Source organism: Actinoplanes sp. NPDC049599 (genome assembly GCF_044465625.1).
GTDB lineage: Bacteria > Actinomycetota > Actinomycetes > Mycobacteriales > Micromonosporaceae > Actinoplanes.
In genome coordinates, this window is the sequence record NZ_JBITLX010000004.1 from 55,610 (window position 1) to 110,473 (window position 54,864).

Consider the following 54,864-nt stretch of genomic DNA (forward strand, 5'->3'; position numbering starts at 1 on the left):
AACGCACGCAGCGCGGCGACGTGCGCCATCACGCCGGCCTTGTCGTCGGCGGCGCCGCGGCCGTAGAGCCGGCCGTCGCGCTCGACCGGCTCGAACGGGTCGCTGGTCCACAGCGCCGGGTCGCCGGCGGGCTGCACGTCGTGGTGGGCGTAGAGCAGCACCGTCGGCGCGCCGGCGGGCGCGGCCCTGCGGCCGATGACGGCTGGCTGGCCCGAGCCCCGCACGATCTGCACCTCGAGGCCGCAGCCGCGCAGCAGCTCGGCGACGGCCTCGGCGGACCGCTCGACGTGCGAGTGGTCGAAGCCGTCGAACGCGATCCCGGGGATGCGGACCAGCCGCTCCAGGTCGGCACGGACGCCGGGCAGCTCCCGCGTGATCGCGGCCCGCAACTCGTCTTCGGTCAGGCTCATGCCATCGCCCCCGCCGGCGCTCCCGCGATGAACAGGGTCGGACGCGGAGGTGATGACTGGCTCGCAAGCTCGCTCATGCAGCGATCCTAAGCCGGGCGGGGCCGGTCGGGCTGGCCTGCTTCGCGGCCTGTGGATAACTCAGCCGGCGGGCGGCGCCGGCGGCTCCTCGTCGGGGCGGCGGCCCTTGCCGGCCCAGCCCCGGGCGCCGCGCGCGGCGGATCCGGCCAGGTCAGCGGCGCCGTCGCCGAGCTTGCGGAGCAGGCCGACCAGCGGGTCCTGCGAGGTGCTGAAGTCCTGCCGGTACGAGTCGGCGGCGGCCTTGACCTCGTCGGTGACCGAGGCGTTGCCGTCGGAGTCCCGGCGCGGGTAGTCGCCACCGAGGATCCGGCCGTATTCGCCGGAGTCGACCCACTTGCGCAGATCGGCGGCGCGGGCGACGGGCACGGGGTGGCTGCTCCACGCGGTCATGCCGAGCTTGTGGATGCTGTCGCGCAGGTCGCCGCCGCCCTCGTACTCGGCCGCCTGCTCGAGGAAGGCGGTCGTGTCGATCTGGGAGAGGTCACCGCCGCCGGCCAGCTTCATCAGCAGCCGCAGCGACCCGGCCGGGTCCTGACCGGCGAGCAGGCCGGCGCGGTCCGCCGACAACTCGGCCTTGCGCCACCACTCGTACATCGCCGCGATGATGGCGCGCAGGGCGATCGCGCCGACCGGCAGCCAGCTCACGTTCGCGGCCCACCGGGTGAGAATCATCATGATCGTCTTGTAGACGGCGTGGCCGCTGCGTACGTGGCCGATCTCGTGGCCCAGCAGCGCGCGCAGCTCGTCGTCGTCCAGCTTCTCCACCGCCGCGGAGGTGATGACGATGAACGGCTTGTCCATGCCGATCGCCTGACCGTTGATCATCGGCGACTGGCTCACGTACACCTCGGGCAGCTCGGCCACGTCGAGCGCGGCGGCGGCCTCGGTGAAGCGCTGGTAGACCCGCGGGTACTGGCGGTGGTCGACGCGGATCGAGCCGGCCAGGTACTGCAGGCGGAAGCCGCGTTCGTTCCACATGCCGAAGAACGCCTTCACCACGTCGTCGAAGCCGCGCAGCTCCCGCAGGGCGGTCAAGGCGCCGCGGTCGGCCGGGTGCTCCCAGGCCCGCGAGCTGATGCCGGTCAGCGTGATCCGGCGCCGCGCCGGCCGATTGTCGTCGTCGGTCGTCATCGTCCGTCCCCGTTCCCGCCGCTCCCGCAGCTGATCGTGGTTCAGTCCGGCGGCGCCGGCCAGAGCCGTTCGTACCGATCGTCGAAACCCTCGGCGGCGCCGTCGACGAGCAGATCCACGTGCGCCGCGGTGGCATCCGCGGCGAAGTGCCGATCCTCGTTCACGCGCCAGCGCTCAAGGTACGCCCGGAACGCAACATCGTCGCCGCCGTCGCGTGCCAAAGCTCGCCGCCACCGCAGCTCGGCGGGCGCGGTGACGAAGACGGAGAAGGACAGCTCCGGCCGGATCTCCCGCCGGGCGGCGGTCACCCCTTCCAGCACGACGACCGCAGCCGGCTCCACCACGACCGGCCGGCCACCGAACGCCCGCCGATGCCAGAGGTACCGCTGGTAGGTGGCGGGACGGCCGAGCCGCAGCGGGCCGAGCACCTGTTCCTCCAGCCGGGCCCAGAAGCTGAACTGGTCGTCCCACCCGTCGAGCAGATCGTCGGTGTGCACCACGGGCACGTCGGCGACCGTGGCGAGCCGCCCGGCGAACCAGCTCTTCCCGGCGCCGCTGGGCCCGTCGACGGCCACCAACCGCACCGGACCGAGCCGCGGCGGCCGCCCGAGGATCCGCTCGGTGAGCGAGAGGAACGTCTCAGCCGCCATCCGGTGCACCCGGTGGGATGAAGGGGAGGCCACGGGTCGGACCGGACTCGATGAGCCGCCAGAGGGCGTCGGTGTCGAGGTGCTGCTCGACGAGATCGCCCAGAACGTCGAGGGCGCGCTCGCGGACGTCCGCGAAGCGGGTGTCCGGCGCCACCACGAAGCCGTGCCGGCCCGCCTGCCGCGCCGCCTCGGTCAGGAACCGGCGGCGGAACTCGTCGGACTCGAAGGCGCCGTGCCAATGCGTGCCGCAGACGACGCCGCTGACCGCGCCCTCCGGAGTGCCGTCCGCATACCGCAGCAACGGCGCCGGGTCGCCGGCCGACACGTACCCGTGGTGGATCTCGTAGCCGCTCACCGGGACCTGATCCCAGGCCGCGCCCCGCGACCGGGCCAGGGTCTTCCGGGCGCCGAAGGTGATGTCGACCGGCAGCAGGCCGAGGCCGGGCACGGTGCCCCGGCGGCTCTCCACGTCGTCGTGGATCGTCTCGGCGAGCATCTGGAAGCCGCCGCAGATGCCGACGAGCGGCTTGCCGGCCGCGGCGTGCGCGCGGATCGCGTCGGCCAGGCCGGTCTCGCGCAACCACGTCAGGTCGCTGACCGTGGCCTTGGATCCGGGCAGCACGACCAGGTCGGCGTCGGCGATCTCGGCCGGCTCGATCGTGAGGCGCACCTGCACGCCGGGCTCGGTGGCCAGCGCCTCGGCGTCGGTGGCGTTCGAGATCCGCGGCAGCCGCACCACGGCCACCCGCAGCCAGGCGGTGCCGCGCGGCGCGGCGGGCCGCCCGAGCACCCGCCCGTACGCCAGCGAGTCCTCGGCGTCCAGCCACACGTCCAGATTGAACGGCAGCACGCCGTGCACCGGCCGCCCGGTGGCCGCCGTGATCATGTCGAGCCCGGGCCGCAGCAGGCCCAGGTCACCGCGGAACTTGTTGATGACAAAGCCGCTGACCAGCTCCTGGTCCTCGGGGCTGAGCAGCGCCACCGTGCCGAACAGGGCCGCGAAGACCCCGCCCCGGTCGATGTCGCCCACCACGATGGCCGGCAACCCGGCGTGCCTGGCGAGGCCCATGTTGACGAAGTCGCCGGCCCGCAGGTTGATCTCGGCCGGGCTGCCCGCGCCCTCGCAGATCACCGCGTCGTACTCGCCGCGCAGCTCGGCCAGGGTCGCGTGCGCGGTCTCGGCCAGCCGCGGCCGCAGCGACCGGTAGTTGCCCGCGGTGACCGTGTCGATCGCCTGCCCGAGCAGCACCACCTGGCTGGAGAGGTCGCTGCCGGGCTTGAGCAGCACCGGATTGAACCGGATGTCGGGGGCGATCCCGCAGGCGGCGGCCTGCATGGCCTGCGCCCGGCCGATCTCGCCGCCGCGCCCGTCGGCGCCGACCACCACGACGGAGTTGTTGGACATGTTCTGCGCCTTGAACGGTGCGACCTTGACGCCCCGGCGGTGCAGCCACCGGCAGATCCCGGCGGTGAGCACGCTCTTGCCGGCGTCGGAGGTGGTGCCGGCGACCAGCAGCCCGCCGCTCATCGGCCACCCATCCGACGGACCAGACCGGACCGGACCAGCGCGACGCCCGCGGCGAGCGCGACGGCGCCGACACCGGCCGCGCCCGAGAGCCGGGCGGCCGAGCGCAGGTGACCCGCGGCGGGCCGCGGTCCGTCGCCCAGCAACGGCCGGGTCTCGGTTCGCCCGGAGTAGACGTTCCGCCCGCCCAGCCGGACCCCGAGCGCCCCCGCCACGGCCGACTCGCACTGGCCGGCGTTGGGACTGGGGTGATCGTTGCGATCCCGGCGCCACACCCGCAACGCCTCGGCCGGGCTCCCCTTGACCAGCGGCGCGGCGGCGATCGTCAACAACCCGGTGAGCCGGGAGGGAAGCAGGTTGAGCACGTCGTCGAGCCGGGCGGACGGCGTGCCGAAGCGGGCGTACCGCGGCGACCGGTGCCCGACCATGGCGTCGAGGGTGTTGGCGGCCCGATAGCCGAGCAGCCCCGGAAGGCCGAGCAACCCGCCCCACAGCAGCGGCGCGACCACGGCGTCCGAGGTGTTCTCGGCCACCGACTCGACCGTGGCGCGGGCGATCTCGGGCGCGTCGAGCGCGGACGGGTCCCGGCCGCAGAGATGGTTGAGGCGCCCACGCGCCGCCGCGAGATCACCGCGCTCCAGGTGGCCGGCCATGACGGCGGACTCCCGGCGCAGCGTGCGACCGCCGAGTACGGTCCAGGTCGCGGCGGCGACCAGGACGGCCCGAGCGACGGGCTGCCGCCGGGTCAGGACGGATGCGGCCAGCCCGGCAGCCACCGGAACGCCCACTGCGACCGTGGCGAACGCCGCACCGGCCCGCCGGTGCGGCGCGTAGAGCCGACGCTCCAGGGCACCGGCGGCCCGGCCGAAGCCGGCGACGGGGTGGCAGCGCCGCGGGTCGCCGAGCACGGCATCCAGCGCGAACCCGGCCAGCAGCCCGACCGCGTCGGCCGTGGTCGCGCCCCGGACACCCGGTCGCGTGGTGCGCGTTCGCCCAGCTCTTTCCATCCCGGTCACCCTAGTGAGCCTTCCTCTCGGTGCCCTGCCCGGCTCGGCCTCCGGGGCGCGCGTCACTCCGCCCGGGGACCGGCCGCCGTCCCGGTGCCGGGGACGACGGCCGGCGGGAGGCGCCCGCCCTGCTCCTGGCGCAGTTCCGCTGTGCCGAGCGGGTGCGCCTTTCTCTCGGGGAGAGCGCCCCGGAGCGGGGCGGGCGGCCCGGGTCGGCGGGTGGGTGTCGGCCACCGAATACCCACCCGCCGGGCCGGTCGTCCGCGACGCTCACCCAGGGCATCGGATCGACCGGAGTCCGGGCGGCGACGGAAGTCGGGAGCCTTCCGCCGCCGCATCTTCAGGGCCCGGCCACCGCTCGCCGGAGAGAGCGGCGGCGACCGGACCGCCGGCGGCGCGGAACGCCGCGCGGCAAGGGCCCGGCGGATGGGTGTCGACCACGGAGTACCCACCCGCCGGTCCGGCCGGCCTCGCTGACACCCCCGGCGAGGCCGGCCGGCGACCGGCCCTCGGCCACCCGCACCGCAGCCGGTGCTCACCGGTCGACCTGTCTGTGCGGTGGCGGCCGCTGAGGAGGCGCCGGAACACAGGGCAGTCGGCCGGGTGGGCGGAAGGGAGGGCCGATCCGGTGCCGCCGCTGCGAACCCACGGGGGATTGCCGGCCCGCAACGACGGCAGTTCATGAGGCGGTCACGCCGGTACCGGCTGGCGACGGCTGCTCCGGCTCCGGGAAGCGCGGCGGGCCGGCGCCTCACCCTGGGCGGGAGCGCCGTCCGAGCCGGTGTCGGGTGCCGGGGCGGGATCGGGGGCCGGGGGGCGCTCGGATGCGTCGCTCGCCGGCTCCGGGTCGCCGGCCGGGATGGCCATCATGGTGTCGAAGGGCTCGATGGAGCCGCCACGCAGCGCCGCGACCGCCTCGGCGCCGTCCGCGACCGGCGCCGGCACGTCCTCGAACGTCGGTTCGTCGCCGTCCAGCACGCCGTCGCCGTACACCGCGGGCGCCTCGTCCTCGGCGACCGGTCGGGCCGCCTCACCGCGGATCTGCCCCTCCGCCTCCGCGGTCTCGGTGGCGCTCGCGGCGGTGGGCTTGTTGCGGAAGAACCGGCCTCTGCCCCGGGACAGGTCGTGACCGACCGACACGGCCTCCATCTCGTACGTGGTGCGCAGGTTGCCTTCCGAGTCGGTCCAGTCCCGGGTGTAGAGGCGCCCCGCCACCACAACCGGGTCGCCGACCGTGACGGAGGACGCCACCCCCTCGGCGAGCCGGCGCCAGCAGTTGACGCGTACCCGGAAGTGGTTGCCGTCCACCCAGCGGCCGGTCTCCTTGTCCATCCGGCGGGCGGTGGACGCCACCCGGAAGTTCGCGACCAGGGCGTTCGTGCTCGCGGTGCGGCGCCACTCGGGCGCGGTCAGGACGTTGCCGACCACCACGATGTTGATGTCGAACACTGCGTCTCCTTCATGACGGGAAGTACGTCGGGGGATCTGGCCAGCAGCGTGCGCCGACCGCCCCGATGTCCGCTTCAGAAGTTCTCCGGGCCTGTGGACAACGGCGGATTGTGGATGAGCGCGGAAAATCAAGCTGATCTGCTATGGCGCCACGCTCCCTACGCGTGGGTAACCTGGCGGCGTGGAGACCGACGTTCTGGGCCCGCCGTACGAGCGGCACACCATCGACCTGGGCACCGATGACGAGGGCGCGGTCGTCGCGACCTTGATCCGGCGGCGCGGGGACACCCCGTCGCGCCGCGCGGTGCTCTACGTGCACGGATTCGTGGACTACTTCTTCCAGACCCACCTGGCCGACTTCTTCGTCGAGCGCGGCTGGGACTTCTACGCGCTGGACCTGCGCAAGTACGGCCGCAGCCTGCTCGCCCACCAGACGCCGAACTTCGCCCGCAGCCTCACCGAGTACTACCCGGAGCTGGACGAGGCGGCCCGGATCATCCGCGAGGACGACGGCCACGACCAGCTGCTCGTCGCCGGTCACTCCACCGGCGGCCTGATCACGTCGCTGTGGTCGCACTCCCGCCACGACCAGGGCATCGTCGACGGCCTGTTCCTGAACAGCCCGTTCTTCGACTTCAACGTGCCGTGGCTGCTGCGCCGGCCGCTGATGAACGTGCTGGGGCGCACGAGCGGCCGGAACCCGTACCGGGTGCTGCCGATGAGCACGCTGGGCTTGTACGGGCAGAGTCTGCACAGCGACCACCGTGGTGAGTGGACGTACGATCTCGCCTGGAAGCCCTTGAACGGCTTTCCGGTCCGTACCGGATGGCTCGAAGCGATCCGCCGCGGCCAGGCCCGCCTGCGCGCCGGGCTGGCCATCGACGCCCCGATCCTGGTCGCCTGCTCGACGCGGACCTTCCGCGGCCGCAGCTGGCACGAGGACGTCCGGCTGAGCGACTCGGTCCTGGACGTGGACCACATCGTCCGCTGGGCGCCGCGGCTCGGCCCCCGGGTGACGATCGCACGCTTCGACGGCGGCATGCACGACCTGACACTGTCCGGCAAGGACGTCCGCACCGAACTCTTCCAGGAACTGGGCAGATGGGTCGACGCGTTCGTCCCGCCGAAGGGCACGCCGGAGATCGCGGTCCCGCCCGCCCCGGAGGACAAAGCGGACGTCGGGGCGCCCTGACATCCCGCTCGACCGGGCGGCGGCGAAACTCTAGTATGTGCTGGCCAGCACACGCCGTGGGCCGGCCAGGCGCTCGTAGCTCAGCGGATAGAGCAACGGACTTCTAATCCGTCGGTCGCAGGTTCGAATCCTGCCGGGCGCGCCAGCTCACCGATCATGAGTCGCTCTACCTCGGTCTTCCCGGAGGTGACTCCCTTGCTGACCCTATGTAGAGTGCCTACATGGCTCCCCGGATGACCGCCTCGGTCCTCAAGGTGGCGGCGGCCCTGCTCGCCGACCCCGCCGCCGAGCGCTACGGCCTTCAGCTCATGCAGGCCACCGGCCTGCCCAGCGGCACCCTCTACCCGATCCTGGTCCGCCTCGAGCGCGCCGGTTGGGTCGAGTCCCGCTGGGAGCAGACCGATCCGGCCGCCGAGGGCCGTCCCGCCCGTCGTTACTACCGGCTCACCGCGGAGGGCGCCGCCGAGGCCCGCCGGGAGGTCACGGCCATGCGGACGCAGCTGGCCCGGGGCGCGGAAGCGCGGCTCGCATGAGGGCGACCGACCGCCTCGCGCGGGCCCTGGTCACCAGCGCGGCCCGGCGCTGGCCGGCCGATCTCCGGGACGAGCTGACCCGCGAGTGGCATGCCGAGCTCGCCCACGCCCCGCACAAGCTCGCCTTCGCGGCCAGTCTGGCCCTCTCCCCCGCCGTCGAGGAGGCGGACGAGGAGCCGGTCACCTGGGCGCAGCGGGGCGTGAGCTGGGCCATCCCGGCCGCGCTGACCCTGCTGGCCGCCGCTCTGGTCAACGCCGTGCATCTTGCGCAGGGGCGCTTCGGCGGGGTCGCCGGGGGTGTCGCGCTGGTCGGCGCGGTGGCGGTGATGGCCACGGTCGGGTGCCGGGCCACCGTACGGCGGGTGGTGCTGCTGGGTGCCGCCGGTTACGCGTTCCTGCTGGCCGGCAACCAGGTTGCGGTCATGCCGTTCATGGGCTGGATCGACGTCGGCCCGGCGGTGCTGGCCTGGACGATCCTGATGGCTCTGACCGTACGGGTGAGCACCCGCCTGCGCGCCGCCGGCCGCAACGGGCTCGCCGGGGTGACGGCCGTCGCCGGCGGCCTGATCGCGCTGGACGTCGCCGCTGCCGCCGGTTCGCTGCACGCCGCCGCGGTTCTCGGGGTGAGCGCCGCCTCCGCGCCGGCCTGGTTCCCCCTCGCCCTGCTGCCCGGCGGGGTCGCCGACTTCGGTGCCTACTTCGCCGACGGCACCGCCACGTTCGGCAGCCTCCAGCAGTCCGGTCCCGCCTTCCACGCCTCCGACGTGCTGCTGGGCAACGCCTCCGCGATGATCGGCCCGCTGGCACTCTGCGCGGTCGCCGTCGCCGCCGGTCTGCTGAGGCGCGGCACGTCCCGACTCTCGGCAACCGAATGGACCCGGGACGCCGCCGACAAGGCGGCCGCCCGGCCCCGGGACGCCGCCGGCAAAGTGGCGCTCGGCGTCGTGGCCGGGCTCGGCGGCCTGGCGATCGGTGAGCTGCTGCGCCGCTCGGGCGGTTCCGCCGAGCTCACCCTGCACCGGCTGGTCGACAACTCCGCGGTGTTCGGCTTCGGCTTCCTCGCCCATCCGGCCGGCCGGCTGGCCGTCGCGCTCCTGATCGGACTGCTGGTGGCCCACCTCGCCAGCACGGCCCGCCGAGCGACATGAGCGGCGCGCGGGCCGCCGTGCTGGCCGGCCTGGCCGCCCGGCCCGGGCAGGCCCGGCACGGCCTCGATCTGGCCCGGCACGCCGGCCTGTCCAGCGGGACGCTCTACCCGATTCTGGTACGCCTGCAGCGCGCCGGCCTCATCGAGGCGTCCTGGTCGGCGGGCCGCCGTGCGTACCGTCTCACCGGTCAGCCGCTGCCGGCCGCCGCCGAGCAGCGCAGCGTGCGCACCGCCCTGCTGTGGCTGCCCGCCGCGCTCGCGGCGCTGATCTCCGCCTGGGTCGCGCTGACCCGCCCGCCGCACGCCCGTCTCACCGATCTCGGCGTCTACACCGGCGCGGTCGACGGGCTGACCCACGGCGCCAGCCTGTACGACTTCATCAGCGCCGGCGACGCCCCCTTCACCTATCCGCCGTTCGCAGGCCTGGTCTTCTTGCCGCTCGCCGGAGCTCCCACCTTCGCGCTGCACCTGGGCTGGACGCTGGCCACGCTCGCCGCCGTGGCCGGCCTGGCCCGGCTGCTGGGCCCGCGGGCGCCCGCCTACGCCCTGGTGCTGGTGCTCTCCGCGCCGGTCGCCTCCAATCTGAAGTTCGGCCAGGTCAGCGTCTTCCTTGCCGCGATGATCGCGGTGGACGTGCTGGCGCTGCGGCGGAGCCGGTGGCAGGGGCTGCTGATCGGGCTGGCCGCGGCGATCAAGCTGACTCCGCTGATCTTCATCCCGATGCTGTGGCTGGCCGGCCGGCGCCGCGCGGCGGTGCTCGCCGCCGCGACGTTCGGGGCCTGCGGCGCGCTGGCCGGGCTGGCGTTGCCCGGTGACTCGTGGCGGTTCTGGACCACCGAGGTGGCGCACGTGAGCCGGCTCGGCCACCTCACCGGCGTCGGCAACCAGTCGCTGAACGCCGCGCTGCTGCGGCTGGAGCTCTCCGCGCCGGCCCGCTCGGCCGTTGTGCTGCTGGCCGGTGGCACGATCGCCGCGCTGGCGCTGCACCGGGCCGCCGGCCGGGCTCGCGCCGGTGACTGGTTCTCCGCGCTGGTGCTGACCGGCACGGCGAGCGTGGTGCTGTCCCCGGTCTCCTGGACCCACCACCAGGTTTGGCTGGTGCTGGCCGCCCTGTTGCCGGTGGCCGGCCCGGCCTGGGCCCGCCGGGCGTGGCCGGCGGTGGTGCTCGTGGTGATGCTGCTGCCGGTGCCGGCACTCGGGCCGCCACTGTGGAGCAATTCCCGGCTGCTGCTGGCGGTCACGATCGCGGTGCTGCTGCCGCTCTCCCGGCCGGCGCGGCCCAGTCGATGGTGTAGCGGTGCAGCCAGCCGAACATCCGTTCCTGGTCGTAGAAGGTGCGCATGGCCACCGGGAACAGCAGGTCCCGCAGCACCCGGCCGACCGGGCCCGGAGCCTTGTCGCTGTTCACCCGCGCCGACCGGGCGGCCACTTTCTCCACCCGGGGCCGCCGCAGCCCTTCGTAGCTGGTGAAGGCCTGCTCGACCGGCAGGTCCCGCAGGCACCGGGCCAGCTCGACGGCGCTCTCGATGGTCAGCGACGCGCCCTGCCCGGAGCTGGGAGTCATGGCGTGCGCCGCGTCGCCGGCCAGGGCCACCCGGCCGCGGTGCCAGACCGGCACCGGTGGCATGTCCTGCAGGCCGCCCACGGTCACGAACTCCTCGGGCCTGACCCGGTCGAGCAGCCGCAGCGCCGGCAGGGTGTCGCCGGCGAACAGCTCGCGCAGCCGCCGCAGCCACTCGGTCGCCGGGATCTCGCGCGCCTGCGCGGTGGTCAGCATCCGGCTCGCGTGCACGTTGGCGAACCAGCCCGCCGTGCCGTCGTCGCCGATGCGGTAGCCGAAGAAGGCCCGCTTGCCGTACGCGAGGTGCATGGCGCCGTTTGTGCTCGGCAGGCCGTGGTCGTGACACCAGCCGCCCACGCCGACGAGGCCGGAGAAGCGGGGCTGCGGCGCCGCCGGGTCGAGCAGGCCCCGGACGGTCGAGCGGATGCCGTCGGCGCCGATCAGCACGTCGCCCTCGGCGGTGCTGCCGTCGGCGAAGACCGCGGTCACCCGGGCGCCGTCGTCGGTGCAGCCGGTCAGGCGGCGGCCGTACTCGATCCGGACGCCGGCGGCGGTCGCCGCGTCCGTCAGCGCGCGATAGAGCCGCGCCCGGGTGAACGTGCGGCTGGTCGGGACCCCGGGCAGGTCCTCGAACTGGCCGAGCCGTTTGCCGCTGCCGGTCTCCATGACCATCCGGGGCGTGGCCACCCCGGCCGCCGCGACCTCGTCGGCGATGCCGACGGCGGCCAGCGCCGCCATGCCGTTGGGCGCGAGCATGAGCTCACCGCCGATCCCGTCGGCCTGCCGGTCGTACGCCTCGTACACGGTCGCCTCGATGCCGGCCCGCCGCAGCGCGATCGCCGCGACGGGCCCCGCGACACCGCCGCCCACCACCAGGGCCGTGCGCGCTCTTGTCATCCGGATCCCTCCCCCATGAGAAAATCCCTCGTACCGGTGATTATCTCGTTCAGTCGAGATACTAGCGAATGCGAGATACTTGTGTCCACGAGTGATTCCCGCGGCGGGCGGGAAGCGGCGATCGTCGAGTCGACCCGCCGCATGATCGCCGCGGCGGTGCTCTTCAGCCACCAGGTGGCGGAGCAGCTCAAGCTCGGCCCCAGCGACGCCCAGTTCATGACGCTGCTGGACATGCACGGCCCGCTGACCCCGGGCCGGCTGGCGGAGCTGACCGGCCTGCGGACCGGCACCGTGACCGGCGTGCTGGACCGCCTGGAGCACGCGGGCTTCGTCCGCCGTGACCGCGACCCCGGCGACCGGCGCAAGGTGATCGTGTCGCTGAACCAGGAGGAGATCGCGGCCCGGGTGGACCCGCACTACGCGGGCCAGGCCCAGGGCATGGTCGAGCTGCTGAAGCGCTACGACGACGAGCAGCTCGCCGTGATCACCGACTTCATGGCCGCGGTGGCGGCCAGCCGCCGGCCCTGATCCACGGGCCCGCCCTCGCTGCCGTGCGACAAAGTCCGGTTGCGGATCCTTGCGGGGCTGCAAAGATCCCGGAGAGTCCGTGGAGACGGAGGTTGCTGGATGACCCGGACATACGGCGTGCGGATCGGCTGGGCCGATCTGCCGGAGCAGCTCAGAGCACCGATCGAGGCGGTCATCGGCGCGCCGGTGGTCAGTGCCGTCTCCCAGGCCGGCGGGTTCTCGCCCGGGACCGCCGACCGGGTGGTCACCCGCGACGGCCGGCGGGCCTTCGTCAAGGCGGTCAGCGCCACGCTCAACACCCGTTCGGTCGAGCTGGCCCGCGCCGAGGCGTACGTGACCGCACGGATGCCGGCGGACGCGCCCGTGCCCCGGCTGCTCGGGAGCCTGGACGACGGCGAGTGGGTGGTGCTGATCCACGAGGACGTCGAGGGCCGGCATCCGCGTACCCCGTGGGTGCCGGACGAGATCGACGCGACCGTGCGGGCGCTGCAGGAGCTCGCCGCCGCCGTCACGCCGGCGCCGGTCACCGGCGTGCCGCGGGCCGCCGAGCACCTGGCGCCGCACTTCGGCGGGTGGGCCCGGCTGGCGGCCGACCCGCCGGCCGACCTCGACCCGTGGGTGGTCGCCCACCTGGACGAGCTCCGCGCGGCCGCCGACCGCGGCCTGGCCGCGGTCGCGACCGGGTCGACCCTGGTGCACTGCGACGTGCGGGCCGACAACCTGCTGGTACGCCCGGACGGCTCGGTCGTGGTCGTCGACTGGCCGTACGGCTGCATCGGGCCGGCCTGGCTGGACACCGTGCTGCTGGCGATGAACGTGCTGGTGCACGGCGGACCCGGCGACCGGCTGCTGGACGGCATCGACCCGCCCGTGGCGACCGACCTGATCGCGGGCTTCACCGGCGACTTCCTGGAGCGCTCCCGGCACCCCTCGCCGGGCATCCCGTACGTCCGGGCGTTCCAGCGGGCCCAGGCCGACGCGATGCTGCCCTGGCTGCGCGAGCGCCTGCCGCGCTGACCCGGCGGCGTGGCGCCGGCCCGACCGCCAGATGGGAGCTCCGGCACACCCTCGGGGAGCGGGCAATCCGGGGCATTAGGCTGGTACGCCTGACCTGGGCTTCGGCGTGGCGGCCCGGGCGTCACCCGCCCACGTGCACCAGAATCCGACATGGAACGGAAAGTGATGATCGACCAAGCCAAGGTGCGAGTCCTGCTGCTCGAGAACATTCACCCGGACGCGGTGTCCCGGCTCGAGGCAGCGGGTTACCAGGTCGAGTCCGTCGCCGGCGCCCTCGACGAGGCCGAGCTGGTCGAGCGCATCCCGGGCGTGCGGCTGCTCGGCATCCGGTCCAAGTCCCGGGTGACCGCGAAGGTCCTGGCGGCCGCGGACAGCCTCGTCGCCATCGGCGCGTTCTGCATCGGCACCGACCAGATCGACCTGGCCGGCGCCTCCCAGGCCGGCATCGCCGTCTTCAACGCGCCGTTCTCCAACACCCGGTCCGTGGTCGAGCTCGCGCTCGCGGAGATCATCGCGATGACCCGCCGGCTCACCGAGAAGAACAACCTCATGCACCAGGGCATCTGGGACAAGGCCGCGAACGGCAGCCACGAGGTGCGCGGCCGCCGGCTCGGCATCGTCGGGTACGGCAACATCGGCACCCAGCTCTCCGTGCTCGCGGAGAACCTCGGCATGCGGGTGTCCTTCTACGACACCGCCGACAAGCTGGCCCTGGGCAACGCCCAGCGCTGTTCGACCATGGACGAGCTGCTGGCCGGCTCCGACGTGGTGACGCTGCACGTCGACGGGCGGCCCGGCAACGCCGGCTTCTTCGGCGCCGAGCAGTTCGCCAAGATGCGCCCCGGCACGCTCTTTCTCAACCTGTCCCGCGGCATCGTGGTCGACCACGCGTCCCTGCGCGACGCGCTGGTCAGCGGGCACCTCGCCGGCGCGGCCGTCGACGTCTTCCCGACCGAGCCCAAGGGCCGCGGCGACGAGTTCCGCTCGGAGCTGCGCGGCCTGCCGAACGTCATCCTCACCCCGCACATCGGCGGGTCCACCGAGGAGGCCCAGTCGGACATCGGCGATTTCGTGGCCACCAAGCTGGTGAATTTCGTGCAGGAGGGCAACACCACGCTGAGCGTCAACCTGCCCAGCGTCGCCCTGCCGGCCAGCACCGACATGAGCCGCGTCATCCACGTGCACCTGAACATGCCGGGCGTGCTGGCGCAGGTCAACAGCATCCTCGCCGAGCACCAGGTGAACGTCGAGGGCCAGCTGCTGAGCACCCGCGGCGAGTACGGCTACCTGATCACGGACATCAGCGGCAGCTACAGCGACGACGTGCTGGAGCAGCTGCGCGGCATGAGCCAGACGGTCCGGCTCCGGGTGCTGTCCAACGAGTGAGCCGAGCCGGCCCGGGGCGCGCTACTTCACGGTCTCGACCGAGAGCAGCGTGACCCGGGCCTGCGCGGTCACGTCGTACCGGTCGTTGGTCTTCCAGCCCTTCGGGGTCAGCGTGGAGCCCGGCTTGACGTCGCGCAGCGTGCGCGCGCCCGCCGCGACCGTCTTCGCCCCGCCCTGCATCCGCACCCGCACCGGGTTGCCCGCCGGCGAGGTCAGCGAGAGCTCGTCGACCGCGCCGGTGACCTTCAGCGCGACCGTCCCGGCCGGCTTGGGCAGCGCGATCTCGGTCACCCGCGAGCCGCCGACCAGGTCGATGCCGCCGATCTCACCCCCGGTGAAGTCGATGTGCTGCTCGTCGGTGGCGCCGGCGAAGCGCAGGTTCCACATCACCTTCGAGGTGAGCACCACCTCGACCGCCCCGGTGCTGCCGTCACCGTCCGGCACGAGGTTGAGCTGCACCCGGTCCTGCGACACCACGGGCTTCGGGATGATGCCGGCGTCCTCGGCGGTGGAGATCCGGTAGAGGTCGTCGCCGAGGTCCTCGCTGCGCATGGTGACCTTGGTAACAGCGGTGGTCAGCTCGAACGACGCCGCCGTCCGGCCGTCCATGGCGGCGGTGGCGGTCCGGTCGTCGGACTTGCCCGCGCCGAGCTCGAGCACCGAGGTGAGGCTCTTCTCGGAGCCGGAGAAGTAGGTGACGCCCGCGACGGTCGCGCCGAGCAGCACGGCCATGCTCAGCACCGCGCCGGCGATCATGACGCCGCGGCTGCGGCGCGGCGGCTCGGCCAGGAAGGCCTGCTCGGCGGCGGCGGCGTGCGGGTGCCGGGCGGCGCGGTGCGGGCGGATCTCGCGGCCGGGGCCGCCGATGAAGTCGCCGATGCCCTCGTCCTGGTCCGCCGGCGGGCCCGGGCGCTGCGGCCGGGCGCGGACCGCCGCGGACTCGCCGGTCATCGACCGCACCGGGTGCGGCTGCCGGGCCTGCACCGCCGCGGACTCGCCGGTCGTCGACCGGAGCGCGGACGCCTGCCGGGCCCGGACCGCCGCCGACTCGCCGGTCATCGACCGGACGGGGTGCGGCGCGGGACCGGCCGGCGGGGGCAGGAACGGCGCGCCCGAGGTCGGCTCGCGGCCGCCGGCGTGGTTGCCGCTGATCGGACCGGCGGTGAAGCCGAACGACGCGCGCCCGGGGCCGGCGGGCGGTGCCGGGCCGTACGCGGGCTCCGGCGGGTCGGCGGCCGGGTGGTCCGCGCCTGACCCCTCGGACGCGGAACCGGTGGCGGGGGAACCGAAGGCACTCCAGCTCGGGGAGTCGGCCATGTCTTCCTCATCAGCATCGTCACGGAACGAGTTCTCGGCGGGGGGTCGCCGATAGGGAGCCGGGTCGGCGTCGGTCCGGCGGTACAGCGAGGCGTTGTCACGGTTGGCCCAGTCGGCACCCGAGGTCGAACCGGGGACCGTCAGCGCAACGGACACATCGGACGAATCGGTGAAGGTACGTTCCACGCGATGCCCTCCAACTCGCGCCGGCGCCGACAATCTTCCAGTAGCGCTCCAGCGAGAAGTACGGATGCCGCGGCTTGTCGGATGAGTACCAGCGTGAATTACTCTCCGTTATGCCGACCGGGGCTGAGCAGGCCACGCCGGGTAGCCACCGCGACCGCCTCCAGCTGGCTGTGCGCGCCGAGCTTGCCCAGCACCGCCTTCACGTAGCCGCGGCACGTGTGCACGCTGATGCCGAGCCGCCGGGCGATGGCCCGCGGGTCGAGCCCGGAGCCCATCAGCACCAGCACCTCGTGCTCCCGGGCGGTCAGCCCGCCGGCCCGCGGACCGACCACCGGCGTGGTGCTGCGCAGCAGCCGCGCCAGGATGTCGGTCGACACGGTCATGCCGCCGCCGTGTGCCGTGTGCACCGCGTTGAGCACGTCGCCCAGGGGGCCGTTCTTCGACAGGAAGCCGGAAGCGCCGGCCGCGGTCGCGCGTCCCACCAGGGCGGACTCGTTGTTCGCCGTCAGCACCACAAAGCGGGTGTCGGGCTGGCGATGCCGCAGCAACTCGGCGATCGCGATCCCGTCCGCGTCCGGAAGGTCCGGATCCATCAGCACCACATTCGGCCGAAGTTCCTGCACGAGCCGGATTGCCTGCTCTCCTGTACGTGCATGTCCGACATAGCGCAGATCCGGTTGACCGGCCAACGCCACGCCGAGCAATTCGGCGAACGTCTGATGCCCGTCCACCACGAGCACCGTGATCGCCTCGCCCACCATTCAAGCCTCCTGATCCGCCAGCGCTGGAAGTCTATGTGTCCCGCGCCGGAAGCCAAGGCGTACCAACAGCCGGACAGCACCTGCGAGCCACGTCGATCGCTCGGTACGCGCGCCGAGCGGATGAGTCCGAGCGGCCCCCACAACTCGTATCTTCGGTGGACCTGACCCCTCGCTTTCGGGGTGCGGAACGATGCGGCGGGGGCTTGTCGCGTGACCCCCACCCGTAGAAGGTCTTACGCCATGTACGACATCCAGCTTTTCGGACGGCTCGAAGTCCGCACCCGGGGCGTACGCCTGACCGGCCGCGACTTCGGTGGCGTCAAGCCCCGCCACATTCTCGCCCTGCTCGCGCTGCGTGGCGACCTGCACAAGGCGGAGCTGGCCGAGCTGCTGTGGGGCGGACGCCCGCCGGCCAACCATCAGGCCACGGTGGAGAGTTATGTGTCCCTTTTGCGCCATCGACTCGACCCGGACGGGCAGACCCGTGACTCCGTGATCACCACGCGCAACGGCGGCTACTCCCTCGTGGCCGACCAGGTACGCGTCGACGTGGCCCGCTTCGACGAGCTGCTCGCCGCGGCCTCGGGCCGGACCGCCGGCCGCGCCCTGCGCCCGCTGACCGCCGCCGCGCACCTGGCCGCCCGTCCCCTGCTGGAGGACGTGGAACAACACGATTGGGCGAACCAGGCCCGCGAGCGGTACCGGGCCCGGCTGGTGGCGACGCTGCTCGACGGCGGCGGCCACGCCCTCGTCGCCGGCGACCCGCAGGGCGCGCTGGCGCTGGCGGAGCGTGCGGTCGGGCTGGACCCGGTGGCGGAGCGCGGCTGGGCGATCACGATGGCCGCGCACCGTTTGCTCGGGGACAGGGTGGCGGCGCTGCGGGCGTACGACCGGTGCCGGCGGGAGCTGGCCGAGGGGCTGGGCGTGGAGCCGTCCCTCGAGACCCGGGCGCTGTTCCTGGAGCTGCTGCGCGAGGACGGCGCGGGCACCCCGCTGGATCTGGCGGTCACCGCGGTGCTGGCGGCCGCCGGCGAGCCACACCGGCCCGACTCGGTGACCGGCCTGCTGCGCCGCGCCGCGGAGCTCGCCGCCTGACGCAACACTGTGACGCAGGTCAAATATCGCGCGGTCCGGGCACCGACGGCGAAGAATCCCCGGCGTGGACACCACGCTGCTGCCCGTACCCCTGGCTCCGGAGATCTCCCTGCACCTGGCCGGCGGCGGGGTGGGGTTGTTCGACGGCACCGGCGGCGCGTTCAGCAGTGACGTGCCGCCGCCGTTCTGGCTGTTCGTCTGGGCCGGCGGTCAGGCGCTCGCCCGGCACGTGCTGGACCACCCGGAGATCGTGCGCGGCCGCACCGTGCTCGACGTGGCCTCGGGTTCGGGCGTGGCCGCGATCGCCGCGGCCCGGGCCGGCGCCGCCCGGGTGACCGCGATGGACGTCGACCCGCTCGCGGTGGCCGCCGCGGCCCGCAACGCGACCGCCAACCGGGTCACCGTCGACACCCGCGTGGTCGACATCGCCGACCTGGACGTGCCGGCGGAGGTGATCCTGGCGGGCGACGTCTTCTACACCCGCACGGTCGCCGATCGGATGACCGCGCGGCTGCGCCGGGCCGCCCGCGAAGGCGCCCGGGTCCTGGTTGGCGACCCGGGCCGGGGGTACTTCCCCGAGCGGCTGTTCACCCGGGTGGCGGAGTACGTGGTGCCGGTCCCCGCCGCGCTCGAGGAGACCGAGGCGCTGACCACCGGGGTGTGGGAGATGCACGCCACAAAACTGTCGGCGTAACGACCCGGAAATGCTTTCACCACACAACAAGTTGTACGCTGCACGCATCTTGACGGGAGGTGCGGCCGATGGCGGAAACGGACGCCGAGGCCCAGGCCGGACGCCTGGCCGACGAACTTGTGCGATTCGCCCGGCTGGGCCCGCGGGCGAAGGGCATGCTCCACGTGAGGGACTTCGGCGCCGAGTTCTCCGCCCTCATGCTGCTGTTCCCGCTGCGGCACCTGGGCCCGATGCGGGTCACCGACCTCGCCGAGGTCAAGGGCGCGGACCCGTCCACGATCAGCCGGCAGGCGGCTCAGCTGGTCAAGGCCGGCCTGGCCCGCCGTGAGGCCGATCCCGCCGACGGCCGGGCCTCCCGGCTCGCCGTCACGGCTGCGGGCCTGGCCGCCTGCGCGCAGCTGCACGAGGCACGCAACGCGCTGATCAGCGAGGCCCTGAAGGGCTGGCCGGCCGAGCGGGTGCACGCCTTCACCGACCTTTTCCACGAATTCAACAGCTCCGTCGAGGCGCTCGTGCGCTGCGACCCAGCCGTACCAGCACGGGAGAACGCGTGAGTAACTCCAGCACCACCGCCACCGCAGAGCCGGGGCCGCCGGCGGGCGCAGCGGGCGCCGGCGGGCCGTCGGTGGAATTCACCCACCGGCAGATCCTGACCATCCTCGGCGGCCTGATGATGGGCATGTTCCTGGCCGCCCTGGACCAGACCATCATGGCCACGGCGACCCGCACGATCGCCGACGACCTCAAGGGCTTCGACCTGCAGGCCTGGGCCACCACGGCCTTCCTGATCACCTCGACCATCTCCACACCGCTGTACGGCAAGCTCTCCGACATCTACGGCCGGCGCGGCTTCTTCCTGTTCGCGATCGCCGCGTTCGTGATCGGCTCGATCCTCTGCGGCCTGTCCCAGAGCATGTACGAGCTGGCCGCGTTCCGGGCGATCCAGGGCATCGGCGCCGGCGGCCTGATGTCGATGGCGCTGGCGATCATCGGTGACATCGTGCCGCCCCGCGAGCGCGCCAAGTACCAGGGCTTCTTCCTCGCGGTCTTCGGCACCGCCAGCGTCATCGGCCCGCTGCTGGGCGGCTTCTTCGCCGGCCAGGACACCATCCTCGGCATCACCGGCTGGCGCTGGATCTTCTACATCAACGTGCCGATCGGCATCGCCGCGATGATCGTCGTGGCCCGGGTGCTGCACCTGCCGCACACCCGCACCGACCACCGGATCGACTGGCCGGGCGCGCTCGCGCTGATCGTCGGCCTGGTGCCGCTGCTGACCGTGGCGGAGCAGGGCCGCACCTGGGGCTGGGACTCGCCGCGCGCGCTGGGCTGCTACGCGATCGGGCTGATCGGCATCGTCGGCTTCATCCTGGCCGAGCGGGCCTACAAGGACGAGGCGCTGCTGCCGTTGCGGCTGTTCAAGAACCGCACGGTGGCGGTCGGCTCGATCTCCAGCACGATCGTCGGCATGGCCATGTTCGGCGGCCTGCTGACCGTGCCGCTGTACCTGCAGATCGTCAAGGGCTCCTCGGCGACCGAGGCCGGCCTGCAGATGATCCCGTTCGTGATCGGCATCATGGCCGGCTCGATCACCTCCGGCCAGCTGATCGCCCGGACCGGCCGCTACCGGGTCTTCCCGATCATCGGCAGCATCCTCATGCTGTCCGCGCTGGTGCTGTTCTCCCTGATCGGCGCCGACACCCCGCTCTGGAAGACCATGCTGATCATGGTCGTGATGGGCCTCGGCCTGGGCGGCAACATGCAGCCGATGATCACCGCGGTGCAGAACGCGGTGTCGCCACGGGAGATCGGCGTGGCCACCAGCTCGGTGACGTTCTTCCGGTCGATGGGCGGCACGCTGGGCACCGCGATCTTCCTGTCCGTGCTCTTCAACGTCGTCGGCGGCAAGATCAACTCGGCGTACGCGACGGCGCAGGGCACCCCGGAGTTCCAGCAGGCGGTGGCCGCCGACCCGGGTCAGCTGCAGACCCTGCAGCAGGCGCAGGGCGGCGACGCGCTGAACGACACGTCGTTCCTGGACCGGCTCTCCGACGTGGTGTCGCACCCGTTCAAGGTCGGCTTCTCCGACGGCATCCAGCTGATCTTCCTGCTGGCGGCCGTCGTGATGGTCCTCGGCCTGATCGTGGTGCTGTTCCTGCCGGAGATCCCGCTGCAGCACCGGTCGGCGCAGCAGCAGCGCGCCGACGACGCGGCGGCCGCCGCCGCGAGCAACGGCGTGCCCGGCGAGGTCGGTGCCGGGCCCGAGGTGGAGACCCGCAGCTCCCGCTAGCTGCTCAGCCGGCGACACCGAAGGGTACGAGCGCAGCCCGCGCTCGTACCCTTTGTCGTATGGCAGTCGTGAAGATCAACGCTATCGACGTCCCCGAGGGCGCGGGCCCCGAGCTGGAGCAGCGGTTCGCCGCCCGGCAGGGTGCGGTGGAGAACGCCCCGGGCTTCCTGGGCTTCGAGCTGCTCCGCCCGGTCGGCGGCGAGACCCGGTACTTCGTCTACACCAAGTGGGAGACCGAGGAGGACTTCCAGGCCTGGTCGGCCGGCTCGGGCCGGGCGGCACACGCGGGTGAGCGCAGCCGCCCGGTGGCCTCGGGCGCGAGCCTGCTGGAGTTCGAGGTCGTCCAGCAGGTGCGGAAGTAGCGGTCAGGCGTCGGCGTTGCGAGCCGCCGCCTTGATCAGCCGCTCGGCGACGGTCCGGCGGTCGATGCCGAGCCGTTGGGCGGTCTCCTGCAGCACGGTGTAGGCCTCCTGCACGCCGCAGCCACGCTGCGCGATGATCACGCCGGCCGCCCGGTCCACCGTCGCACCCTCCCGCAGGCCCTCGCGCCGGCGCAGCTCGCCCAGCAGCACCTCGGCCTGGTTCACCACGGCCATCGCGGTCAGCAGCCACGCCGGGTCGATGCCGCCGGGCGTGCCGACGAACAGGCTCAGCGCCCCGACCGAGGACCGCTGCACGTCCAGCGGGATCGCCACGACGCCGCGGACGCCGTGCTGCCGGGCGCCCTCGGCCAGCTGCGGCCAGCGCGGGTCGTCCTGGAGCTCGGGGGCGGTCACCAGGGTGCGGGTCCGGGCGGCCTCGAGGGCGGGGCCGTCGCCGGCGGCGTACTGGAGGTCGTCGAGGGCCTGGGCGGCACTCCCGGAGGCGGCGACGACCGGCGGTCCGCCCTCCCCGATCAGCGCCACCGAGCAGCGCAGCGTGCCGGGCACGACCCCGGCCGCGAAGGCGGCCAGCCGGTCCAGGGCGTGCGGCACCCCGTCGGCGCCGAGCAGGCGGGCGGTGAGCTCGTGCAGCAGCCCGGCGAGCTCCACCGGGTGCGGCCCGGCCGGCTCCCCCGCACCGGCGGACGGCGCCAGGCCGTCCCGCACCACCGTGTCGATGCTCAGGGTGGGCTCGGGGGGACGGACCGCGGCCGCGAGCAGCGAGCCGGGCACCGCGGCCGGTAAGCCGGGAGGCGGCTGCGCCGCAGGGAGTGCGGCCGGCCCGGCCGCGGGCGGGCGCCGGCGGCCGGGGGTCCGGGTCTGGTCGGCGTTCGCGGCGGCTGCGCCGGAGGCCGGCACCCGGCGCGAGATGGTGCGCCCGAAGCTTCGTTGCGGGGCTGACATCCGGCCGATATTGCCACGCGCATCGGTGAACACGAAAGTCCCGTCCACTACCGGGTGCCGTCCTCCGGCGTGACCGTCTGTTCCGAGGTCCGATGCTCCAGGAGCGTGCTCGGCGCGGCTTCCAGGTCGGCCTGGCGCTCGTCCGACTCGGCGAGAATGGCCGCTGCCTGCGCCTGCGGGTCGCTGCTGCCGCCCGCGCTGCGCTCCTCGGGCAGCAGTTCGGCAGCGCGCTGGTCCGTCCGGTCGTCAGTCATGGCCGCTGGTTACCCCGCTGGGCGCAAGCGAACCCGCACGATGATCGATATCCGGGACGCAAAAGCGCCGCCCCCGGAGACCGGAGGCGGCGCGATCACAGCTGTCGGTGTGCAGGTCGCCTCGCGGCGAAAGGCTCAACGCGGCTCCAGCCGAACGGTATTCCGCGAAGGCAAAGGGTGAGGCCCGGGGACACTGATCACACCGACATCTGACTCAACCGTCGGCGGGGTGCCCGGATTCCGGTAGCGGTTGTGACTCAAGCCACACCGTTTGCCCGGCCCGGCCCCGGGTAGTCGAACCACCGGGGAACGACCACCCGACGCCGGACCAAGCCCGCACGAGGAGTGAGATGACCCAGCAGAACGAACGGCTGCCCGCGTTCGGCGACGAGGAAGCTGTGCCGGACGGCGACAGCGACTTCGCCGGTGAGCACTCCGACACCGTGGTGGACCGGGATGACGCCGAGGGCGGGACGGGCGAGGCAGAGAGCCCGCAGGGCCGGTCGGGCCTGGACCGCGAGGGCCCGCCCTGACCCACCCCGACGAACGCACCAAGCCCCCGGCCGCCAGGCCGGGGGCTTCGCCGTGCGTGGTCCTGGTCAGGCGGCGAGGGCCGGCGCGGGCTGATCGGCCGGCTCCGGCTCACCCTCCGCGGCCTCCTTGGCCAGCGAGTACGCCATCTGCAGGAAGTCGGACGCGGCCGTGGCGGTGAACACCGTGGCCGCCAGCCGGGTCAGCCGGGGCGCGAAGACCAGCCCGCTGGTCAGCCCGGTCGCCACCCACACCGCCAGGCAGAACGGGCAGCTGACCAGCTCGCCGATCGAGTGGCGCAGCGAGCTGCCCTGGTCGCGTACCTCCTCGTTGATCTCGCCGCTGCCGCCCGGCTCCGCGAACCGGGTGAACGGCGCACGCAGCGGGCTGGTGATCGCGTCCTTGGCGATCAGCCGGCTCAGCTTGTGCGTGGCGATGGAGATCAGCACGATGTCGGCGGTGGCGGGTCGCTCCGGCACCGGCCGCCCGCTGAGCCGCGCCGCGGCGGCCAGGCTGCCGGCGAGCACACCGAACGCGCCCATGGTGGCCACATAGCCGTCCAGCGGCCGGTGCTCGTGGGGCGCGTAGTCGCGTCGCAGCCGGTTCAGCCGGCCGCGTACCGAGGAGATCATGAAGTCGGTGGTCCTCTCAGAAGTCCCGGGTGAGCCGGATCGCTCGATGCTTGCCTGCACCGGTTGCCCGAGCGCCCTCCCACCAAACCCGCCGGTACGCTGAGGCACATGAAAGGGCTGTGGACCCCCGCGTGGATCGCGCGCCACGTCCTCGCGCTGGTGCTCGTGGCCGCCTTCCTCGCGCTGGGCTGGTGGCAGTTCAGCCGGGCCACCGAGGGCAACGCGCTCAGCTGGGGCTACACCTTCGAGTGGCCGGTTTTCGCGCTGTTCGTGGTGTTCATCTGGTTCCGCGAGGTGCAGCAGGAACGCCGGTCCCGCCGCCCCGCGCCGCCGGAGCCGGCCGCGGAGACCGGGGAACGCCCGGCCGTGCCGCAGCAGGACGCGCCGGTGACCGTCCGGCGCCCGGTGCGCGTGCCGGTGGCGAACGCGGCGCCCGTCGACGACGATCCCGAGCTGGCCGCCTACAACGAGTACCTGGGCTGGCTCGCCGCCCACCCCGGCGCCCGGCCGAGCGACTATCCCGGCCCGCGCACCAGCGCCAGTTGAGCAGCACCGAACCAGAAGGACGTGGAACGTGCAGGGAGCCCTGACCCGCTACCGGATCATCGCCTGGATCGTCGGCGTGGTCCTGATCACGCTGGTCGTCATCGGCATGCCGCTGAAGTACCTGGGTGACAACGACACCGTGGTGGCCACCGTTGGCCCGTTCCACGGTTTCCTCTACATGGTCTATCTGGTGGCGACCTTCGACCTGAGCCGCCGCGCGCACTGGCCGCTGGGCCGGATGCTGCTCGTGATGCTGGCCGGCACCGTGCCGTTCCTGTCGTTCTGGGCCGAGCGCGTCGTCACGCGCAAGTGGGTCCCGGCGGCCGCCACTCCCCCGCCGGCCATGGCAGAGTAGAAAAGTCACTCTACGAAGCGGAATTGTTGCCTGCCGTTATCGGGATCATTCTCTTATTTGTGATCATTGGCGCAAGTCACTCTTCGGGCTCTTGTGTTAATGCCGAGCGCCGATAAGTTAATGCGGTTGGTCCGGTCCGCAGCCACACCCTCGGTGGCGCCGGCCCACGCCGCCGAATCCTCGCCGGTGGAAAACGCGACCCCGATCCCCCAGGGTCACCGCCTCCGCCACGACGAACCGGGGAACCACACCGAAGCAGCACCGGGGTGAATCCGCACCAGCGGTAGGGCCTTCTTCCCGCCCGAACCCGTCAGCTAACCCGGTAGGCGGCCACAGCGGAAGAAAGGCCACATACCGTTGCCACACGCCCGCACGAGACTCCGTGCGCTGGTGGTCGCCGCCCTGGCGATCGCGATCACCGGCAGCGCCGCGACCTCCGCGCACGCGGAACCGTCGAAGAGTGAGCTGACGAAGAAGATCGACAAGGCGTCCGATCAGCTCGAGGACGTCGTCGAGTCGTACAACAAGATGCGCATCAGCCTGAAGCAGACCAAGGCCGAAGAGAAGAAGCTGGCCGAGTCCCTGGCGCCGGCCAAGGCCGCGCTCGAGGCCGCCGGCACGCAGATGGACAGCATCGCGGCGTCGGCGTACATGACCGGCCACGTCGGCACCATGAACGTCGTGCTCGAGGGCGCGGACAACCTCATGGACCGGATGAGCATCCTCGAGCAGATCTCCCGCAGCCGCGGCCGCGACATCGCGGAGTACCGCGCGACCACGGAGAACTTCGCCGAACGGCAGGCCGCCCTCAAGGCGACCCAGGCGAAGCAGACCGCCGAGGTCAAGGAGCTCGACGGTCGCAAGAAGAAGATCGAGGGCGACCTCAAGAAGCTGTACGCGATGCGCACCGCAGCCTACGGCTCGCCCACCGAGGCCGGCAGCAAGTACACCGGCAACATCCCGTCCATCGCGGGCTCGGCCGGCAAGGCGGTCACCTTCGCCTACAACGCGATCGGCCTCCCGTACAAGTACGGTTCCGGCGGGCCCAACAGTTACGACTGCTCGGGGCTGACCTCCGCGGCCTGGAACGCGGCCGGCAAGTCCCTGCCGCACAACGCCGCGGCGCAGTACAGCGCCACGACCCGGATCTCCCGGTCCGACCTCAAACCGGGCGACCTGGTCTTCTACCGCAGCAACGGGCACGTCGCCCTGTACGTCGGCGGCGGCCAGATCATCGACGCCTCCCGCGCGGGCCAGCCCGTGAAGAAGCGGACGATCGACATCATGACCCCCAACGGCTACGGCCGGGTGTCCTGAGTCACCGAGCACAGCAGAAGGCCGGTGTCCCCTCGGGGCACCGGCCTTCTTGTCGTTCGCAACGAGGGGAGGGGGTTACGCGGCCTGCAGGCCCTCGGCCCGGGCCAGCTCGCGCAGCCGGCCGAGCGCCTGGATCTCGAGCTGGCGGATGCGCTCCCGGGAGAGCGAAAAGCGCGACGCCACCTCGGTCAGCGAGTGCTCACGACCGTCCTCGAGGCCGTACCGGGCGCGCATGATGCCCGCCGAGCGGTCGTCGAGGTGGTTCAGCAGGCCCTCGATGCGCTGCCGCTCCAGGGCGGTCAGCACGATCTCCTCGGGCGACGGCGCGTCGCTGTCGGCGACCAGGTCGCCGAGGTTGGTGTCGCCGTCGTCGCCCACCGGGGTGTCCAGCGACACGGTGTCCTGGGCCCAGCGGGTCAGTTCGGTGACGCGCTCCACCGTCACGCCCAGGGCCGCCGCGACCTGCGCGGGCTCCGGGTCGGCGCCGAGCTCGCGGACGAGCTGGCGGGTGACGTTGCGCATCCGGTTGACGTCCTCGACCAGGTGCACGGGCAGGCGCACGGTGCGTTCCTGCTGGGCGATCGCCCGGCTGATCGCCTGGCGGACCCACCACGTGGCGTAGGTCGAGAACTTGTAGCCGCGCTCGTAGTCGAACTTCTCGACGGCGCGGACCAGGCCGGTGTTGCCCTCCTGGATGAGGTCGAGCATCGGCATGCCCGAGCGGACGTACCGCCGGGCGATCGACACGACCAGCCGCAGGTTGGCGCGAATGAAGAGATCCTTCGCCCGCTTGCCCTCGGTGACCAGCCGCTCCAGTTCCTCCCGGCTCACGCCGCGACGGACTTCGCCGGTGTCGAGCAGGTGCTCGGCATAGAGGCCCGCCTCGATTGCCTTGGAGAGGTCGACCTCCCTGGCAGCATCCAACAGCGGCGTCCGGGAGATTTCGTGCAGGTAGACTCCGACGAGGTCGCGTTCCTCGGCGACCTGGTCGGTCCTCATCACGGTGTTCTTCTCCACGTTGCCCACGGTCCCCTCATTGCCTTCACTAACCCTGTTACGGGCAATACCTGCGTCCATCAGCCCTCCCCGTAACGTCCGCAGTTCATGCATTGCGGTGCTGACACATACCTGAACAGTTGGCGCCCTGCGCTGATTCCGGCTGGTGAGTTGAAAGTGTCACGAGTGTCTGAGCGCCAGCTGAGAGCCGCGTGGATACTTACTGAAGAGGGCTCTCACCGGGGTATTCGGAGCCACACCCCGCGATGGATGCGTGATGAGACGCATACCCTCCGCCCGCTCCATGACACCACCGGCCCCTCTTTCGTCGCAGCGACGGGCATCACGGATCCGGCTGCGATGCTCATCACTACCCAGTACGGCCTGGTAGCCGATTGGGTTCACGTCCAGCATCGACAGGTTGCCGTCGGGCATGAAGCAAACGTCACGGCAAAAGCTCCCGTCTCCGGCCCGTACGGGAGCACCTGCCACGATGCGGCACGACAAGCCGCAGTTCACTCGCCCGTCCGGGTGACACCCGCGGGGCTGACGTCCGTTCGGCCGGTACCGCCACGCCGTTCCGCCGAGTCCCGGCCGGAGTGATGGAAAACACACCACTACGGTTCACGGTATGGAACGCAGTGTGCTGGTGACAGGCGGGGCAGGCGGGCTCGGCGGGGCCGTTGCCGAAGTGTTGCGCGAACAGGGCTGGCGGGTGGTCGCCCCGGTGCGGGCCGGCGCCACCGACCGGCTGCCGAAGGGTGTGCTCCCGGTCGAGGCCGACCTGAGCGAACCCGGTGAGGTCGCGGCGGCGGTGGCCCTGGCTGCGTCCGACGCCTCGGCGCCGCTGCGCGCGGTGGTGAACCTGGTCGGCGGGTACGCCGGTGGCGGCCTGGTGCACGAGACGCCGATCGACGACTTCGAGGCGATGCTGCGCGCGAACCTGCGGCCCACGTACCTGGTGACCGCCGCGGCGCTGCCGCAGCTGGTGGCCGCCGGCGGCGGCTCCGTGGTGTGCGTCTCCTCCCGGGCGGCGGTCGCGCCCTTCGCCGGCGCCGCCGGTTACGTGACCGCCAAGGCCGCGGTGCTGGCCTTCGCGAACGCCGTCGCCGTCGAGTACAAGAAGAGCGGCGTGCGCTGCAACACGGTGCTGCCGAGCATCATCGACACCCCGGCCAACCGGGCCGGCCAGCCGGACGCCGACTTCTCCCGCTGGGTCACCCCGGCGGAGATCGCCCAGGTCATCGGCTTCCTGGCCGGCGACGGCTCGGCGCCGACCAGCGGCGCCGCCATCCCGGTCTACGGCCGGGCCTAGAAACCCTCCGCCAGCTGGTAGGTGAGCACCGACGCGGCGGCGGCCAGCGTCGCCACGGTCACCAGCAGCGCCCGGGCATGGGCCACCAGCAAGGCTGCCGGGCGGCGCGGCGCCGGGAGCTCGACCGGCACGGCCGCAGGCGCCCAGGCGCGCAGGTGGCCCAGCAGCGCCTGCTGCACCTGCTCGGGGGTGCCGTTCGCGTCGACGATGACAAATTCGGCGTGCTCGGGCAGGGACTCGTAGGCGGCGGTGGCGGCGCGCAGGTAGGACATCTCCTCGTGGTCGTAGCCGCGGCGTTCGATCCGGTCGTACGCCACGGCCGGGTCGACGGCCAGCAGGAACGTCACGTCCGGCGCCGGGAACACCCGGTAGGCCAGCCGGGCGCGGCGCTCGGCCCGGTTGAGCCGCTCGGGGCGGGGCGTCTTGGCGTGCGCGCGGATGCTCGCGTACTGGCAGACCGCGTACCGGTCCATGATCGAGATTTCCCCGGTGACCCGGCGGCGCAGCAGCGTGCGCAGGATCGACAGCCAGCGCAGCACCGATTCGACCACGAGCATCACCTTGCGGCCGAGCAGGTGCTCGCCGTCCCGACGGCCGAGCGTGGCGGCGAGCCGGCCGAACCAGCGGCGGCCGCCGGCGTTACGCCGGTAGGTCGCGGGCAGGCCCCGCGCGGCCAGCGAGCCCGCCAGCAGCCGCGCCTGGGTGGTCTTGCCGGAGCCGTCGATGCCGACCAGTGCCACCGTGCGCAACGGGCGCCGGGCGGCGGTGGACGGACGTTGATCGTCGAAAGCGGGACGGGCGGACTCGAGGTCGGGGACCATACCCACCAACGGTACCCGGCGCAGTCACCCTCGGTTCCGGCCCCGCACGGACGGGGTCCGGGTGTGAAGGCGGGCAGCCCCGGGTAGTCGAGATGCCGTATGCACACCGATCGGATGCAGGGAGACCGTTATGCCGCACCGGGTGGACGAGGGCCTGGTCACCACGCTCAAACGGGTCGCCTCGGTGCTGAAACAGGCGGAGATCCCGTTCGCGCTCGGCGGCAGCTTCGCGGTGTACGCCCACGGCGGGCACTCCAGCGACCACGACGTCGACTTCGTGATCCGCGAGCAGGACAAGGCCCGCGCGCTGGAGGAGCTGTCCGCGGTCGGCTTCGAGGTGGAGCAACCGCCCGAGGACTGGCTGGTCAAGGTCTTCGACCAGGGCCGGATGGTGGACCTGATCTACCGGCCGGTCGAGTCGCCGGTCACCGACGCCACGCTGCGCGACACCGTCATGCGGCCGGTCGAGGCGATCAACATGCCGGTGCTGTCGGCTACCCAGCTGATGGTGCACAAGCTGCTGAGCTACACCCAGCACTACTGCGACTTCGCCACCGGCCTGCCGGTCGCCCGCTCGCTGCGGGAACAGATCGACTGGGACCGGGTGCGCGAGCTGACCGCGAAGTCGCCGTACGCGGAAGCGTTCCTGGTGCTGCTCGACCGCCTGGACGTGGTCGCGCTGCCGGGGCAAGCCCGTCTGTCAGTGGGGGGATGAGATGACACCACAGCTCGACGAATATCTGGAGGCGGAGATCCAGCGCCTGCTCACCGAGCACGGGGCGATCGCCGAACAGGGCATCACCCTGCAGCGCCGCGAGCACCTGCTGGTGCTCGGCGGCGAGGTGGAGAGCGCGCAGCGCCGCGACGAGATCTGCCGGCAGATCGCGGCGCACTTCCCGGACGTGGAGATCGCCTGTGACATCGGCATCGTGCGGGCCGCGGCGCCCAGTGAGGTGGAGGAGATTTCATGATCCGGATCGCCGCCGTGGGTGACGTCCACGTCGACAAGGACGTGCTGGGCCGCTACCGGCCCGCCCTGGAGCAGCTGCCGGCCGTCGCCGACGCGCTGCTGATCGCCGGTGACCTGACCCGGCACGGCACCGTCGAGGAGGCCAAGTGCATGGCCACCGAGTTCGGCGACGTGGGCGTGCCGGTCGTGGTCGTGCTGGGCAACCACGACCACCAGAGCGACCAGCAGGACGCGGTCACCGCCGTGCTGCGCGACGCCGGCATCACCGTGCTGGAGGGTGACACCACCGTCCTCGAGCTGCACGGGCACCGGCTGGGCATCGCCGGGGTCAAGGGCTTCGGCGGCGGGTTCGCCGGGGCGTGCGCCAGCAAGTTCGGCGAGCGGGAGATGAAGAACTTCGTCGGCACGACGGAGACGATCGCCGAGCGGCTCGGCGCGGCGCTGCGCGGGCTGGAGTGCGACGCGCTGGTGGCGCTGACCCACTACTCCCCGGTGCCCGAGACGCTGGTCGGCGAGCCGCTGGAGATCTATCCGTTCCTCGGGTCGTATCTGCTGGGGCAGGCCATCGACTCGGCGCCGACCGCGCTGGCCCTGCACGGGCACGCACACCACGGCAGCGAACGGGGACGCACGCCGGGCGGGGTGCCCGTCCGCAACGTGGCGCACCCGGTCATCAAGCAGGCGTACAACGTCTATCAGCTGCTGACCGACAACGTCGACGCCGGCCTCGCCACCGTCTGATCCACATCGGCCCTGCCCGGCCCCGTATTTTTGTGGCTGGTGCCCACTGTCACAGGTTTTCGATTTCGGGGCGTCGGGTACCAGATGCGCATGTCACTTTTGCTCTGGATCCTCGCAGTCATCCTCGTGGTCGCCGGCATCCTCGCGCTGTTCCGGCGGCAGATCCTCTGGGGCGTCGTCCTCATCATCGTCGGCCTGCTCGTCGGCCCCGGCGGCGTCAGCATCTTCACCAATTAGTCCGCCTCCCCCGGCATCCCTGACCGGTCACCACGACCGCACCGGGGCTGCCGTATGGCTACCTCTCGCAGGCAGCCATACGGTGGCCCCGGTTCTCGTTGGGTAGCGGGGCGCACACGAGGTGCGATGCCCCACATCGGACGTATGGCGTAATCCTCTGCGAACTGTTCCCGATGTTCGTGAGGGCGTGACGACAACGTGGCCGAGGTCCATCACTTCACCTATGGGGCCTTCAATCCGATCGCGGCGTACCTGCTCGCGGTCCTGGGGTCCTTCCTCGGCCTGCTCGCCACCGGCCGGGCGCGCAGCGCCCGCTCCCGCGGCCGCCGCAACCGCTGGCTGATCATCGCCGCGTTCTCGCTCGGCGGGGCGGGCATCTGGCTCATGCACTTCACCGCGATGCTGGGCTTCGACGTGCCGCAGAGCCCGGTGCGGTACAACCCGTGGTTCACCATGGCCAGCCTCGGCCTGTCGGTCGTCGCCGTGGGCATCGGCCTGATGGTCGTCGGCCACGGCCGCCGCAGCGTGCCGAAGATCGCCGTGGCCGGCTTCTTCACCGGCATCGGCGTGCTCGGCATGCACTACACCGGGATGTCCGGCCTGCACGTCTCCGGCCGGATCCACTTCCAGCCGGCGCTGGTCGTCGTCTCCGGCGTCATCGCCGTCGCGGCCTGCACCGCCGCGCTCTGGTTCGCCGTGTCGGTCAAGGGGCTGGGCGCGATGACCGGCGCGGCCGCGCTGATGGGCCTGGCCGTCTTCGGCATGCACTACACCGGGATGGCGAGCGTGTCGGTGGAGCTCAGCCCGTCCGTCTCCACCGCCGTGAGCGGCATCCGGCCGCTGCTCATGATCGTGCCGATCACGCTGGTCAGTGCCGCGCTGATCCTCGGCGTCGCGCTCAGTGCGCTGCAGGCGATGACCGATGAGGAGTTCACCGAGGGCGACGGGGTGCCGCGCCGCGGGATGCACGCCGAGAACCCCTGGTCGCTCAAGCAGGCGTCGATGAACGCGGCGATGCGGCGCACCCCCGGCAGCCGTCCGTCGCCCGGGGTCCGGCCCTCCCCGCGCCCGGTCCCGCCGCGGCCCAAGCCCGTGGCGGACGAGCCGCTGATCGACGTCCCTTCCTGATCGCCCGCCCACGCGACCGCGGAGTCCGGTATACCTGATCGGCATGGCGCCAAGGATGCTGCTGTCGATGCCGTTGCACGCGATCACCGAGGTGTACGGCGAGGCGGGCCTGCGCGAGCGGTTCTCCCTCGAGCTGCTCGACTTCCCACCGGACGACCGGCAGCAGCTCGAGCAGGCGCTGGAGCTGGCCGCCCGGCTGCACGCCGACGACCGGCGGGTCCGCGAGCCGTACCTGAACCATCTGCTCCGGGTCGCGATCCGGATCATCCGCTACTACGGCATCCACGACGTGGACGTGCTCACCGCCGCGCTGCTGCACGACGCGGTCGAGGACCATCCGGCGGAGCTGGCCGGGCTCAGCCCGGCGCTGAGCCATCAGGAGCTGACCGACGCGGCGGTGGCCGAGCTGGCCCGGCGGTTCACCCCGCGGATGGCCGAGCTGGTCCGCTCGGTGACCAACCCGGAGTACGACCCGGAACGCGACCGGCACGAGCAGTACCGCGCGCACGTGGCGGACAGCCTGGAACGCGACCCGTGGGCCCGGGTCATCAAGGTCTCGGACTTCACCGACAACGGCGTCGGTGTCATCCACACCACCTATGACAAGGCTCGCAGCTCGGCGATCAAGTACCGGCCGCTGGTGCCGAAGCTGCGCGAGCTGGTCGGCCGCCCGGACACCCCGCTGTCCGTCGCCGCGAAGGACCACATCCTGGACCAACTCGATTTAGCAGAAGAGCGGTTCGCCGCGATTCTGGACGGCTGACCCGCTCCGGCGCGGGCATCGCGGCTAGCCTGGGTGACATGCCATCCCCCACGACTGACTGGTGGCGCAGCGCCGTCATCTACCAGATCTACCCCCGCTCCTTCGCCGACAGCAACGGCGACGGGATGGGCGATCTGCCCGGCATCACGACCCGCCTGAGCGACCTGCGGCACCTCGGCGTGGACGCGGTGTGGCTCTCGCCGTTCTACCCGTCGCCGCAGCACGACGCCGGCTACGACGTGGCCGACTACCGCGCGGTCGACCCGATCTTCGGCGACCTGGGCGACGCCGACAAGATGATCGGCGAGGCGAAGGCGCTCGGCCTGAAGGTCATCGTCGACCTGGTGCCGAACCACACCTCCGACGAGCACGCCTGGTTCCGTGCCGCGCTGGCCGCGGCGCCCGGCAGCCCGGAGCGCGAGCGCTACATCTTCCGCGACGGCCGCGGCCCGGACGGCAGCGAGCCGCCGAACGGCTGGCAGAGCGTCTTCGGCGGCCCGGCCTGGGAACGCACCCCGGACGGCCAGTGGTATCTGCACCTGTTCGACGTCACGCAGCCGGACCTCAACTGGGGCAACCCGGACGTCCGCGCGGAGTTCGTCTCGGTGCTGCGGTTCTGGCTGGACCGGGGCGTCGACGGCTTCCGGGTCGACGTGGCGCACGGGCTGATCAAGGACGCCGACCTGGCCGACTGGCACTACGCCGGCGAGATCCTCGGCGGCCTAGCCCCCGAGGGCGCCCCGCCGCCGCCGATGTGGGACCAGGACGGCGTGCACGAGATCTACCGGCAGTGGCGGGCCGTGCTCAACCAGTACGAGGGCGGCCGGATCCTGGTCGCCGAGGCCTGGGTGCAGCCCGCCGACCGGCTGGCCCGCTACGTCCGGCCGGACGAGATGCACCAGGCGTTCAACTTCGAGTACCTGGACACGCCCTGGTCCGCCGACCCGCTGCGCAAGGTCATCGACACCACCACGGCCGCCAACGCCACCGTCGGCGCGCCCACCACCTGGGTGCTCTCCAACCACGACGTGGTGCGGCACGCCACCCGGCTCGGCTACCCGGTCGGCGAGCCCCGCAAGATCGGCATCGGCATCGGCGACCCGCAGCCGGACGTGGCGCTGGGACTGCGCCGGGCCCGCGCGGCGTCGCTGCAGATGCTGGCGCTGCCCGGCTCCGCGTACCTCTACCAGGGTGAGGAGCTGGGGCTGCCGGAGGCGACCGAGATCCCCGACAGCTACCGGCAGGACCCGGCCTGGTTCCGGTCCGGGCACACCGAGCGGGGCCGCGACGGCTGCCGGGTGCCGTTGCCGTGGGAGGCCGACGCGCCGTCGTACGGCTTCGGTCCCACCGACGCCAGCTGGCTGCCGCAGCCCCCGGTCTGGGCCGAGTACGCCCTGGACCGCCAGCGCGGCGTGGCCGGCTCCACGTACGAGCTCTACCGGTCGGCGCTGCGCCTGCGGGCCGCCCACCAGCTGGGCGCGGGCACGCTGCGCTGGGTGGACACCCCGGCTGACGTGCTGGCGTTCCGCAACGGCGAGCTGCTGGTGCTGACCAACTTCGGGGACACGCCGGCCGAGCTGCCGCTCAACGCCCGGGTGCAGCTCTCCAGCGAGCCGCTCGACGCCGACGGCCGGGTGCCGCAGGACGTCACGGTGTGGGCGCGGGTCTGACCTCCGCCCGCTTGCCGTAGGTGGCCAGGGCCGCATGGGTGTCCGCCATGTCCCTGGCCACCGTCCGGCTGGCCAGCCAGTACATGACCCCGGTCGGGACGAAGAAGAACTGGAACGCGGCCAGCCCGACCGCGTAGTTCAGCGGCGGCGGGAACGCGCCGGCCAGCTGCCGGAAGGTGAGCCCGACCAGCGCGTTGCCGCCGGCCCGGCCGAAACCGTTGACCAGGTTGCCCAGGCTGTAGACGGTGCCGCGGTGCTCCGGCGGGTTGACGTCGGCGATCAGCGCGAACCAGTTCGGCGAGTTGGCCGAGGTCAGCGCCAGCGCGAAGATCGCGGTGGCGAGGCTCAGCCCGACAGTCGGCTCGGTGACGACCTGGCCGAGGATGGCCAGCACGACGGCGCCGGCGCTGCCGCCGTCCGGCACGTCGATCCGGAACGGGACGAAGAACAGCACCACGTAGAAGGGCACGGCGGCGAGCACACCCACGGCCGCGACCAGCGCCCGGCCCCGCGGGGTACGGCGTTGCAGCCGGTCGCCGATCATCCCGCCCAGGATCGACAGCGCCCCGCCGAGCTGGAACAACGTGGCGAACACGCTGCCCACGATCACCGCGGTGGCCGTGCCGTAGCCCTGGTCCTCGGCGCGGGAACGGAACAGCACCGGCAGCCACACGAGCGAGCCGAACGCGATCTGCGCGGTGCCGCCCTGCAGGATCAGCCAGATGTTGGTGCGCCGGCCCAGGATCCGGGGCAGGTGGTCGTGGTGGATCCGCTCGTCGTACTCGACGCCGGCCAGCTCCGGCTGGCTGTCGCCGCGGGGCACGTCGTAGGTGAAGAGGTAGGCCACCGTGGCGAGCACCCCGGCCACGGCCACCACCAGGAACGGCCGCCGCCAGTCGGTGGAGCCGAGCACCCCGGCCAGCAGCGTGCCGATGAGCGTGCCGACGCCCTGCGACAGGCCCCAGAAGCTCATCACCAGGCCCCGGCGCCGCGGCGAGATCAGGTCGCTGACCACGGAGAAGCTGACGCTGGCCACCCCGCCCAGGCCGATCGCCGCCAGCGCCTGGGAGGCCAGGAACGACGGGTAGCCCTCGGCCACGCCCGACCAGGCGGTGCCGGCCACCCAGATCAGCGTGCCGGCGATCAGCACCGGCTTGCGGTTGAGCCGGTCGCCCGCGTACGCCCAGCCGATCGCGGCCACCGCGCTGATCAGGAACATCACCGTGGTGGCGAGCGCGATCCGGCCCTCGCCGACCGCGTAGGCGTCGGCAATGCTGCCGTAGAGCGGGGGGACGAGGTTGATCGCCACGTTGTCCAGGGACGCGAGGATGACAAAGACGATCACGCTGTACGCGCGATGCGCCGGCCCTCCGCGGCTACTCACGCGACAGAGGTTAGCGGGGCTGCCTGTCGATCACGGAGTCGCGGGCGGCGGCGTACTGCTCGCGGATGAGCGGGACGCTGCTGTCCTCGTACACCTCGGGGGTTTCGGCGGACCACGTCGGCGGCAGGTCACCGCCCACGGTGACCCACGCGGCCTGGCGGGCGGCCCCGTCCGCGACGTACTCGCCGGGCGGGGGGACCAGCACCGGCAGGCCGAACAGGGCCGGCGCGACGCGGCGGACCGCCTCGCTGCGGGCGCCGCCGCCGACCAGCACGATGCGGTTGGCCGTCGCACCCTGGGCGACCAGGGCGTCCAGCCCGTCGGCAAGCGCGCAGAGCATGCCCTCGACCGCGGCCCGGGCCAGGTGCGCGGGGTCCGCGGTGCGCAGGGTCAGGCCGTGCACGGCGCCGGTGGCGTTCGGCCGGTTCGGGGTGCGCTCCCCCTCCAGGTACGGGATCAGCACCAGCCCGTCCGCCCCGGCGGGCGCGGAGAGCGCGAGCCGGGACAGCTCGTTGTGGTCGACCCCGAGCAGCTTGGTCGCCGCGTCGAGCACCCGGGCCGCATTGAGCGTGACGACGATCGGCAGGAACCGGCCGGTGGTGTCGGCGAAGCCGGAGACGGCGCCGCTGGGGTCGTCCGGGGCGACGTCGGAGGAGACGAACACCGTGCCGGAGGTGCCGATCGAGATGACCACGTCACCGGGCAGCGCACCCGCGCCGAGGCCCGCGGCGGCGTTGTCGCCGGCGCCCGGGCCCAGCGGTGCGCCGTGGGGCAGGTGCCCGGCGATCCCGGTGGGGCCGAGCACCTCGGGCACGATCAGCCGCCGGCCGAAGCCGAGTTCCAGCAGGTCGTGGCGGTACTGGTCGGTCTTGGCGGACCAGTAGAGGGTGCCGCTGGCGTCGCTGCGGTCGGTGCGCAGCGACTCCAGGCCGTGCGCACCGGAGAGCTTCCAGGTCAGCCAGTCGTGCGGCAGGCAGACCGCGGCCACCCGGGCCGCGTGCTCCGGCTCGTTGCGGGCCAGCCAGCGCAGTTTGGTGAGGGTGAAGCTGGCCACCGGGACGATCCCGACGGCGTCGACCCAGGCCTGCCGGCCCTTGTCGCCGCCACCGAGGTCGTCGATCAGGTCGGCGGCGGCGCCGGCGCTGCGGGTGTCGTTCCACAGCAGCGCCGGACGCACGACCTCGCCGTTGGAGTCCAGGACCACCATGCCGTGCTGCTGGCCGGCGACCGAGGCGGCAGCCACGTCGTCCAGGCCACCGGCCTCGTCGATCGCCTGCTGGAGCGCGGCCCACCAGGCGTCGGGATGCACCTCCGTCCCGTCGGGGTGGGTCGCCCGTCCCTGCCGGACCAGCTTGCCGGTCTCGGCGTCACGGATGACCACCTTGCAGGACTGTGTGGAGGAGTCGATCCCGGCTACCAGCGTCATGGTGTCCATCTTCCGCTATGTGTCCGTTGTTTCCAGCAGGGTCAGTTGGCGCGCAGCAGGTGATCGATGGCGAGCTGGTGCAACCGGACGAAGTGGTAGCCCTGGGCACCGGCCGCGTCCACGTCGTAGTCCTCGAACGCGCCGCGGTCGTTGAGCAGGTCGGCGTAGGTCTCGCCGGGGCTCAGCGTCGGGGTCGACAGCTCGAGGACCTTGCTGGCGGCGAGCGCCTCCTGCACCGCGGGGTCCGCCCGGAACGCCTGCGCCCGCTCCTTGAGCAGCAGGTACATCCGCATGTTGGCCTTCGCCGACTCCCAGACGCCGGTGTAGTCCTCGGTGCGCGAGGGCTTGTAGTCGAAGTGCCGCGGTCCGTCGTAGCCGGGGCCGCCGCCGGGTCCGCCGTGCTCCAGCAGGTCGACCAGCGAGAACGCGTTCAGCAGGTCGCCGTGGCCGAAGACCAGGTCCTGGTCGAACTTGGGGCCGTGCTGGCCGTTGAGGTCGATGTGGAAGAGCTTGCCGTGCCACAGCGCCTGGGCGATGCCGTGGGTGAAGTTGAGGTTCGACATCTGCTCGTGGCCGACCTCGGGGTTGATCCCGAACAGCTCCGGGCGCTCCAGGTCGTGCACGAACGCGATGGCGTGCCCGGCGGTCGGCAGCAGGATGTCGCCGCGCGGCTCGTTGGGCTTGGGCTCGATGGCGAACCGCAGGCCGTAGCCGCGATCCTCGGAATACTGGGCGATCAGGTTCAGGCCCTCGCGGTAGCGGTCGAGCGCCGCCTGCACGTCCTTGGCCGCGTCGTACTCGGCGCCCTCGCGGCCGCCCCACAGCACGAACGTCTTGGCGCCCAGCTCGGCGGCGAGGTCCATGTTGCGCAGCACCTTGCGCAGCGCGTAACGCCGGACGCCGCGGTCGTTGCTGGTGAAGCCGCCGTCCTTGAAGACCGGATGGGTGAACAGGTTGGTGGTCACCATCGGCACCACCATGCCGGTCTCCTCGAGCGCCTTCTTGAAGTTGGCGATGACGCCGTCGCGGGTGTGCGCGTCGGAGCCGAACGGGACGAGGTCGTCGTCGTGGAACGTGATGCCGTAGGCACCCAGCTCGGAGAGCTTGTGCACGGCCTCGATCGGGTCGAGCGGGCCCCGGGTGGCGTCTCCGAACGGGTCGCGGGCCTGCCACCCCACGGTCCAGAGGCCGAATGAGAACTTGTCTTCGCGCGTGGGCTGGACCGACACGGTTACCTCCACGTAACAGAGCTGATTTGTTTATTGGTTGAATTATTTGAGCACCGTGTGGCATTGTCAAGGGCGTGACGGGCCGGATGATGAGTGCCACGGGGTCCCCGGTCCGGCAATCAAGCGTGCGGGCCCATAATCTCGCGCTCGTGCTGCGTACCGTGGCAAACAGCGCAGATCCGATATCTCGGGCATCGGTGGCGAGCGCCACCGGGCTCACCCGCGCCACCGTCTCCGCGCTGGTGGACGACCTCGTCACCGGCGCCCTGCTCACCGAGCACGAGCCGGCGCCCCGCACCGGCGCCGGCCGGCCCGCCGTGGGCCTCGCGGTCGCCCCGGACGGCCCGGCCGGGCTGGGTCTGGAGATCAACGTCGACTACCGGGGCGCCTGCGTGGTCGACCTGGCCGGCACCGTCCGGCACCGCCTGATGGAGCCCGGCGACCAGCGGCTGGCGGAGCCGCGGAGCACGATCGCCGGGCTGGGCCGGCTCGCCGCCCGGGCCCGGCAGCTGGCCGAGGCGGACGGGCTCACCATCGCCGGGGCCGCCCTGGCCGTGCCCGGTCTGGTGGCGGCGGGCGGCGTCGTGCGGATCGCCCCGAACCTCGGCTGGCAGGACGTCACCGTCGGCGACCTGCCCGACGGGCTGGCGATGACCGTGGACAACGAGGCCAACCTCGCCGCGCTCGGCGAGCTCGACCTCGGCGAGCTGCCCCGCGACTTCGTCTACGTCTCCGGTGAGATCGGCATCGGCGCCGGCATCGTGCTCGACGGCGCGCTCTACCGCGGCTCCCGCGGGTGGAGCGGCGAGATCGGGCACATCCCGATCAACCCCGACGGCCCCGCCTGCCGGTGCGGCGCCCGCGGCTGCCTGGAGCAGTACGCGGGTCAGGAAGCTGTGCTCCGCGCCGCCGGCGCCACCGACGTTCCCGCCCTGGCGCGTGCCGCAGCCGCCGGGCAGCCCGCGGCGCTGGCCGCCCTCACCGCCGCGGGGGCGGCGCTCGGCGTGGCCGTCGCCACCGTGGTCAACCTGCTCGACGTCCGGACGATCGTGCTCGGCGGCAGCTATGCCTCGCTGCTGCCGTGGCTGCGCGACGGGATCGCCGCCGAGGCGGGCCGCAGGGTGCTCACCGCGGCCTGGTCGCCGGTGCAGCTCATCGCCGCCACCCTCGGTCCGGACGCGGCGATGCTGGGCGCGGCCGGCTCGGTGCTGCGTACGGTGCTGGACGACCCGGCGGCCTGGCTGGCCCGCCGCCGGTGAGGCCGCGGTCAGGCCGAGCGGATCGCCGCGCCCGGCGCCTCCGGGTCGGCGACGGCGGCGAACTCGGTCAGGCCGCGGAGCAGGGCGGCCCGGCCGGCCGGCGTCATCCGCTGCAGCACCTCGGTCAACAGCTCGCGGCGGGTGGTCCGCAGGTCGTCCAGCAACTGCCGCGACGAGGGTGTGAGGAACAACGCGATCTCGCGGCGGTCGGCCCGGCCCGGGGCCCGCTCCACCATGCCGGCGGCCACCAGGCGGTCGCAGAGCCGGCTCGCCGAGGAGAGGATCATCCGCAGCTGCGTCGCGAGCCCGCGCAGGTTGATGCCCTCTTCCCGTTCGACGACGAGCAGAGCGCTCAGCTGAGGGCCGGAGAGCAGCGGAGTGGCCCGCTGCCGCGCGATGTCCCACGCGGCCAGCAGTGCGGGCGCGGCGTCGTCGACCGCCGCGGCGCGCATCGGGTCCGGCCCGTCCGGCCCATGGTGTTCGGCCATGGTGCAGCAGAGACTACCCGTACGCCGGAGCCTGTCGAGGGGTGGAAACCGTGACCGACCGATTGACCGTCGTCCGGCGGGCCCTGCTCGGCACACCGGCCGATCGCCTGGTCGAGTGCCTCGCCGAGACGGTCACCAAGGAGTATGCGGTCACCGGCCTGGAGCTGCTGCTGGTGGACTATCGCCTGGCCGCCCTGCTGCCGCTGCTCGACGGCCCGCCGGTCACCCGTCCCGGCGACCCGGCCTGGCGCTCGTTCGACCACCAGGCCGAGGTCACCGCCGGACACGTCTGCTACGTGCCGGTCACCGCGCGCGGGGAACGGATGGGTGTGCTGCGATACACGCCGGCCCCCGAGGACGAGGCCACCCGGGCCGAGCTCGCCGAGATCGCCACCATGCTCGGCCACGAGCTGCAGGCGGCGGCCGCGGGCACCGACCGGTATGCGGTGGCGGCCCGCACCACCCGGCTCACCCTGGCCGCGGAGCTGCAGTGGGGGCTGCTGCCCGGGCGCAGCCGCAGCGGCCCGGCGTTCAGCCTCGCCGGTCAGCTCGAACCCTCGTACGCGGTCAACGGCGACAGCTTCGACTGGGCCGAGCAGGACGGGCGGCTCTACCTCAGCGTGCTCAACGGCAACGGCGACGGGATGGACGCCGCGCTGTTGACGTCGCTGGCCACGTACGCGTTGCGCAACGCCCGCCGCGCCGGGCTCTCGCTGGCCGACCAGGCCTCCCTCGCCGACCAGGCGGTCTTCGCCCAGCACCGCGGCGACCTGCACGTGGAGACGCTGCTGCTGGAGCTGGAGCTGGCGACCGGTGAGCTGCAGGCGGTCGACGCCGGCTCACCGCGGATGCTGCTGCTGCGCGGCGGCGAGGTGCTGGACCAGCCGCTCGACGCGCAGTTCCCGCTCGGGATGTTCGAGACCTCGCAGTACACGCCGCAGTCGTTCACCCTGCGGGCCGGCGACCGGCTCTTCATTGTCAGCGACGGCGTGTCCGACGCCGGCCGGGAGAACAACCGCTACGGCGAGTCCGCGCTGCACCGCTTCGTCCGCCGCACCGGCACGCTGGCGCCGCTGCAGGCGGTCCGCTCGCTCCTCGGCGAGCTGCGGACCTTCGTCGGTGGCGACCTGGACGACGACGCGGTGGCCGTCTGCCTGGACTGGACCGGCACCGGCGGGTGAAACGGCGACGGCCGCCGGCTCCCAGATGGGGTGCCGGCGGCCGTGGTGTCCTCAGCGGGTCAGCTCGCGGCGCCCGAGCGGGACGAGATGGCCTCCAGGAAGATGTCGGCGATCTTCGCGGGGTCCGGCGCGACGAACACGCCGCCGGCGCTGGTGGCCTTGGCGATCGCCTCGAGCTCACCCCGGTCGACCTCGTTGCCGATACCGATGATCACCATGCGCACCGGGCGCCTCGGGTCGTTCGCCTTCTTCAGCTCCGACACCAGGGTGGACCGGCTGATCCCGTCCGGGTTCTTGTTGGCGCCGTCGGTGAAGAGCAGCACCGAGTTGACCCGGCCCGCCTGCCAGCTGTCCTGCACGTTCTTGTACGCCGCGAGGGCGGTGTCGTACAGGCCGGTCTGGCCGCCGACCTTGGGCTTGATCTGCTGGATCGACGCCTGTAGCTGGGCCCGGCTCGAGGACAGCGGGCTGATCGGCTCGATCTCACGCCAGGCCCGCTTGCCCTCCAGCTCGGTGGAGAAGACCCAGGTGCCGACCGCCCACTTGTCGTCGAACAGGGCGAGACCCTGGGCGGCGGCCCGGCGGGTCACCTCGGCGCGGGTCAGGCCACCGGCCGTCGGCACCTTGGTGAGCATCGAGCCGGAGACGTCGAAGACGGCCAGCGCGCGGCCCGGCAGCGTGATCGCGGCCCAGCTGCCCAGCGCCCGGTTGAGCGCACCGGCGTCGAGACCGCCCGCGGCGGTGCCCTCGGTGCCGCTGCCCGCCGCCGCGGCGGGCGAGGCCTGCGGCGCGCCGACCGGCGCGGCGAAGCCGGTGCCGACCGTGCCGTCCGCGGCCCGCAGGCCGGACGCGGCCAGCTCGTTCTTGAAGCTGGCCTGCTCCAGCGCCTCGCGCAGGCCGGTCGCGGCCGCCGACTTGGTCAGGTCGACCTCCGGCATGACCGCGAACGGGTAGTCCAGCGCGGGCGGGGTCGGGTCGAGGTAGAGCGCGGCGAGCTTCACCTGCGGGCGTTCCGCGTTGTAGGCGACCACGTCCTCCTCGGACAGCGGCGCGGCGCTGATGCTGCTGGCCAGGTCCGCCGCGTCGAGCGAGCGGGGGAACTTCTGCAGCAGGTCGTCGCGCAGCGAGGAACTGCCGGCCGCCAGCGCGCGCAGGGCGCCGACCTGGGCGGCCTTGGCCTCCGGCTCGGAGCCGGTCGCGCTGCCCAGCGCGAGCAGGCCGGCCAGCCCGGCCGCGTCGCGGGTCGGGTCGACGATGCCGGTCCGCAGCGAGTTGCCGGTGGTCATCTTCGTCACCAGGTCGGACCAGCCGAGCTTCTTGTCCGGCCAGCCGACCTGCTGGGCGACGGGCTCGGGCATGGCGACGACAACCGGGCTCTGCGCGATCGACTTGCCGTCGGTGGGCACGAATCCGGACGCCTCCGAGCGCAGCCGGAGCAGCCACGTCGACGAGTCCGGGATCCACACGTCCGGGACGGCCGCCGACTTGCCGGCGGGGCCGAGCCCGGTGAGTGCGACGCCGTGCTTGAGCGCCACGGCCGAGGCCGTGGTCGCGGGGTTGACGCCGGTCACGTTCACGGCGACACAGGTTCCGTTGACGTTGGCACCGCCGGTGCTCCACTGCTGGGCAGCGCGCTCCACGGCGGGGGCGATCTCGGTGGCGGCAGCGACGGACAGCTTGATCTGACCGGAGCACTTGTCGTCAGCGAGACTCTGATAGCCGAGCCAGGAACCAGCGAGGACGACCACGATCGCCATCGCGGATGCGACGACGCCGGCTCCCCTGAGATTGAAGTTTCTGCGATGGCGGCCTGACACGCGCTCCATACTGCGCAGTACCGGACCTGAATGCCATATACGTTCGGACGAAAGTTACTCGGATTGGATTTTTCACGTACCTAATTCACGTTGCGTGATGGAGTCGTTCCGCGCAGTGCGCACTTCTCCGCGCGCCTTGCCGGATTTCGGCGGTACGTGACGACACTCCGCTGGTGTCCGCTTCCCGGTTATCGATCGATCCGGATGGGTTGCCAGCGCAGCACGCACGTCGGGCTGCCCTCGGCCACCGGCTCGCCCTGCGCCTGCGGGATGCCCGTGTCGGGGTCGATCCGGAAGACAGTGACGTTCTGTGATCGCTCGTTCGCTACATAGAGGTGATCACCGAGCAGGGCCAGGTGCCGCGGCCACTGCCCGCCGGTGACCACCTCGGCGATCAGCGTGCCGCCCTCGGGCGCCCAGGCGAAGACGGAGACCGTGTCGGGCCCACGGTTGGCCACGTACACGAAGCGGCCGTCGCGGCCCGCGGCCAGCTCCGACGGGAAGTTCGCCTTGTCCGCGCTGGCCGGCACGGCGCCGGCCAGGCGCAGGCTGCCGTCCGCCGGGTCCGGCCGGTACCAGCTCAGGTTGCCGGCCAGCTCGCCGACCAGCAGCAGGGCCCCGTCGATCGAGTGCCGCAGGTGCCGCGGGCCGGTGCCGGGCTCCGCCGCCACGGCCGCGCCGACGAGGATCAGCCGCCCCGAGACGGGATCGAGGCGGGCTCGCCACACCCGGTCCGAGCCCAGGTCGGCGATCAGCACCTCCGGCCCGTTCGGGTCCGGCGCGACCATGTGCGCGTGCGGGGCCTCCTGGCGGTCCGCGACCGGGCCCTGCCCCGCCAGCGGGAGCAGATCGCAGTGCTCGCCCGGCACCCCGTCGGCGTCGAGCGGGTGCACGGACACGCTGCCGCTGGTGTAGTTGGCCACCAGCAGGTGCCGCCCGTCGGCGGAGACCGCGAGGTGGCAGGGCGCGGCACCACCGGTCGACTGCACGGCCAGCGGGGTCAGGGAGGCGTCGGCGGCGACCGCGAAGGCGCTCACCGTGCCGGCGTCCAGCTCGTTGACCGCGTACAGCACCGGGAGCCGCGGGTGCTGGGCCAGGAAGGACGGTGAGGGGGTGCGGGCGGCGAGGCCCAGCCGGGTCAGGTCGCCGGTGGCCGGATCACGCCGCAGCAGCGCGATGCCCTCGCCCTCGCCACCGCTCTCACCGGTGTAGCAGCCGAGGAAGACGTACTCGTCGTTCGCGCCCATGCCCCAGATCCAATCACGCGGGCGGGGCGGCCGCGCGGACCCCCGTCCGACCCGCGCGACCGCCGCTGCGCCCGTACCTCAGGCGTTCAGCAGCTCGTAGGCCTTGTCGGTGGCCCGCTGCTGCTGGTCCGCCGCGGGTACGGCCGGGGTCGGCGTGGCGCCGTAGCCGGTGTACTTGATCTCGTACCGGCCGGCCTTGGTCTTGCCGGCGGCCGGGATCCGCACCACCGTCGAGGTCAGCCGGCCCTGGCTGTCCACGGTCGCCTCGAACGGCACCGCCTTGGCCTTCTGCCCCAGTGCCCGCAGCCGGGCGGCGTCGACGATCTCCGCCTCGCCCTGCTGGGTCAGGTCGGTGGTGCCGGCGAAGCGGCCGGGGCCGGTCTGCTCGACATCGACGATCGCCCGCAGCACCGCGCCGGCCTCGCCCGGATCGGTCTCGTTGTCGTACGCCAGCGGAACGTCGTCGCCCTTGACCTTCGCCGGGTCGAGCAGCATCCACTTCTTCGGCAGCTCGGGCAGCCCGGTCAGGCCCTTGGTGCCGGTGAACCGGATCTTGATCCAGGACTGCTTCCGCACCACCAGGAAGTCCGACAGCATGGTGAAGCCCGCCTCCGGCTCCCGGTACCGGAAGCCCACCCGGTAGCTCTGCTCGCCCGCGTTGATCTCCCCCGCGGTCGGGGTCTCGCCGTCCTCGACGGTGAACCGGAAGCTGCCGGTCGAGGCGTCCGGCAGCGACGCCAGCAGCGTGTCCCGCGGTCCGAGCGGCTTGTCGGCGGCGGGCGCCGCGTCCTTGACGGCATCCGCGACACCGCAGCCGCCGGCGACCGCGACACCCACCGCGAGCAGCACACCCAGGCCGGCCCGCCGCACCTCAGAAACTCTCATCAGCCTTCGCTTTCTCACACGCGGCGGCCGGCTGCACCGGCCCGCCTGTCGGGTTGATGCAGTGCAGCCTCGGGGACAGTGCTGCCATCCGGCTGCCGCTATGCTGCTGCCGGCTGCCGTTCCGCTGCCGTTTCACATCTGGGCTGCTCAAGGGGGGTGTCGCGGTGACCGACACACCGTCGGATCCCGCGCTGAGGTTCGAGATCCTCGGTGACCTCCGGGCACTGCGCGGCGCCGAGCCGCTCGACCTCGGGCCCGCCAAGCAGCGAGCCGTGCTGGCGGTGCTGCTGCTGCACGCCGGCCGGCCGGTGCCGACCCACCAGATCGTCGACGCGGTCTGGGCCGACGAACCGCCGGAGAACGGCGCCAACGTGGTCCAGAAGTACGTCGCCGGGCTGCGCCGGGTGCTGGAGCCGGAACGGTCACCCCGCAGCCCGGGCGAGCTGATCGCCCTGACCAACGGCGGATACGTGCTGCGCGTCGAGCCGGGCGCCCTGGACGCCGACCGCTTCCAGGCCGGGCTGGCGCAGGCCTCCGCCGACCGCAAGGCCGGCCGGCTGGCCGAGGCCGGCGAGTCGCTGCGCCGCGCCCTGGCGCTCTGGCGGGGCGAGGCGCTGCCCGGGCTCACCGGGCCGGTCTTCGACTCGGCCCGCAACCGGCTCACCGAGGCGCAGGCCACCGCCTGGGAGAAGTGGGCCGACATCGAGCTGGCCCGCGGCAACCACACCGGACTGATGCCCGACCTGGTCCGGCTGGTCGAGCAGTTCCCGCTCCGCGAGGGCCTGCGCGCGCAGCTGATGATCGCGCTGCACCAGGGCGGGCGGCAGGCCGAGGCGCTCGCCGCGTTCCGCGACGCCCGCGCCTACTTCCTCGAGGAGTTCGGCGTCGAGCCGGGCGAACGCATGCAGGAGACGCACAAGCGCATCCTGCGTGGCGAGCCGTTCTACTCCGAGCCGGTCGACCCGTGGGCGGACAGCGACGACATCCCGGCGCCCCGCGCCTCGCCGGAGGTCGCCCCGCCGGCCGCCGCGCCACCGCACACCCACGTGCAGCCGTACATCCCGCCGGACGTCACCGCGGTGGTGCCGGAGCCCCGTCCGGCCGTGCACCCGCCGGCCTGGGGTTTCACGCCGCCGGCCCCGCCCGCGTACGCGCCGTCGCACCAGCGCATCCCGGCCGGCGAGGTGGTCGCGGCCGCGCTGCTGCCGATCCTCATCTGCTCGTTCGGCAGCTGGATCTACTTCGTCTACGCGGGCATCCGCCGCGGCGATCGGCGCCAGTTCCTGGTGGCGCTGGGCTACGCGGGGTTGTTCGTGGTCGGCGTGGTCATCGCGTCGCTGCACCCGAGCCCGCCGGACAGCCCCGACCTCAACCCGACCGAATGGCTCGCCTTCGCGCTGTTCGCCGCCATCGCGGTCGGCTCGGCGGTGCACGGCGCGGTGCTCGCCTCGCACCCGGGTGACGGCCCGAACAGCCGCAACCTGCGCGACCAGGCGCGCCAGTTCGCGACCTTCGACCCGGAGCGGGCCCGCAGCCTCGGCGTCGGCCGGCCGGACCTGCTGCGCGCGTTCGACGACGGCGGCCTGGTCGACGTCAACCACGTGCCCGGCCACGAGCTGGCCCGGCTGCCCGGGCTCAGCTCCGAGCAGGCGCACGGCATCGTGATCGACCGGCTGAACCGCGGGCCGTACGCCCGGCCGGAGGATCTGGTCGTCCGTGGCGTGCTGCCGATGCGCACGGTGAACCGGCTCGCCGGCAAGCTGATCTGCCTGCCACCCGCGCCGACCGGCACGCCACCCGGCGGCTGGTCGTCGCCGCTACCGCCGCACACCGCCCGCTACGGCTGACCCCGCGGGGTCAGCGGGCGCCGGCAGCCAGCAGCTGGCGACGGGCTACGTACTCGACCAGCTCGATCAGCACGTTGCGGGCCGCCAGCGGCTCGCGGGCGTCGAACTCCACCACCGGCACGTCGGCGTCCAGGTCGAGCGCCTTGGACACCGCCTGCGCGCCGAACCGGCGATCGGAGTCGAAGCAGTTCACCGCGACCACGAACGGGGTGCCGCGCTGCTCGAAGTAGTCGATCGACGGGAAGCAGTCCGCCAGCCGGCGGACGTCGGCGAGCACGACGGCACCGAGCGCGCCCTGCGACAGCTCGTCCCAGAGGAACCAGAACCGGTCCTGCCCGGGCGTGCCGAAGAGGTAGAGCTGCAGGTCCTCGGTGATCGTGATGCGACCGAAGTCCATCGTGACCGTCGTGGTGCGCTTGCCCTCGACACCCGAGGTGTCGTCCGCACCCTCGACGCCGGTCAGCACCTCCTCGGTCTGTAGCGGCCGGATCTCGCTGACCGAGCCGACCATCGTGGTCTTGCCCGCACCGAACCCGCCGGCGATGAGGATCTTGAGCGCGACCGGGATACGCGAGCGCGTGCCGTCTCGGTCAGAGCGCACGGAGTCCATTGACAACCGCCTTGAGTACGTCGACGTCGTGCGGCTGGGTTGCCGCTGGGGGTTCATAGAGCGAAATGAGTCCCGCCGAGCGTAGATCACCCAGCAAGACCCGGACGACTCCGATGGAGAGGTCCAGTTTGGAGGCTAGTTCCACGACGGACGTGGGCTCCCACGCCGCGCCGACAAGAGCGTGATGCTCCGGTTGCAGCGACGGCGCCGGCGGTGCTCCGGGCGCGCTGGCCACCACGAACGCGACCAGGTCGAACTCGCCGCCGGACGGCGCGACCCGGCCCTGGGTCATGGCGTACGGCCGGACCACCGGACCAGCCTCGTGGTCCATCCAGTCATGCGGTGCCCGCAGCGGATCAGCGGGCATCGGACCCGGCGGGACGTTCCGGCGCATCCATCGTCTGCCCGACCCGGGTGACGAGCATGGCCATCTCGTACGCGATCAGGCCCAGATCCGCGTCGCTGGCGGCCAGCACCGCCAGGCATGCGCCCAGCCCGGCGGCCGTCACGAAGAGGAACGCGTCCTCCATCTCGACCACGGTCTGGCGTACCGGGCCGGCCCGGAAGTGCCGGCTCGCGCCCTTGGCCAGACTCTGGAAGCCGGCCGCCATCGCCGACAGGTGCTCGGCGTCCTCCCGGCTGAGCGCCGCGGAGGCGCCCATCATGAGCCCGTCCGCCGACAGCACCACAGCCTGCTGCGCGGAGGGCACCCGCTCGATCAGATCGTCGAGGAGCCAGGTGAGGTTGGCGCTCTGGTTTGTCGTGTATCCCACTTATGCGTCCTTATCCGGCCGGTTCTCGTGGTTCTCGGGCGCGTAGTCGGTGCTGTCGTCGGATCCGGCCGCCACCGGGTCCTGCACTGCCGGGAAAACGACGGTAGCCGCCTGCGACCACATCGGGTCCCCAACCGTCTCCTGTTTGTCAGTTTCCGGTCTGTCGTCCGGTCGGTCGTCGCTCGCGTCGCCGACCTTGCCGGGCTGCGCGGCGGCCAGGCCGGCCGCCTCCAGCCGGCCCCGGGTGGTGCCCCGCTGCAACGCGCTCATGAGCTTGCGGACCTGCTCCGGCGACCGGGCCGGGGCCGCGGCCTGCTCGGCGACCGGACCCCGCAACTGCGGCGCGAGGCTGGCCTGGCGTACCCGGCGCGGCAGCAGCGGCTCGTCACCGAGCGGGTCGTCACCGGCGGGCTCCGCGGCCGGCCGGCCGGGGGCCAGAGCGTCCGGGGTCGCCGGTTCCGGCTTTCCGGGGGCCGGCGTCTCGATCGGCGCGGCCGTCAGCTCGTCGGGCGCGGTCCGCTGCGTGGGGATGCGCGGCCCGGGCAGCGGGGTGGCGCCGGGACCGGGCAGCAGCGCCGGCCCCTCGCCGTGCCGCAACGGACTGTCGAGGCTGGGCCGGGCGCCGTTCACCGAGCCCCCGGCCAGGCCGTTGCCGGCCGGCGGCGCACCCGGGAAGCCGCTGCCGTTCAGGCTGCCGCCGGCCAGGCCGTTGCCGGTCGCGGTGCGGCCGTCGCCGACCGACGGCAGGTCCGAGCCGAGCGACCCCGGTGGGGTCAGGCCCGCCGGAGAGGTCAGGTTGGGCGGGAGCAGGGCGGGCGGCGCCGCGGGCTCGCCGGCGGGGCGGCGTGGCTTGGTGCGGCGGCGCTGCACGAGCCCGTCCTCGGTGAGCCCGTCCACGACCGCGCTGGGCGCCGGGCCGCCGACCGTGCCGGTCGGCTCCGCGACCGGCGTGCCGGACATGCCCAGGCCGTGCCGGCTCAGCGGGCGGGTCGGGTCGGTCACGTCGGTTCCGGCGGCCGAGTCGAGCAGGTCCGCGCCGGGCCCCGCGGCCCGGTCGACCGGTTCCGGCACCGGCGTCGCGGTCCCGTTGATCGTCACCGGGCGTCCGGGCACCGCGATCGACCGCAGCTCCTCGGTGCCCTGCCACTGCAGGGCCGCGAGCGAGCTGCGGGCCGGGTCCTCGGTGCCGGTGCCGACCAGCGGCCGGTCCCAGGACTGGTCCGGCGGCGTGGTGCCGGCCGGCAGCGCGGTCCGGGCTGCCCCGCCGGCGACGAGCTCGCCGGGCACCAGCACGATGGCGGTCACGCCGCCGTAGCCGCTGGGCCGCAGCGAGACCCGGATGCCCTGCCGGTGGGCGAGCTGGGCGACGACGAACAGGCCGAGCCGGGCGCTGTCGGCGGGGTCGAAGTCCGGCGGTTCGAGGAGTTTGCGGTTGGCCTCGGCGAGCGCCTCGGGGGACATGCCCAGGCCGCGGTCCTCGATCTCCAGCGCGTACCCGTTGGGCAGGACCTGGCCGACCACCTGGACCCGGGTCTGCGGCGGGGAGAACGACGCCGCGTTCTCCAGCAACTCGGCGAGCAGGTGGATGACGTCGCCGACGGCCCGGCCGAGCACCGCCGCCGACTCGATCGAGACGATGTCGACCCGCTTGTAGTCCTCGACCTCGCTGATCGCGCCGCGGACCACGTCGATCACCGGCACCGGGTTGCGCCAGCCCCGGCCGGGCGCGGCGCCGGCCAGGATGACCAGGTCCTCGGCGTGCCGGCGCATCCGGGTGGCCAGGTGGTCGACGCGGTACAGGTCCTCGAGCTCGTCCGGCTCGGTCTCGCGCCGTTCCATCTTGTCGAGCAGGGCCAGCTGGCGGTGCAGCAGGGTCTGGCTGCGCCGGGCGATGTTGAGGAAGACCTCGTTGATGCCGCGGCGGACGTTCGCCTCCTCGACGGCCGACTGCACGGCCGTGCGCTGCACCTCGTTGAACGCGTGGCCGAGCTGGCCGATCTCGTCCCGGCCGTACTCCAGGGGTGGGGTCTCCACCTCGACGTCGACGGCCTCGCCGCGTTGCAGCCGCCGGACCACCGCCGGCAGCCGTTCGCCGGCCAGCTCCAGGGCCTCGCCGCGGAGCCGGCCGAGCCGGCCGACGATCGAGCGGCCGACCTTGATCGCGACCACCAGCGAGACGATCAGCGCGATCAGCCCCAGCAGGCCGCCCAGCACGAGCCGGACCAGGACCCGGGTGGCGAACGGCATCGCGTCGCCGGTGACCGACTCGGTGGCGGCCCGCTCGAACTGCACGAACTCCTGGCGGAAGGCGTCGTACGCGGTCTTCCACTCGGCGCCGGTGACCGGCGAGGCGGTTCCGGGCCGGGTGCCGGCGACCAGGTTGTCCTGCAGCTCGCGGAGCTTGGTGTAGGCAGGTCCGCTGTAGAGCTTCTGGTAGCTCGTCCGGTCCCGCACGGGCAGGTCCGTGACACCCTGACCCATCAGGAAGCGGCTGGTGGCGATGTTGGTGAGCAGGTCGATGCGGGCCTGGGCGCCGAACTCGCCGGCCCGCTGCGCGCCGGCCAGCAGCGAGTCGACCCGGGCCAGGTGCTCGCTGCCCAGGGCGATCGAGGTCAGCGCCCGGATCTGCTCGTCGACCCGTTCGTCGCCGAAGGTCGCGAACGAGGTGAACAGCTGGAACCCGGAGTCGAGGATGCTGTTGTAAAGGTTCTGGGCGCCCACCGGGTCCACCGCCCGGCGGTCCACGTGGCCGCGGTTGCCGGTCAGGCTCCCCACGTCGGCGATCAGGCGGTCGACCCGGAGCCGGACCGCGTCGCCGGCCGCATCCTGGGCGTTCTCGCTGGTGGCGCCGGCCCGGAACGCGACCGCGGCCTTGTCGGTCTCCAGCCGCTGGGCGCTCATCGCGGCGGGGCTGGCGTCCGCGGCGGAGAGGAACTCGACCGTGAGCCGGCGCTCGCGCTGCAGGGCGCCCAGCAGCGCCTTGCCCGGCTTGGCCACGTCGCTGAGCAGGGTCTGCGCCGACAGCAGATTGACCGCCGGACCGGCGGTCAGGGTCGTCACGAAAATCCACTGCGCCAGCAGCGTGAGGACCGGCACCGCGACCAACGCGATGATCTTCGAACGGATCGACCAGTTGCGGGTTCTCATCAGACTCCGCCCGAGGGGGATTGCAGGACCAACGGCACGCAGGCCGAGGTGACCACGGACGAGGGATTGACGGCCGTTGACGGCGGTGCTGCGTGCGCCTTCGGCAGAATACGGAATGGAGGCGTCCGCAGCCACCTCAGACGCGTGCCATTGATCTTCGCAAAACAGCATCGAACCGTGCGAAGCGGTCCGCTGCCGCGGAAGTGTGGTCACCGCCCTTTTCTGGAGCAGATCAGGTTCGACCGGCGCGCCCAGCCGGCGGGATTTCAGGCCGGGCCCTCGATTCGGATTGATGACCCTGGTTGAGTGGGCATACCTCCGATGAAGAAGGAGGACCGCCATGCCCGCTTGGCTCACCATCGTCCTGATCATCATCGTGCTGGTTGTCGTCGCCGCGATCCTGCTCGCGGTGCGGGCCGGCCGACGCAAGCAACTGCAGAAGACCTTCGGTCCCGAGTACGACCGGGTCGTCGCCGACTCGGACAGCCGTACCGAGGCCGAGCGCGAGCTGCGCGACCGCGAGAAGCGGCACGCCGAGCTCGAGCTGAAGCCGCTGTCCGCCGAGTCCAAGGCCCGGTACTCGGTCGCCTGGGAAGAGGTGCAGATCCAGTTCGTGGACGCGCCCGAGACCGCCGTGACGACCGCCGACGAGCTGACCACCCGGCTCATCGCGGAGCGTGGCTACCCCACCGGCGACTACGACGACCAGCTCGCCACCCTCTCCGTCGGACACGCCCGCACGCTCGAGCACTACCGCGACGCCCACGCGATCAGTGAGCGCAGCAAGAGCGGCGAGGCGAGCACCGAGGACCTGCGGCAGGCGCTGGTCCACTACCGCGCGCTCTTCGCCGACCTCCTCGGCGAGAATCCGGTACGCAGCGAGGGCGCCACCCAGCCGGCGACCGAGCCGAAAGTTCCCGCCCAGCAGATCAACAACCACGACAGCGACGTCGCGGACTCCCGTCCCGACGCCACGAGCCGCTGAGGAGTCCCGACCATGCGTTTCTTCTCCAACGACGCGCGCGAGTCCACCGACGAGCAGTCCGCCGACGACCAGGCCAAGGACCAGGCCCACGACGAGCAGCCGGAGCGGGTGCAGTCCGACCCGGTGGCCGTGCCGCACCAGCGGCCGCCGTCGCCCTGGTCGGACACCCCGACCGCGACCGACGACTCGGCACGCACCGACGACCCCGCACGCACCGACGACTCGGCCCGCACCGACGCCGAGCGCCACGACGAGACCGACGACCCTGACGCCGAGGCCCGCCGCGACGACACCGAGCCGCCGCCGGTCCCAGAGCCCGGCACGCAGCCGACCGCTTTCGGCGCCGCCACCGTCGGGGGCACGTCCGCGACGGCCGACCCGGACCGGGCCGCGGCCGAGGACGGCGTGGTGACCTCCTCCACCAACACGTACGCGGGCAGCACCGCGGACTCGGCCCCGGACACCGTCCCGGCCACCTGGACCGAGGGCGACACCCGCGACCCCGATCCCGTGGTGGATCTGCCGCTCGACGACAAGACCGAGACCGACACGACCCCCGCCGCCGACCGGGACGTCTCGGAGAGCGACCAGGACGTCTCACCCGGCGACCGGGACGTGAACCAGGACGACTCGGTCACCACCTTTGCCGACTCGCCGGTCGTCGCCGCGCCCGCCGGCTCCACCGTGGACGATGCCGACCGCGCCGAGACGGCGACGGACACCGACGCAGGTCCGCTCAAGGACGACGGTAGCTTCGACGACCCGAAGGCGGTTGACCCGGTGACCGAGACCCCGCTCGACGAGGACAGCGCCACCCAGAGCACCCCCGCCGTCGTGGCGGCAGCCCCGGCCGCCACGAAGCCCGACACCCTCTTCGACCAGGACGACGCCAAGAGCTTCCAGGAACGCTGGCGCGACGTGCAGCTGCGCTTCGTGGACAGCCCCAAGGACGCCGCCGGTGACGCCGCCAAGCTCGTCGACGAGGCCGTCGACAAGCTCACCGCCAGCCTGCGCGCCCAGCGCGAAGGCCTGAACAACGACACCGAGGACACCGAACAGCTCCGCGTGCAGCTGCGCGGCTACCGCGACGTGCTCAACCGGATCCTCAGCCTCTGACCCCCGCCCAGGTTCGCTCCCCCGGCCGGCCGCGTGCTCACCGCACGCGGCCGGTGCCATGCTGGGCGGATGCGCGCGTCCCGGCTCCTGTCCCTGCTGCTGTTGCTGCAGACCCGGGGCCGGATGACCGCCCAGGCCCTCGCCGACGAGCTCGAGGTCTCGGTGCGGACCGTCTACCGCGACATCGAGTCGCTCGGCTCGGCCGGCGTGCCGGTCTACGCCGACCGTGGCCCGGCCGGCGGTTACCAGCTGCTCGACGGCTACCGCACCCGGCTGACCGGCCTCACCGGCGACGAGGCCGGCACGCTGTTCCTGGCCGGGATGCCGGGACCGGCCGCGGCGCTGGGTCTCGGCTCGGTGCTGGCGGCCGCGCAGCTCAAGCTGCGTGCGGCGCTGCCTGGTGAGCTGGCCGACCGGGCGGATCGGGTACGCGAGCGCTTCCACCTGGACGCGCCCGGCTGGTTCCGGGCCGACGAGCCGACCCCGCACCTGGCCACGGTGGCGGACGCGGTGTGGCAGGCGCGGCAGCTCGAGGTGCGGTACCGGCGCTGGAAGGCGCCCCGGGAGGTGACCCGGACGCTGTCGCCACTGGGCGTGGTGCTCAAGGCCGGACGCTGGTATCTGGTGGCGGCATCCCGGGACCGGGTCACCGCGTACCGGGTGGTGAACGTGCTGGAGGCGGCGCTGCTCGACGAGCCCGCACACCGGCCGGCGGGGTTCGACCTGGCCGAGTTCTGGCGGGAGTGGACCGAGCAGTACGAACGTGGCGTCTACACCGCGGCGGCGACCGTACGGATGACGACCGAGGCGCTGGACCGGATGGCGTTCGTCTTCCCGCCGGAGATGTCCCGCACCGCCCGCGCCCGCGCCGGCCCGCCCGACGCCGACGGCTGGCTGACCACCACGGTGCCCATCGAGTCGGCCCGGCACGGCCACATCGAGCTGCTGAAACTGGGCGCCGACGCCGAGGTGCTGGACCCGCCGGAGCTGCGGGCGATGTTCGTGGCGACCGCCC

At 72.8% G+C, this 54,864-nt stretch carries 54 protein-coding genes, 1 tRNA gene, 1 pseudogene and 1 riboswitch (2 of these 57 only partly in view); of the genes and pseudogenes, 31 read left to right on the forward strand and 25 right to left on the reverse strand.

The features are described 5' to 3' along the window. The 6 genes from ACIBQZ_RS09215 to ACIBQZ_RS09240 all read right to left on the reverse strand — a co-directional run. Positions 1–410, reverse strand: partial view of a dipeptidase gene (locus tag ACIBQZ_RS09215; RefSeq protein WP_396088004.1) — the 5' portion only. It extends 940 nt beyond the left edge of the window; only the first 410 of its 1,350 coding nucleotides appear in the window; it begins with the start codon at positions 408–410; the stop codon falls past the left edge of the window. A gap of 138 nt (positions 411–548) precedes the next feature. Continuing rightward, entirely contained in the window at positions 549–1,619 is a 1,071-nt protein-coding gene (locus ACIBQZ_RS09220) for a M48 family metallopeptidase (protein ID WP_396088005.1), read from the reverse strand. A gap of 41 nt (positions 1,620–1,660) precedes the next feature. Next, positions 1,661–2,269 (reverse strand): uridine kinase, encoded by a 609-nt coding sequence (locus ACIBQZ_RS09225; RefSeq protein ID WP_396088006.1) that lies wholly within the window; start codon positions 2,267–2,269, stop codon positions 1,661–1,663. Then, the gene (locus ACIBQZ_RS09230) at positions 2,259–3,797 is read right to left on the reverse strand and encodes a cobyric acid synthase (protein ID WP_396088007.1); all 1,539 of its coding nucleotides are present in this window, start codon (positions 3,795–3,797) and stop codon (positions 2,259–2,261) included. The genes ACIBQZ_RS09225 and ACIBQZ_RS09230 overlap by 11 nt, the downstream gene beginning before the upstream one ends. Continuing rightward, positions 3,794–4,801 (reverse strand): cobalamin biosynthesis protein, encoded by a 1,008-nt coding sequence (locus tag ACIBQZ_RS09235; RefSeq protein ID WP_396088008.1) that lies wholly within the window; start codon positions 4,799–4,801, stop codon positions 3,794–3,796. The genes ACIBQZ_RS09230 and ACIBQZ_RS09235 overlap by 4 nt, the downstream gene beginning before the upstream one ends. Positions 4,802–5,491: 690 nt before the next feature. After that, positions 5,492–6,250 carry a single-stranded DNA-binding protein gene (locus ACIBQZ_RS09240; protein WP_396088009.1) on the reverse strand — a complete coding sequence of 253 codons (759 nt, stop codon included), beginning with the start codon at positions 6,248–6,250 and terminating at the stop codon, positions 5,492–5,494. A 181-nt stretch (positions 6,251–6,431) separates the two neighbouring features. On the opposite strand from ACIBQZ_RS09240, the gene ACIBQZ_RS09245 reads away from it, so the two are divergent. From ACIBQZ_RS09245 to ACIBQZ_RS09265, 5 genes and pseudogenes are all read left to right on the forward strand, one after another. Further along, positions 6,432–7,442, forward strand: coding sequence for an alpha/beta hydrolase (locus ACIBQZ_RS09245; RefSeq protein WP_396088010.1), 1,011 nt, complete (start codon positions 6,432–6,434; stop codon positions 7,440–7,442). A 69-nt stretch (positions 7,443–7,511) separates the two neighbouring features. Then, positions 7,512–7,587: transfer RNA gene (locus tag ACIBQZ_RS09250), tRNA-Arg, on the forward strand. A 76-nt stretch (positions 7,588–7,663) separates the two neighbouring features. After that, positions 7,664–7,975, forward strand: a complete 312-nt coding sequence (locus ACIBQZ_RS09255; RefSeq protein WP_396088011.1) for a PadR family transcriptional regulator — start codon at positions 7,664–7,666, stop codon at positions 7,973–7,975. Further along, positions 7,972–9,123, forward strand: coding sequence for a hypothetical protein (locus ACIBQZ_RS09260; protein ID WP_396088013.1), 1,152 nt, complete (start codon positions 7,972–7,974; stop codon positions 9,121–9,123). Before ACIBQZ_RS09255 ends, ACIBQZ_RS09260 begins: the two co-directional genes overlap by 4 nt. Further along, positions 9,120–10,178: pseudogene (locus ACIBQZ_RS09265) on the forward strand (glycosyltransferase 87 family protein); the annotation flags it as partial. The gene ACIBQZ_RS09260 and the pseudogene ACIBQZ_RS09265, both read left to right, overlap by 4 nt. 181 nt (positions 10,179–10,359) lie before the next feature. On the opposite strand, the gene ACIBQZ_RS09270 reads toward ACIBQZ_RS09265, so the two are convergent. Then, the gene (locus ACIBQZ_RS09270) at positions 10,360–11,580 is read right to left on the reverse strand and encodes an FAD-dependent monooxygenase (protein ID WP_396088014.1); all 1,221 of its coding nucleotides are present in this window, start codon (positions 11,578–11,580) and stop codon (positions 10,360–10,362) included. 81 nt (positions 11,581–11,661) lie between these two features. Here ACIBQZ_RS09270 and ACIBQZ_RS09275 point away from each other — a divergent pair, with 81 nt between their 5' ends. The 3 genes from ACIBQZ_RS09275 (at position 11,662) to serA (ending at position 14,511) form a co-directional block, all read left to right on the forward strand. Beyond that, positions 11,662–12,108, forward strand: coding sequence for a MarR family winged helix-turn-helix transcriptional regulator (locus tag ACIBQZ_RS09275; RefSeq protein WP_396088015.1), 447 nt, complete (start codon positions 11,662–11,664; stop codon positions 12,106–12,108). A 99-nt stretch (positions 12,109–12,207) separates the two neighbouring features. Continuing rightward, the gene (locus tag ACIBQZ_RS09280; protein ID WP_396088016.1) at positions 12,208–13,125 is read left to right on the forward strand and encodes an aminoglycoside phosphotransferase family protein; all 918 of its coding nucleotides are present in this window, start codon (positions 12,208–12,210) and stop codon (positions 13,123–13,125) included. A 150-nt stretch (positions 13,126–13,275) separates the two neighbouring features. After that, positions 13,276–14,511 carry a phosphoglycerate dehydrogenase gene (gene serA / locus ACIBQZ_RS09285; protein WP_396088017.1) on the forward strand — a complete coding sequence of 412 codons (1,236 nt, stop codon included), beginning with the start codon at positions 13,276–13,278 and terminating at the stop codon, positions 14,509–14,511. Positions 14,512–14,532: 21 nt separating this feature from the next. Here serA and ACIBQZ_RS09290 read toward each other — a convergent pair whose 3' ends face one another. Both ACIBQZ_RS09290 and ACIBQZ_RS09295 read right to left on the reverse strand, forming a co-directional pair. Next, the gene (locus tag ACIBQZ_RS09290; RefSeq protein WP_396088018.1) at positions 14,533–15,828 is read right to left on the reverse strand and encodes a hypothetical protein; all 1,296 of its coding nucleotides are present in this window, start codon (positions 15,826–15,828) and stop codon (positions 14,533–14,535) included. Positions 15,829–16,112: 284 nt separating this feature from the next. After that, positions 16,113–16,775, reverse strand: a complete 663-nt coding sequence (locus ACIBQZ_RS09295) for a response regulator (RefSeq protein ID WP_396088019.1) — start codon at positions 16,773–16,775, stop codon at positions 16,113–16,115. Positions 16,776–17,015: 240 nt separating this feature from the next. Here ACIBQZ_RS09295 and ACIBQZ_RS09300 point away from each other — a divergent pair, with 240 nt between their 5' ends. The 5 genes from ACIBQZ_RS09300 to ACIBQZ_RS09320 all read left to right on the forward strand — a co-directional run bounded on the left by ACIBQZ_RS09300 (position 17,016) and on the right by ACIBQZ_RS09320 (position 21,216). Beyond that, positions 17,016–17,870, forward strand: a complete 855-nt coding sequence (locus tag ACIBQZ_RS09300) for a BTAD domain-containing putative transcriptional regulator (RefSeq protein ID WP_396088020.1) — start codon at positions 17,016–17,018, stop codon at positions 17,868–17,870. Positions 17,871–17,934: 64 nt separating this feature from the next. After that, the gene (locus ACIBQZ_RS09305) at positions 17,935–18,564 is read left to right on the forward strand and encodes a class I SAM-dependent methyltransferase (RefSeq protein ID WP_396088021.1); all 630 of its coding nucleotides are present in this window, start codon (positions 17,935–17,937) and stop codon (positions 18,562–18,564) included. Between the two features lie 68 nt (positions 18,565–18,632). Then, positions 18,633–19,118, forward strand: coding sequence for a MarR family winged helix-turn-helix transcriptional regulator (locus ACIBQZ_RS09310; protein ID WP_396088022.1), 486 nt, complete (start codon positions 18,633–18,635; stop codon positions 19,116–19,118). Next, positions 19,115–20,854: an MDR family MFS transporter gene (locus tag ACIBQZ_RS09315; protein ID WP_396088023.1), complete on the forward strand. Its 1,740-nt coding sequence runs from the start codon at positions 19,115–19,117 to the stop codon at positions 20,852–20,854. The genes ACIBQZ_RS09310 and ACIBQZ_RS09315 overlap by 4 nt, the downstream gene beginning before the upstream one ends. A gap of 59 nt (positions 20,855–20,913) precedes the next feature. Next, a complete protein-coding gene (locus ACIBQZ_RS09320; RefSeq protein ID WP_396088024.1) occupies positions 20,914–21,216 on the forward strand; it encodes an antibiotic biosynthesis monooxygenase family protein in 303 nt (100 codons plus the stop codon). Positions 21,217–21,219: 3 nt separating this feature from the next. Here ACIBQZ_RS09320 and ACIBQZ_RS09325 read toward each other — a convergent pair whose 3' ends face one another. After that, positions 21,220–22,179, reverse strand: a complete 960-nt coding sequence (locus tag ACIBQZ_RS09325; RefSeq protein ID WP_396088025.1) for an ANTAR domain-containing protein — start codon at positions 22,177–22,179, stop codon at positions 21,220–21,222. A gap of 47 nt (positions 22,180–22,226) precedes the next feature. Then, the gene (locus ACIBQZ_RS09330) at positions 22,227–22,433 is read right to left on the reverse strand and encodes a hypothetical protein (RefSeq protein WP_396088026.1); all 207 of its coding nucleotides are present in this window, start codon (positions 22,431–22,433) and stop codon (positions 22,227–22,229) included. A 350-nt stretch (positions 22,434–22,783) separates the two neighbouring features. Between ACIBQZ_RS09330 and ACIBQZ_RS09335 the strand changes: the two genes are divergently transcribed. Then, entirely contained in the window at positions 22,784–22,966 is a 183-nt protein-coding gene (locus ACIBQZ_RS09335) for a hypothetical protein (RefSeq protein ID WP_396088028.1), read from the forward strand. Between the two features lie 66 nt (positions 22,967–23,032). Here the strand turns inward: ACIBQZ_RS09335 and ACIBQZ_RS09340 are convergent, their stop codons facing one another. Continuing rightward, positions 23,033–23,596 carry a DUF1360 domain-containing protein gene (locus tag ACIBQZ_RS09340; RefSeq protein WP_396088029.1) on the reverse strand — a complete coding sequence of 188 codons (564 nt, stop codon included), beginning with the start codon at positions 23,594–23,596 and terminating at the stop codon, positions 23,033–23,035. 108 nt (positions 23,597–23,704) lie between these two features. On the opposite strand from ACIBQZ_RS09340, the gene ACIBQZ_RS09345 reads away from it, so the two are divergent. The 3 genes from ACIBQZ_RS09345 to ACIBQZ_RS09355 all read left to right on the forward strand — a co-directional run bounded on the left by ACIBQZ_RS09345 (position 23,705) and on the right by ACIBQZ_RS09355 (position 25,814). Then, on the forward strand, positions 23,705–24,142 hold the full coding sequence (locus tag ACIBQZ_RS09345; RefSeq protein ID WP_396088030.1) for a hypothetical protein: 438 nt from the start codon (positions 23,705–23,707) through the stop codon (positions 24,140–24,142). Between the two features lie 28 nt (positions 24,143–24,170). Then, positions 24,171–24,497 carry a DUF3817 domain-containing protein gene (locus ACIBQZ_RS09350; RefSeq protein ID WP_396088031.1) on the forward strand — a complete coding sequence of 109 codons (327 nt, stop codon included), beginning with the start codon at positions 24,171–24,173 and terminating at the stop codon, positions 24,495–24,497. A 209-nt stretch (positions 24,498–24,706) separates the two neighbouring features. Continuing rightward, positions 24,707–24,840: riboswitch (cyclic di-AMP (ydaO/yuaA leader) on the forward strand. Positions 24,841–24,887: 47 nt separating this feature from the next. Continuing rightward, a complete protein-coding gene (locus tag ACIBQZ_RS09355) occupies positions 24,888–25,814 on the forward strand; it encodes an NlpC/P60 family protein (protein WP_396088032.1) in 927 nt (308 codons plus the stop codon). Between the two features lie 75 nt (positions 25,815–25,889). Here the strand turns inward: ACIBQZ_RS09355 and ACIBQZ_RS09360 are convergent, their stop codons facing one another. Next, entirely contained in the window at positions 25,890–26,891 is a 1,002-nt protein-coding gene (locus ACIBQZ_RS09360; protein WP_041840672.1) for an RNA polymerase sigma factor RpoD/SigA, read from the reverse strand. A 550-nt stretch (positions 26,892–27,441) separates the two neighbouring features. Here ACIBQZ_RS09360 and ACIBQZ_RS09365 point away from each other — a divergent pair. Further along, positions 27,442–28,125 carry an SDR family NAD(P)-dependent oxidoreductase gene (locus ACIBQZ_RS09365; protein ID WP_396088033.1) on the forward strand — a complete coding sequence of 228 codons (684 nt, stop codon included), beginning with the start codon at positions 27,442–27,444 and terminating at the stop codon, positions 28,123–28,125. Here ACIBQZ_RS09365 and ACIBQZ_RS09370 read toward each other — a convergent pair. Further along, positions 28,122–28,946, reverse strand: a complete 825-nt coding sequence (locus tag ACIBQZ_RS09370) for a dTMP kinase (RefSeq protein WP_396088034.1) — start codon at positions 28,944–28,946, stop codon at positions 28,122–28,124. The genes ACIBQZ_RS09365 and ACIBQZ_RS09370 overlap by 4 nt on opposite strands. 130 nt (positions 28,947–29,076) lie before the next feature. On the opposite strand from ACIBQZ_RS09370, the gene ACIBQZ_RS09375 reads away from it, so the two are divergent. The 7 genes from ACIBQZ_RS09375 to ACIBQZ_RS09405 all read left to right on the forward strand — a co-directional run bounded on the left by ACIBQZ_RS09375 (position 29,077) and on the right by ACIBQZ_RS09405 (position 34,455). Next, positions 29,077–29,661 (forward strand): nucleotidyltransferase, encoded by a 585-nt coding sequence (locus ACIBQZ_RS09375; protein ID WP_396088035.1) that lies wholly within the window; start codon positions 29,077–29,079, stop codon positions 29,659–29,661. A 1-nt stretch (position 29,662) separates the two neighbouring features. Beyond that, a complete protein-coding gene (locus tag ACIBQZ_RS09380) occupies positions 29,663–29,917 on the forward strand; it encodes a hypothetical protein (protein ID WP_396088036.1) in 255 nt (84 codons plus the stop codon). After that, positions 29,914–30,657, forward strand: a complete 744-nt coding sequence (locus ACIBQZ_RS09385) for a metallophosphoesterase (RefSeq protein WP_396088038.1) — start codon at positions 29,914–29,916, stop codon at positions 30,655–30,657. The genes ACIBQZ_RS09380 and ACIBQZ_RS09385 overlap by 4 nt, the downstream gene beginning before the upstream one ends. A 90-nt stretch (positions 30,658–30,747) precedes the next feature. After that, complete coding sequence (locus tag ACIBQZ_RS09390) at positions 30,748–30,894, forward strand: GPGG-motif small membrane protein (RefSeq protein ID WP_396088039.1); 147 nt, start codon at positions 30,748–30,750, stop codon at positions 30,892–30,894. A 198-nt stretch (positions 30,895–31,092) separates the two neighbouring features. Further along, positions 31,093–32,022, forward strand: coding sequence for an MHYT domain-containing protein (locus ACIBQZ_RS09395; protein ID WP_396088040.1), 930 nt, complete (start codon positions 31,093–31,095; stop codon positions 32,020–32,022). A gap of 43 nt (positions 32,023–32,065) precedes the next feature. Further along, positions 32,066–32,785 carry an HD domain-containing protein gene (locus ACIBQZ_RS09400; protein ID WP_396088041.1) on the forward strand — a complete coding sequence of 240 codons (720 nt, stop codon included), beginning with the start codon at positions 32,066–32,068 and terminating at the stop codon, positions 32,783–32,785. 38 nt (positions 32,786–32,823) lie between these two features. Continuing rightward, complete coding sequence (locus ACIBQZ_RS09405) at positions 32,824–34,455, forward strand: alpha-amylase family glycosyl hydrolase (protein ID WP_396088042.1); 1,632 nt, start codon at positions 32,824–32,826, stop codon at positions 34,453–34,455. Here the strand turns inward: ACIBQZ_RS09405 and ACIBQZ_RS09410 are convergent. The 3 genes from ACIBQZ_RS09410 to xylA are packed head-to-tail and all read right to left on the reverse strand — an operon-like array spanning position 34,433 to position 38,494. Continuing rightward, on the reverse strand, positions 34,433–35,839 hold the full coding sequence (locus tag ACIBQZ_RS09410; protein WP_396088043.1) for an MFS transporter: 1,407 nt from the start codon (positions 35,837–35,839) through the stop codon (positions 34,433–34,435). The genes ACIBQZ_RS09405 and ACIBQZ_RS09410 overlap by 23 nt on opposite strands. Positions 35,840–35,849: 10 nt before the next feature. Beyond that, positions 35,850–37,265: a xylulokinase gene (xylB, locus tag ACIBQZ_RS09415; RefSeq protein ID WP_396088044.1), complete on the reverse strand. Its 1,416-nt coding sequence runs from the start codon at positions 37,263–37,265 to the stop codon at positions 35,850–35,852. A gap of 41 nt (positions 37,266–37,306) precedes the next feature. After that, entirely contained in the window at positions 37,307–38,494 is a 1,188-nt protein-coding gene (gene xylA, locus ACIBQZ_RS09420) for a xylose isomerase (RefSeq protein WP_396088045.1), read from the reverse strand. An 89-nt stretch (positions 38,495–38,583) separates the two neighbouring features. Here xylA and ACIBQZ_RS09425 point away from each other — a divergent pair, with 89 nt between their 5' ends. After that, on the forward strand, positions 38,584–39,753 hold the full coding sequence (locus ACIBQZ_RS09425) for an ROK family protein (protein WP_396088388.1): 1,170 nt from the start codon (positions 38,584–38,586) through the stop codon (positions 39,751–39,753). An 8-nt stretch (positions 39,754–39,761) separates the two neighbouring features. Here the strand turns inward: ACIBQZ_RS09425 and ACIBQZ_RS09430 are convergent, their stop codons facing one another. Next, the gene (locus ACIBQZ_RS09430; protein WP_396088046.1) at positions 39,762–40,241 is read right to left on the reverse strand and encodes a MarR family winged helix-turn-helix transcriptional regulator; all 480 of its coding nucleotides are present in this window, start codon (positions 40,239–40,241) and stop codon (positions 39,762–39,764) included. A 50-nt stretch (positions 40,242–40,291) separates the two neighbouring features. On the opposite strand from ACIBQZ_RS09430, the gene ACIBQZ_RS09435 reads away from it, so the two are divergent. Further along, positions 40,292–41,422, forward strand: coding sequence for a PP2C family protein-serine/threonine phosphatase (locus ACIBQZ_RS09435; protein WP_396088047.1), 1,131 nt, complete (start codon positions 40,292–40,294; stop codon positions 41,420–41,422). Positions 41,423–41,481: 59 nt separating this feature from the next. Here the strand turns inward: ACIBQZ_RS09435 and ACIBQZ_RS09440 are convergent, their stop codons facing one another. The 3 genes from ACIBQZ_RS09440 to ACIBQZ_RS09450 all read right to left on the reverse strand — a co-directional run bounded on the left by ACIBQZ_RS09440 (position 41,482) and on the right by ACIBQZ_RS09450 (position 45,371). Beyond that, complete coding sequence (locus ACIBQZ_RS09440) at positions 41,482–43,179, reverse strand: VWA domain-containing protein (protein ID WP_396088048.1); 1,698 nt, start codon at positions 43,177–43,179, stop codon at positions 41,482–41,484. Between the two features lie 248 nt (positions 43,180–43,427). Then, entirely contained in the window at positions 43,428–44,486 is a 1,059-nt protein-coding gene (locus ACIBQZ_RS09445) for a lactonase family protein (protein ID WP_396088049.1), read from the reverse strand. Between the two features lie 78 nt (positions 44,487–44,564). Then, positions 44,565–45,371: a hypothetical protein gene (locus ACIBQZ_RS09450; protein WP_396088050.1), complete on the reverse strand. Its 807-nt coding sequence runs from the start codon at positions 45,369–45,371 to the stop codon at positions 44,565–44,567. 164 nt (positions 45,372–45,535) lie between these two features. Here ACIBQZ_RS09450 and ACIBQZ_RS09455 point away from each other — a divergent pair, with 164 nt between their 5' ends. Further along, entirely contained in the window at positions 45,536–47,218 is a 1,683-nt protein-coding gene (locus tag ACIBQZ_RS09455; protein ID WP_396088051.1) for a BTAD domain-containing putative transcriptional regulator, read from the forward strand. Between the two features lie 10 nt (positions 47,219–47,228). On the opposite strand, the gene ACIBQZ_RS09460 is transcribed toward ACIBQZ_RS09455, so the two are convergent. Genes ACIBQZ_RS09460 through ACIBQZ_RS09475 form a run of 4 tightly spaced genes read right to left on the reverse strand, consistent with a single transcriptional unit; the run spans position 47,229 to position 51,748 of the window. Continuing rightward, a complete protein-coding gene (locus ACIBQZ_RS09460; protein ID WP_396088052.1) occupies positions 47,229–47,828 on the reverse strand; it encodes a GTP-binding protein in 600 nt (199 codons plus the stop codon). After that, positions 47,809–48,195: a DUF742 domain-containing protein gene (locus ACIBQZ_RS09465; protein WP_396088053.1), complete on the reverse strand. Its 387-nt coding sequence runs from the start codon at positions 48,193–48,195 to the stop codon at positions 47,809–47,811. The genes ACIBQZ_RS09460 and ACIBQZ_RS09465 overlap by 20 nt, the downstream gene beginning before the upstream one ends. Next, entirely contained in the window at positions 48,185–48,601 is a 417-nt protein-coding gene (locus ACIBQZ_RS09470; protein ID WP_212989688.1) for a roadblock/LC7 domain-containing protein, read from the reverse strand. Before ACIBQZ_RS09470 ends, ACIBQZ_RS09465 begins: the two co-directional genes overlap by 11 nt. Then, on the reverse strand, positions 48,602–51,748 hold the full coding sequence (locus tag ACIBQZ_RS09475; protein ID WP_396088054.1) for a nitrate- and nitrite sensing domain-containing protein: 3,147 nt from the start codon (positions 51,746–51,748) through the stop codon (positions 48,602–48,604). Positions 51,749–52,088: 340 nt separating this feature from the next. Here ACIBQZ_RS09475 and ACIBQZ_RS09480 point away from each other — a divergent pair, with 340 nt between their 5' ends. The 3 genes from ACIBQZ_RS09480 to ACIBQZ_RS09490 form a co-directional block, all read left to right on the forward strand. After that, positions 52,089–52,733 (forward strand): hypothetical protein, encoded by a 645-nt coding sequence (locus ACIBQZ_RS09480; protein ID WP_396088055.1) that lies wholly within the window; start codon positions 52,089–52,091, stop codon positions 52,731–52,733. Between the two features lie 12 nt (positions 52,734–52,745). Further along, positions 52,746–53,849 (forward strand): hypothetical protein, encoded by a 1,104-nt coding sequence (locus tag ACIBQZ_RS09485; RefSeq protein ID WP_396088056.1) that lies wholly within the window; start codon positions 52,746–52,748, stop codon positions 53,847–53,849. Positions 53,850–53,918: 69 nt separating this feature from the next. Next, a protein-coding gene (locus ACIBQZ_RS09490) for a helix-turn-helix transcriptional regulator (RefSeq protein ID WP_396088057.1) crosses the window boundary here: on the forward strand, positions 53,919–54,864 show its 5' portion. It continues 107 nt past the right edge of the window; the window shows 946 of its 1,053 coding nt (coding positions 1–946); its start codon is at positions 53,919–53,921; its stop codon lies off the right edge, out of view.

Bases quoted from the DNA above. Each gene is read 5' to 3' on its own strand.
- ACIBQZ_RS09220 (WP_396088005.1), bottom strand. From the start codon at position 1,619: ATGACGACCGACGACGACAATCGGCCGGCGCGGCGCCGGATCACGCTG.
- ACIBQZ_RS09225 (WP_396088006.1), bottom strand. From the start codon at position 2,269: ATGGCGGCTGAGACGTTCCTCTCGCTCACCGAGCGGATCCTCGGGCGG.
- ACIBQZ_RS09230 (WP_396088007.1), bottom strand. From the start codon at position 3,797: ATGAGCGGCGGGCTGCTGGTCGCCGGCACCACCTCCGACGCCGGCAAG.
- ACIBQZ_RS09235 (WP_396088008.1), bottom strand. From the start codon at position 4,801: ATGGAAAGAGCTGGGCGAACGCGCACCACGCGACCGGGTGTCCGGGGC.
- ACIBQZ_RS09255 (WP_396088011.1), top strand. From the start codon at position 7,664: ATGGCTCCCCGGATGACCGCCTCGGTCCTCAAGGTGGCGGCGGCCCTG.
- ACIBQZ_RS09260 (WP_396088013.1), top strand. From the start codon at position 7,972: ATGAGGGCGACCGACCGCCTCGCGCGGGCCCTGGTCACCAGCGCGGCC.
- ACIBQZ_RS09270 (WP_396088014.1), bottom strand. From the start codon at position 11,580: ATGACAAGAGCGCGCACGGCCCTGGTGGTGGGCGGCGGTGTCGCGGGG.
- ACIBQZ_RS09280 (WP_396088016.1), top strand. From the start codon at position 12,208: ATGACCCGGACATACGGCGTGCGGATCGGCTGGGCCGATCTGCCGGAG.
- serA (WP_396088017.1), top strand. From the start codon at position 13,276: ATGGAACGGAAAGTGATGATCGACCAAGCCAAGGTGCGAGTCCTGCTG.
- ACIBQZ_RS09290 (WP_396088018.1), bottom strand. From the start codon at position 15,828: ATGGCCGACTCCCCGAGCTGGAGTGCCTTCGGTTCCCCCGCCACCGGT.
- ACIBQZ_RS09295 (WP_396088019.1), bottom strand. From the start codon at position 16,775: ATGGTGGGCGAGGCGATCACGGTGCTCGTGGTGGACGGGCATCAGACG.
- ACIBQZ_RS09300 (WP_396088020.1), top strand. From the start codon at position 17,016: ATGTACGACATCCAGCTTTTCGGACGGCTCGAAGTCCGCACCCGGGGC.
- ACIBQZ_RS09310 (WP_396088022.1), top strand. From the start codon at position 18,633: ATGGCGGAAACGGACGCCGAGGCCCAGGCCGGACGCCTGGCCGACGAA.
- ACIBQZ_RS09320 (WP_396088024.1), top strand. From the start codon at position 20,914: ATGGCAGTCGTGAAGATCAACGCTATCGACGTCCCCGAGGGCGCGGGC.
- ACIBQZ_RS09325 (WP_396088025.1), bottom strand. From the start codon at position 22,179: ATGTCAGCCCCGCAACGAAGCTTCGGGCGCACCATCTCGCGCCGGGTG.
- ACIBQZ_RS09330 (WP_396088026.1), bottom strand. From the start codon at position 22,433: ATGACTGACGACCGGACGGACCAGCGCGCTGCCGAACTGCTGCCCGAG.
- ACIBQZ_RS09335 (WP_396088028.1), top strand. From the start codon at position 22,784: ATGACCCAGCAGAACGAACGGCTGCCCGCGTTCGGCGACGAGGAAGCT.
- ACIBQZ_RS09340 (WP_396088029.1), bottom strand. From the start codon at position 23,596: ATGATCTCCTCGGTACGCGGCCGGCTGAACCGGCTGCGACGCGACTAC.
- ACIBQZ_RS09345 (WP_396088030.1), top strand. From the start codon at position 23,705: ATGAAAGGGCTGTGGACCCCCGCGTGGATCGCGCGCCACGTCCTCGCG.
- ACIBQZ_RS09360 (WP_041840672.1), bottom strand. From the start codon at position 26,891: ATGGACGCAGGTATTGCCCGTAACAGGGTTAGTGAAGGCAATGAGGGG.
- ACIBQZ_RS09365 (WP_396088033.1), top strand. From the start codon at position 27,442: ATGGAACGCAGTGTGCTGGTGACAGGCGGGGCAGGCGGGCTCGGCGGG.
- ACIBQZ_RS09370 (WP_396088034.1), bottom strand. From the start codon at position 28,946: ATGGTCCCCGACCTCGAGTCCGCCCGTCCCGCTTTCGACGATCAACGT.
- ACIBQZ_RS09375 (WP_396088035.1), top strand. From the start codon at position 29,077: ATGCCGCACCGGGTGGACGAGGGCCTGGTCACCACGCTCAAACGGGTC.
- ACIBQZ_RS09380 (WP_396088036.1), top strand. From the start codon at position 29,663: ATGACACCACAGCTCGACGAATATCTGGAGGCGGAGATCCAGCGCCTG.
- ACIBQZ_RS09385 (WP_396088038.1), top strand. From the start codon at position 29,914: ATGATCCGGATCGCCGCCGTGGGTGACGTCCACGTCGACAAGGACGTG.
- ACIBQZ_RS09390 (WP_396088039.1), top strand. From the start codon at position 30,748: ATGTCACTTTTGCTCTGGATCCTCGCAGTCATCCTCGTGGTCGCCGGC.
- ACIBQZ_RS09400 (WP_396088041.1), top strand. From the start codon at position 32,066: ATGGCGCCAAGGATGCTGCTGTCGATGCCGTTGCACGCGATCACCGAG.
- ACIBQZ_RS09405 (WP_396088042.1), top strand. From the start codon at position 32,824: ATGCCATCCCCCACGACTGACTGGTGGCGCAGCGCCGTCATCTACCAG.
- xylB (WP_396088044.1), bottom strand. From the start codon at position 37,265: ATGACGCTGGTAGCCGGGATCGACTCCTCCACACAGTCCTGCAAGGTG.
- ACIBQZ_RS09425 (WP_396088388.1), top strand. From the start codon at position 38,584: ATGAGTGCCACGGGGTCCCCGGTCCGGCAATCAAGCGTGCGGGCCCAT.
- ACIBQZ_RS09430 (WP_396088046.1), bottom strand. From the start codon at position 40,241: ATGGCCGAACACCATGGGCCGGACGGGCCGGACCCGATGCGCGCCGCG.
- ACIBQZ_RS09440 (WP_396088048.1), bottom strand. From the start codon at position 43,179: ATGGCGATCGTGGTCGTCCTCGCTGGTTCCTGGCTCGGCTATCAGAGT.
- ACIBQZ_RS09445 (WP_396088049.1), bottom strand. From the start codon at position 44,486: ATGGGCGCGAACGACGAGTACGTCTTCCTCGGCTGCTACACCGGTGAG.
- ACIBQZ_RS09450 (WP_396088050.1), bottom strand. From the start codon at position 45,371: ATGAGAGTTTCTGAGGTGCGGCGGGCCGGCCTGGGTGTGCTGCTCGCG.
- ACIBQZ_RS09460 (WP_396088052.1), bottom strand. From the start codon at position 47,828: ATGGACTCCGTGCGCTCTGACCGAGACGGCACGCGCTCGCGTATCCCG.
- ACIBQZ_RS09465 (WP_396088053.1), bottom strand. From the start codon at position 48,195: ATGCCCGCTGATCCGCTGCGGGCACCGCATGACTGGATGGACCACGAG.
- ACIBQZ_RS09475 (WP_396088054.1), bottom strand. From the start codon at position 51,748: ATGAGAACCCGCAACTGGTCGATCCGTTCGAAGATCATCGCGTTGGTC.
- ACIBQZ_RS09480 (WP_396088055.1), top strand. From the start codon at position 52,089: ATGCCCGCTTGGCTCACCATCGTCCTGATCATCATCGTGCTGGTTGTC.
- ACIBQZ_RS09485 (WP_396088056.1), top strand. From the start codon at position 52,746: ATGCGTTTCTTCTCCAACGACGCGCGCGAGTCCACCGACGAGCAGTCC.